Below are 57,671 nucleotides of genomic sequence, written 5' to 3' on the forward strand. Positions count from 1 at the left end.
TTTGCTCCATTTGATAATGTTCCTATTTTTGAATAGCTTGACCCATATCCACTTCTTACATTTAATGAAGTTGCTGTTACTACTCCTGTATTTTTAACTGTTTCTCCTGGGTTTGTTGGCGGAGTTGTACTTCCATCCACTTTTATATAATCTCCTGATACGTATCCGTATCCTCCATTATATTTTATCTTATGCCATCCGTCTTTACTTTCTACTATCTCTACTTTTGCTCCATTTGATAATGTTCCTATTTTTGAATAGCTTGATCCATATCCACTTCTTACATTTAATGAAGTTGCTGTTACTACTCCTGTATTTTTAACTGTTTCTCCTGGATTTGTTGGCGGTGTTGTACTTTCATCTACTTTTATATAATCTCCTGATACGTATCCATATCCTCCATTATATTTTATCTTGTACCATCCATCTTTGCTTTCTACTATTTCTACTTTTGCTCCATTGGATATTGAACCTATAACTCCATAACTAGTTCCATACCCACTTCTTACATTTAATGAAGTTGCTGTTACTACTCCTGTTTTTGTTGTAGATGGCTGCTCTGGATCTACAGGTTTCTCTCCACTACCATTTATTTCTATATTTTCTTTCAAGTATTTTTCTACTCCATTTGCAATTCCCGTAGCTAATTTATCTTGATATGATGAACTTGCTAAATTTGCAGATTCATTTTGATTAGTTATAAACCCACTCTCAAATAAAGCTGCGGGCATATTAGTTTCTCTTAAAACAGCGAAGTTTGCACTTTTAACTCCTCTATTTCTAGCATTTGTCTCACCTATTGCCTTAGTTTGAACATCTTGAGCATATGGTTTGTGATCACTTTTATTCGTATGATAGTATGTCTCTATACCGTTTGCACTAGTTGCATCTGCAGAGTTTTGATGAATTGAAACAAATACATCAGGAGCATAGCTGTTTGCCATCTTAGCTCTATCACCTAAAGATATAAATTCATCACTAGTTCTACTCATTTTTACTTCTATACCTTTAGCTTCAAGTTTTTGTCTAACTTTATTTGCAACTTGTAAATTTAGTTCATCTTCATAGTTTCCATATCCAACTGCTCCACTATCTTCGCCACCATGTCCTGGATCAACAAAAACTTTATAGTGATCTCTATCTACTTTTGGCATAGCAGCAAAGCTATATGCTCTTATCTTATTTTGAGGAACGTATACTTCTAATATATGTACCTTATCATCTATCTTTTGGCTTAAAAATACAGTCCCTGAATTTACAGGTGTTACAATTCCATCTTCGCTTATTTTAACTGTATCATTATCTGACATTTCCCAATTAGGATTTTTTGATAAATTTAGAGTCTCTCCTTTTCTTAAAGATACCCCATCATCTACTACAACTTCTTCATTTTTGTATTTATCCATAACCGCTGAAAACTCAGCTTCTACATTTTCATTAGCACTTACAGGAACTATACTTCCGACTGCTGTTGTTGCTGATATTATTCCGAATGTTACAATATATTTTATAAGTTTACTATTTCTTCTACTCAATTTTTCGTCTCCTCTATAATTAACATTTTGCTATCTCACATTGTTTATACGGATATATTCTAACATATTTTATACATTTTTTACAATATTTCGCATTTTTTGTCAATTAGTCAACAACAAAAAAGTATCAATTATATTTAAATACAATTGATACTTTTAATTTTTAATCATTAATAATGTTCACTAATTTTTTTAATTTTACTTTATCAATTTCTCCAAACGGGTTTTTGTCGACTCTAACCGCTGTTCCGAAGTGGAAATCTTTATTGTTTGTTGACTTTTTTATTTGCTCTATATTTTCAAAATTTAAGCCGCCTCCTAATAATACATTTGCATGCTTAGATTTATTTTTTAAAGTATTTATATAATCAATGTTATCTATTATCTTTCTTTTACCTCCAGATGTTAAGATATTTGTAATTTCATTATATCTATTTATCACATCTATAGAATTAAGTAAATTTGTTTCATCTATCGCTCTATGAAATGTAATTTCCAATCCTTTAGAAGCACTTATTATAGTTTTTAGCTGATTTTCTTCTATATTATTTTCTTTATCCAACATTCCTATAACTATACCATTAGCTCCTAGTTCTTTTACTTTTTCTATGTCTTTTAGCATTATACTTATATCTGACTCACTATACATAAAGCTTTTAGCATGATGTCTTATCATAACATTTACTGGTATATTTACAGTTTTTATAACTTTATCTATTAATCCAAAACTTGGTGTAAGCCCACCTTCTGTAAGGGCACTTACAAGTTCAATTCTATCTGCTCCACATTCTTCAATACTTATAGCATCTTCTACGCTCATAGCTATAATTTCTAGCATTGCTCCTCCTTATCTAATTCACAAATTATATCTGCAAATATTTTAGTATTTAATATAATATCATCTATAGTCATAGACTCATCACTAATATAATCTATTTCATTTTCCACAGTATTACCAACATCAAATTCAATAGCTATTCTTCCTTTTTCAAAATTTAAGTTATCTAAATTTAACTGTTTTTTTGAATTTTCATTAGTAAATAATTCTTTTTTTTCATAAAAATATTTATTTATTAATAAAAAATAGTTACTTAGTCTTTGATGTTCTATAAAATTTTCTTCTACTAAATAGTTTACTAAATTGATTAAAACATTATTTCCATATATACCAGTTTTAACAATATCACTATTCATAAAAGATGTTATAATTACATGTGTTTCATTTATTTTAATATTTATATTTTTATATGTACTTATAATCCCTTCTTCAGAATTTGCCTTATTTTCTAAATAACATATTATATCCTCATATATATATTCCTTAGGAACTTCAATACAGCAGTATTTGATGTTTTTATCTATTTCTACATCTTGGTGAATTCTTATATTTGCTATGTCTAAGTAATTTTGTATAGTAAATTTATCAATTCCTTCTTCTAAATATACTACAGAGTATTTACAATCTGATTCAAATATATCTATATTCGATTTATCTTTTTTCAAATAACATTTAATATGGTTAATTCCAGATTCACCATTAGTTGCAAATATTATCCTAACTTTTCTTTTCAATTTAATTTTATATTTTTCTATAGTTTTTAGTGCATATAATAAACTCATTATGGAGTGTTTATTATTTAATACGGCTATTACAAATATGTACCCATCTCCCATTCCATATTCAGCATATCCAACATCTCCATCAATATTTTTAGTTTTAAATCCTAACTTTTTAGCAATTTCCAATGTTTTTTCTAATACCACCTCTAGCTCTTTTTCAAAAGGATTTTTCTCACTCTCTATAATATCATTTATCAAGTCTCTTTTTAGTTCTTTTATTTTATCATCCATGATATTCATAAAATTCCTCAATTCTTATTTATTCTATAGGTGCTTTTATTCTTAAAGAGTATGCATCTAACCATTCTTTTGATGCTACTTTGTGAATACTTTTCCCGTTGGTACGACTACTTAAATATACTGTTGGTTTATGGTTTTGAGTTGCAATAGAAAAACTAAATATATCTATATTCGTTGCAACTCCCCATTCACCTTTATTATTCATAGCAACTACTGATAAGTCTCCAGCTTTGCCTCGTCTATTTAAAAGTTTTGTATCTAGCTCACAAATAGCTTTATCACAAGCTTCTTGTGGACTTAATCCACTTTTCATAAGCCTAACTATTTCATATGATATACAACCTTTCATAAGGTCTTCTCCTAATCCTGTAGCAGTGGCTCCTCCGATTTCACTATCTACATAAAACCCAGACCCAGATAATGGAGAATCTCCTACTCTTCCATTTTTTTTCATAAATAATCCACTAGTTGATGTACCTGCACACATTTTACCTTTACAATCTAATGATACCATTCCAACTGTATCATGACCTATATATGGACTTAATCCTTTTTCTAGTATTTCTCTTTTTCTTTTGCTGTAATGTTTTTTAGCTCTTTCACTTAACATATCTTTTCTTTCAAATCCATTTTTGTGAGCATATTCTTCTGCTCCTACTCCTATTAAAAAACAGTTTACTTTTTCACTGCTTAGCTTTCTAGCTATTGATATAGGATTTGCAAAATTTTTTATTCCAGCAATAGCTCCAATAGATAATGTATTTCCATCCATATATGCTGCATCTAGCTCTACCTCACAATTTTCATTTGGAAGACCCCCATATCCTACTGACTTATAAAATGGATAGTCTTCTACTATTTTTATAGCATGTTCAATTGCATCTCCTGCATCCATTCCTTTACTTAATTGTTGTGCACTTTCATCAATTCCCTCAATTGCCATTCTCCAAGTAGCTATTATCCCCCACATTATTAATCCCTCCATATTTTTAATAAAAGCCTTGGTTTCCCAAGGCTTTTACTTTTAGACTAAAACTTCTAATTTTAATATATTCACTTTATTTTTAACCCACTTATATTCCCTTGAATTTATGCTATAATTATTTAGCTTGGCGAGCTTTTATCATTTTTATAGCTGTCTTTAAAACTTTTTCTCCATTCATAGCTCCATAATCAAGACTATTTATAACATCTACTGGAGTTTTTGCATCAAATTTTTCTTGAACTTCTTTTAGCATAAATTTAACTTGAGGCCCAAGTAGTATGCAGTCTGGATTTTTTTGTTCTACTATTTTGTCTATATCAGCATATGGAAATGCTTCTACCTCTATTGGTAAATTATGTTGATTCGCAACATTTTGCATTTTACTTGCTAATAAACTTGTTGACATACCTGCACTACAAAATAAGTATATTTTTTTATTCATTTTAATTTCCTCCTAAAAGTCTAATATATTTTTATTTTAATATTGTTAATTACTTATTTAATTTAAGCTCTTTTCTTAAGTCTATAATTTCTTTCACTAAATTTCTCTCACTTAGACATGTCATCAAATGATCTTGTGAGTGAATTAAAAGCATGCTTATTTCGACATTTTTCCCCTCAGCATCTTTGTTTATTAAACTAGTTTGAATTTTTTGAGCTTCTAAAATTTCTTCATTTGCACTTTCCATATATTCGTCACACTTTTTAAAGTCACATTTTTTAGCACAATGTAAAGCTTCATATATATGAGATTTAGCATTTCCTGCATGAATTATAACCTTTAGTATTTTATCTTGATAATTCATATTTTCACCACCTTACTAAGGTCTTTTGTTGTTGTTAACGTTTTCTTTAAGTATATTTTACAATAGACTTTTAAAAAAGGAAATAGTAAATTGTATTTTTTTTAAAAAAATTTACAATTAATTTTTATTTTACATTTTATTTCTTATTTTTAGTTTATTTTTCAAGGGTTTTTTCTATTTTTGTCTTAATTACTAGGGTTATATATATATTATAGCGTATTTTGCATTTATGTAAAAAAAAATTTCTTTATTAATTTATATTTTTTCAATTAGTTTCAAACCTTACGCCTATTGCATATAGATATAATGATAGGATATGCCTATTAATTAAAATATATGAGGTGTTTTTATGCAAAAAAAATGTGACTACAACTTTTGTAAACAAAAAAAATGTACATCAGAATACTGTGAATGTGACAACTGTAACCTAAACAAAAGTTCCTCAAATTTATTTGAACTTGAAACTTTTGATTGTGACAATTATCCAGACAAAAACTATAATTGTAACACTTGCCAAAGTAGCTCTTTAAATTGTAATGAGAGCCCAATGTTTTTTTATTATGCTTGTGATTTAGATCTATATAAAAATTTGGTTGGATGCGTAGGTAGAATACTTGGTTTTAAACTTTCTAATAGCGATTGTATTTTAAGGTTAAAAGTAAAAAAAATTACTCCATGTAGTATATATGGAACTACATCTTCAGGAAAAGGTCCTATATGTATAAAATTATCAGCTATTGACTATGTTGATTTTGGTAAAGAAGTATATGTTAATCCATTGTGTAATATAAATAAGTCTGAAATATTAACATTACCTAGCGCTCAAGGTCCTAAGGGTGATAAAGGTGATGTTGGTCCTCAAGGTCCTAAGGGTGACACTGGTGCTGCTGGTCCTCAAGGCCCTAAGGGTGATACTGGTTCCGCTGGCCCTCAAGGCCCTAAGGGTGATACTGGTGCTGCTGGTCCTCAAGGCCCTAAGGGTGATACTGGTTCCGCTGGCCCTCAAGGTCCTAAGGGTGATACTGGTGCTGCTGGTCCTCAAGGCCCTAAGGGTGATACTGGTGCTGCTGGTTCCAAAGGTCCTAAAGGTGACACTGGTTCCGCTGGTCCTCAAGGTCCTAAGGGGGACACTGGTTCTACTGGTGCTGCTGGTTCTAAAGGTCCTAAGGGTGATAAAGGTGATGTTGGCCCCCAAGGCCCTAAGGGTGAATCCGTAGAAGTTCCTAATAAGGTTAACCCTGTACCTTACAAACCTAATAAGAAAAAAATAGCTCCATCTAGTAAAAAATAATAAAAAATAAAAGCGCTTATTTATAAGCGCTTTTATTTTTTATTATTTTTCTAATTTACTATATATAAATTCATACATATCAACAAATTCTTTAGCTAATTGTAAAAAATTCATAGTTGTCATTAAATGATCTTGAGAGTGAACTAATACAACTCCCATTTCAGTTTTTTCTCCGCTAGCCTCTGCTTGAATTAACTCAGTTTGGAATCTATGAGCCTTAGTTAATGTTTCATTGGCTTCTTTTAATAATTCTCTTGCCTTTTCAAAATTGCCTAATTTAGCTTCACCTAACGCTTCATATGCTGTACTTTTAGCATCTCCTGCATGACCTATTATACCAAATGATATTTCAAAAATCTTTTCATTCATAATTAAATACCTTCACTTTCCCCTATATTGTTATAATTAATTAAGTTTATATTATTATCTTCAAAAAACTGTTTTAGTTCAAATGAAGTTAATATTTCATGTTCTAATGTTCGTTGTATAGAATATGAAGTTGATTTTGATAAAAAAGCATCTACAAATGCAGGATGGCTCATTATATCCACAACCTTAAATTTTTTTATATAGTCAATGTTATTATTAAAATAATCACCATTTATATTATCCCCATAAAAACTATCTATAAGTGGAACTACTTTATCATAACTAATTTCATATTCAAATCCACCTCTTATAGGTAACTTATATTTTTCTAATATTTTTTCAATTACTGGTCTAAATTCTTCAAGTGTATGTATATGATGATGACTATCTAGATGACTTATTTTAACTCCAGCACCTATAGCTTTATCTATTTGTGAGCAAAGTTCTAGGTATACCTCATCTAAATCAAATTCCATAGCCTTTTCTTTTGTTATTCTCCTAAAGAAGTATCCACTTTCATCTACCAAAGTTTTATGTGTATCTAAAACCGGTTTATAACAACTCAAAGTCATATGAACTCCACAACCAAGCCCTTTGTTTTCATTCAAAAGCTTCACAGCTTGATTAAAACCAGGCATGCCAGCCATTATACTACAAGAAGTTACAACTCCATTTTTATATGCTGAAATAATACCCTGATTTACACCTTCACAGTAGCCAAAATCATCTGCATTTATTATTATATTTGTCACAAATACCCCTCTCCCCTCTTCCTCTTTCTTTAGTAAAACGTTTACATATTTAAAATAACATTTTCATATACAAAAATCAATATTATTTTTAAATTTTATTTTTAATTTTATTTTAAATTTTATTTACTTTTAGTATCCAAAGTCTATTTCAGCCTATAATTATACAAACTACTACTTAATAATTTTTAAAATTATAATTCATCTAATACCTCTAACCTATATTTTCTATCATCCACTTTATATTTATCATATAGTAAACTAGGATTATTTATAAGTTTAGTTTTATTTAACCTTGTAAGCTTTTTCAAAAAACATTCTAACTTCATTGCATCACTACGTGAATTACTACTCCAGTATATTTCTAAATTTTTAAATCCTCTTGCTTTAGTATATTTCGAGTTCTTTCCTATTTTATGTTCATTAATTCTTCTTTTAATATCGCTAGTATATCCAATGTAATAAGTTTCATCTTTACAAGTTATTATATATGTGTAATACATTTTCCCTCCAAAAAATAAATTAAGCAGCTAAAAGCTGCTTAATAATTAGTATTTAACAGAATATAAGTATAGACCTTTAGCTGGCGCAGTGTCTGATGCTTTACTTCTATCTTTTGCGTCCAACATAAGTTTTATATCCTCAGGAGTTTTTTTATTTAATCCAACCTCTATTAAAGCTCCTGCTATTATTCTTACCATATTGTATAAAAAGCCATTACCTTCTACAAATACGTCTATCATATCTTTATTTTTATTTATTGTTATACTGTGTATCTCTCTTACATTTGATTTCTTTTTTGATTTAGATGATGCAAAACTTGTAAAGTCATGCTCTCCTACTAAATACTCGCTAGCTTTTTTCATCAATTCTACATCTAACGGTTTTTCTATATAAGTACTATATTTTCTCAAAAACACATCTTGAGTTTTAGAGTTATTTATTTTATATAAATATACTTTTTGTTTTACATTATATCTTGAATGGAATCTTTCATCAACTTCTTCAACGCTTTTTATAGCTATATCCTCTGGTAAATAATTATTTAAATAATCGTTAATTTTTCTAACAGATAAACTAGAGTTTGTTTTAAAGTTAGCTACTTGATTGTAAGCGTGAACGCCCATATCAGTTCTTCCTGATCCGATTATTTCTATTTTTTCATCTGCCATTTTGCTAAGTACAGCTTCAATCTTTCCTTGTATCGTATTATCATTATCTTTTAATCTTTGAAATCCTTTGTATCTTGATCCGTCATACTCAATAGTGATTTTAATATTTCTCATTTTTATCCTCTTTCTATACAGACTCCAGTAATGTATTTTTTAATGTAAATATAATACATGTGCCTTCACCTTTTTTACTTTTTATTTTCATTTCTCCGCCATGTAATTTTACAATTTCATTACTTATAGCAAGTCCTAAACCACTACCTGCTTTATTATAATTTTCTTGGAAAAATTTATCTAATACCTTTTCTAAATTATGTTCTTCTATGCCTTCTCCATTATCAACCACACTAATAGTTGTATAATCTTCTTCTTGATGAACTACAATCTTTACATATCCATTTTCTTCTGTGAATTTTAAAGAGTTTTGTACTAAGTTTATAAGAACTTGTCTTAGTCTATTTTTATCTCCTTGTATCGGTCTCATTTGAGAGTTTTCAACTTCACAACTTAATGAAATATTCTTTTCTTGTGACTTAACTTTTAATTGATTCACTACTCCAAAAGCTAATTGTTGAATATCAACCATATCTATTTGAAGTTTAATTCTATCAGATGATAACCTTGAAAAATCTAAAAGTTCTTCAACAAGTTTAATAAGTCTTTCTGTTTCATCTTGAATTATTCCTAGTCCTAAATCTAACTCCTCTTTTCCAATTCCTTCATATCCTAAGGTCTCACTCCATCCTTTAATTGATGTTAAAGGTGTCCTTAATTCATGTGAAATTGATGATATGAACTCTTCTTTTAACTTTTCACTTTTATCAATTTCTTTTGCCATATGTTCAAATGTTTCTGCTAATTCTCCAATTTCATCATCAATTATAGCTCTTGGTTTTAATCTTATATTGTAATTTCCACGAGCTAATTCATTTGCAAACTTTTTAAGTTCACTTAATGGATCAATCAAAGTATATGCAAATTTTAAACTTATAGATATTGCTATTAATAAAATAAATATACCTGCAAGTATTAGACCTAAAACTATCTTAAATATAGTTCTATCAACATAATCTAGTGAAACGGTATATCTTGCCACTCCTTCAATTTGGTTGTTAGATTTTAAAGGTACTGAAATACTCATAACATGTTCTCCAGTATCTTTCATTCTATATGTGCTTGTTGTTGTTTTGTTTTTTAACGCTTCATTTACATCGTCATAATGAGCTTTTTCTCTACTTCTAAATCCATATTGATCAATTATAATATTCTTATCTTTATCTATTATTTCTAATGCCATTTTTGAATAACTATCTATATCTTTTTTATCATATAAGTTATTGACCTTTTGCTCAAATGAACTATCTCCCATATATCCACTGTATATACTATCAGTGTTTCTAGCTTGATTAGTAAGTGTTGTTTTTATCGAGTCATAATAATAGTTTTGAGCATAGAATATAAATAGCCCTTCAAATAGTGTTACAGTTATAATAATTATTATAAAATAATTCTTTATTATTTTTTTTCTAAGTCCTTCAAAGTGTATCACTATTGTTCTTCCTTTCTCCAACAGTAACCATATCCCCAAACCGTTTGTATAAATTTAGGTTTTGATGGATCATCTTCTATTTTATTTCTTATTCTTCTTATGTTTACATCAACTATCTTAAAATCATATAGATAGTTAGTTCCCCATACCTCATCTAAAATTTGATCTCTACTTAAAGATTGCTTTTCATTTGTTATTAAAAACTTAACTATTGAAAATTCTGTTGGAGTTAACTCTATATCTGAATTGTTTTTAGTTAATTTTCTTTTTTCTAAATCTAATACGAAAGGTCCACTTTCTATTATACTTTTATTTTTTGCATTTGCTTCTCTATTAATTCTTCTTGAAAGAGCACTTACTCTCATAAGCAGTTCCTTTATGCTAAATGGTTTAACCATATAATCATCTGCTCCAGATATAAACCCTTCTATTTTGTCTTCTTCTTGAGATTTAGCTGTAAGCATTATAATCCCAACTGAATCAAAATTGTTTCTTATATGCTTGCATACATCTATTCCACTCATATCAGGTAACATAACATCTAACAATGCTATAGATATGTTTTTTTCATTTGTTATTTTATCTATAGCCTCTTGTCCTGTACCTGCTTCTATAACCTCATAACCTTCTCTTTTTAAATTTATACTTACAAAACTTCTTATACCTATTTCATCTTCTAAAATTAAGATTTTTTCATTCATAATACTTCCTCCCTCCAACCTAATAAATAGGTAAAAAATAATCTTTTTTTATTGCTTCACTTGATACATCTAATTTTTTTAATACTTCAGGACTGTTTATAAGCAACATAAATGATTCATTTTCATTTTCTAAAATTATATATCCTCCATTATTAGTATTTGAATTAGCAGTTTTACTTTCATCAACATTATTTTTATTTACCTTACTGATAGTAAATAACTTTATAGGTTCTGTATATTGAGTATCATAATACATAAATTCAAAATAAAGTTTATTGTCTTTTGAAACTTCTTCAATATATATTTTATTGGCTAAATTATTAGGTATAAGCAATTTAAAATTATTAGAGTAATTGTAATAAACTTGACTTACAAATACTAAATTTGATTCTTCATTTTCTTTTCCATTCCAACTATACCAACTTACATTAGCTGATGTTTTTTTATTATATCCTCTAGTGTTATTATTGATTATAGGTATTTCCACAACGCCATCATGATTAATATCTTCTGGAGCCATATAATATGGATTTTTTGTTTTTATATCATTCTCCTCAAATGCTTTCATCAATTTATTTCCACTTAAATACAGTATTTGAGTAAAATAAGATTCTCCACCTGTAAAAGGCTTGTAACCTAAGACAATTGCTTTTTTATCTTTTCGTACCTTTTTTATATCTATATATACATTGTCTAAACTTTTTACATCGTTTATTATTGTATAATCTTTAAGTCTTATGTATTTATCAAAATAAGTTAAGCTAACTATCATTTTATGAGTTTCTGGGTTTAGACTGCATATAACAATATCAGGAGTTCCATCATTGTCTAGATTATCTATGTACACCTTTATATCAGTATATTCATTTGAGTCTTTTATCCAATTTGGATCAAACCTATATAGCCTAGTTATTTTATTATTCTTAAATTGACATATATCTAAATTACTCTTGCTTCCATCTTTAGTTAATAATATTATCTCTTTATTCCCATCATTGTCTAAGTCAGAAAAGTATGCATACTCAATGCTTTCACCCTTAACTAAATATTCATCTACAACAGAATATACACTATCTTTTCCATAGTTCATTATTGAAAAACCAACTTTTACATTTCCTTCATCTACATCTTCTTTCTTTTGGAATACAACTAATTCATTTACTCCATTTTTATCTAAGTCAACTTCATTTATAGAAGATACATCTGAAGAATTTTTAGGTAGTAATGGTTTTGCTCCTTTTAATGCATTCTCTATATTAACTTTCAAGTTTAGTTTTTGTTCATTGTACAAAGGCTTTTTGATTAATTGTTCAGGTGATGCTGTACTTGTAGCACATCCTGCATTTAAAAATCCCGCAAATAAAATCAATACAATTAATTTAAATAGCTTCATTTATTTTTCCTCTCTAGTTTTTAAATAAGCTTTAAACTTCTCTAGATTTTCTAGTTCTTTTTCTCTAATTTCACTAGAAATATTTCCTCTTCCTAATCTATCTGCCATCGATATTAAAGCAACCTCATTATAATCAATTTCTTTTAGCATCTCTTCACAACTAAAAAAAGGTAAGTTCTTATCAAAAAATAATGGTTGCATGTGATATCTAACTAATTTAGAAACTGTATATTTTAATTCTTCATCATCTGTAAGCTTGTCCAAAATTTCCTTAGCAATTTGTTCACCTTCTACATCATGATTATAAGAAGTAATCCTTCCCTTTCTAATCTTTGTAGTAGTGATTTTCCCAATATCATGAAGAAGTGCTGCCCACATAAAAGGTAAACTATTTTTAGAAAAGTTTTTTATTTGAGCTGCATTATCTAAAACTAATAACACATGGTTTAAAACATTTCCCTCTGGATGATATTTTGGGTTTTGATCTATTGTTTCAAGCTTTAAAAGTTTGTCTTTAAGTTCAAAAGAATATCTCTCATCTGAAAGTATTTTTCTTATATATAAAGAAGGTGTTTCATCTTCTATTAAATGATTACTAATTTCTTTAAAAGTTAATTCTTGACTCATAGTGTACACATCCTTATGTTCTTTTTTAAATTTCCAAAACAAGAGCTTATTAAAATAAGCTCTTGTTTTGAATTTTTATTCTTGTGCATTATCTATTTCATCTACAACTTTTGTTTCTTCTTCAATTTTTTCATATTCTTTATTTTTTGCTAATTCCTCATTTTTTATAACTTTATTATTTCTAGATTTATTGTTTGAAGTATTAACTTTATTGTTTTTTGGAAATAAATTAAAATTTAGCTTAATTCCATTTTTTTTCTGATTATTATTTGAATTAGATTTTATACCATACTTTGATTTATCTCTTTCTGGAACTAAATCATTTAATACTATTTCAGCTTCCTTATCTTCTTTATCCATAATATCATTTAATACTACTTCTTCCTTTGATACTTCTTTTACTTTGTTATTTTTATTCTTATTAGTTCTTTTCCTTGGTTGAACTTTACTATTTTTCTTGGCTGACAATCTCATTTATATCCCCCCTTAAATTTATCACTACACTATATTTATATTTAAGAGGGCTTGTAATTATTTGTTATTATTCATATATTTAGGTGGCTTAGGTCCTATATATTGATATATATAAGTTTTTAACCTACCATTGTATAATTTTCTCTTTTTAGTAGCTTTTTTATTAAATGCATTTTCAAAGTCTTCATATGAAGTAACCATATAATAAGACCATGTTTTAAGCTCTTTAAATGCATAACCTAAATCTTTATATAGTTTTTTTACAGTTTGCTTATCTTCTAATCTTTCTCCATAAGGAGGGTTTGTAACTATAAATCCAAATTTTTCTTCACTTTCAAAGTTTTTAGCATTGAAAACTTTAAACTCTACATAATCTTCTACACCTGCAAGTTCTGCATTTTTTTGAGCTATCATAACAGCTTCTTTATCTATATCATATCCTTGGATTTTAAAATCTACATCTGTATTCATTTTTTCAAATGCTTCTTTTCTAACATCCCACCATATATTTTTATCCATAGTAGTCCACTTCTCAGCTATAAACTCTCTATTAATCCCAGGAGCCATATTCAGTCCTAACATAGCAGCCTCTATTACTATAGTTCCAGATCCACACATTGGATCAACAAATATTCTTCCTGGCTGCCACGGTGTTAACTGTACCATAGCAGATGCCATAGTTTCTCTTAATGGAGCCTTTGTTGATACTTCTCTATATCCTCTTTTATGAAGTGCCATTCCACTTGTATCTAGTGTTATAGTTACTATGTCTTTATGAATAAACACTTGTATTGGATATTTTTCTTTAGTTTCTGGTAACATTCCATCTTCTTGATAACTAGTTTTCAAACTTTCAACTACAGCTTTTTTTACAATTGCTTGTATATCTGAAGTGGAAAACAATTTAGATTTTATTGAAGATGCCTTTGAAACGGGGAATTCTCCACCATATGGAATGTATTTTGACCAATTTATAGCTTTTGTGCTTTCAAATAAATCATTAAAAGTTTTAGCTTCAAACTCAGCAACTTTTAAAAGAACTCTTTCAGCAGTTCTTAGCCATATATTAGACATTGCTATTCCTTTTTCATCCGTTTTGTAAGTTACTCTTCCATCTTCAGTTTTTATTATTTCATACCCTAAATTTGATATTTCATTTTTTAATATTTTTTCTATACCGAAAAAACACGGTGTTATTAATGTATAATTTTTCATGTCTTCCTCCTATTGCTTGATACTATCATTCATATTGCCCATTCGATAACCTAATAAATCTAAAGTTATATATCTAAATCCAATATCTTTAAACTTATCATGTGTAGTTTTTAATAAATTCTTATCAAAAAATTTATGTATCTCATTTTCTTCTACTTCTATTCTCGCTAAATTGCCATGTACTCTTACTCTAAATTGTTTAAATCCTAAATCTTGTAAGTATTCTTCACTTTTTTCAATCATTCTAAGCTTATCGTTTGTTATTATTTCTCCATAAGGTATTCTTGTAGCTAAGCATGCAAATGCAGGCTTATTAAATGTAGGAACATTAAGTTCTTTTGATAAGCTTCTAATTTCTTTTTTCGTTAATAAACTGTCCTTTAAAGGGCTTTTTATATCTAACTCTTCCAATGCTTTTAAGCCTGGTCTGTAATCTCCTAAATCATCTAAATTTGTTCCATCTAAGACATAATTTATATTATTATCTTTAGCTATATTTTTTATATTCGTAAATATAGTTTTTTTACAGTAGTAACATCTTTTTTCATCATTTTCGATAAATTCTTTAACGTCAAAGTCATCAATTTTTATAACTATATGTTTTACACCTAATGATTTCGTAAATTCCTTAGCTTCTTCTATTTCTCTATTTGAATGCATCATAGCATGTATAGTAACTGCTTTACATTTATCTCCTAACACATCATGTGCCACTTTTAATAAAAAAGTACTATCTACTCCACCTGAAAATGCAATTAAAACACTTTCCATTTCTTTAAGTTTATTCTTTAGAATATTTAGCTTATTTGAAGTATCCATTCCCACATACCTCCCCCATTTTCTAATACATTTAATTATATACAATATATAGTTTTTAATCAAACATTTTAGAAGATGTGTCGATATTGTAATATTTTGTTTTTATTTGACTTTTTAACTTTATATATATTAAAACAAAAAAGAGTTGTCTCAATTGATAAGACAACTCTTTTTATTTATTTAACTTAAAATACTTACTACTTTAGATATATAAATTTAATAAGTTCTTTTTCTATTTTTATGCTTTAATAATTCTTGTTTATAAAGTTCTCGCCTTTCTCTTTTTATTTGCAATTCTCTCTCTCTTCTTGCTTCTTTTTCTTTTTTAGATTTAATTGTATAAGCCCCAATCCCTTTTAAAGTTGATACCACTCCTATAGCTATAGATATCTTAGGTAGTAGTTTAACTATCTCTAAGTTAGTAAATAGCGTTTCTAACATGTTGTTATCTATAAAAGTTGGTACTAAAAAAAATGGAGTCCATGATGCTAAAATACTTAGCAATGTCGAAAAAATTGAGTTTTCTTCATCTTCAATAGCCTTAAAAGATATATAAAATGCTATCATATATATAATAGGCGGTATAATAAAAAACATTATGTCATTTGTTGCATTATTAGAATTGCTTTTTAAGTTTATATATACCATAGTATATGTAACTATTTCTATTGAAAATAGTACTGCAATTATAATTGAAAGAGATCTTATCATAGAGCTATTTTGTTTTTCCCCCATCAGCTGCCTCCCTATTTAGATTTTAAAAACAATATAGTTAACTAAAACTTTTAATTACATATAAAATATTATCACATGATTCTGAATTTTAATACTAAAAATATCCAGTTTTTATTCAAAGTTTTTATAAAATTTATTCATATTGTAATACTTTGTTTTTATTTGAATTTTTTACATATATACTATATTATAAACTTATCAGGGAGGGGATATTATGACTTTGGATTTTAAACATTTAAATGACCTACTTAAATGTAATAAAAATATAAAAATTGGGTTTATAGAAAATACTAATACATTAGAAATTAAAAACTTATCAAAAATACTTTTAACATTAGATCTCAAAAGTAATAGTATAGAAGATAATGCTAAGATTATTTATGAGTCTATTACAACCTTAGAAAATATAACTTTGTACATACCAAAGATTTATATACCATAAAGAAAGGGATTAGTTGTACTAATCCCTTTTAATCTTATTTTATTTCTTTACTTTTATATAGTTTTAAACTTATCATCATAGATATTGTTATCATAAATAAACTTAATATACTTGTAACAATAGGAAACCCTACTGAACTTATTATGTCAATAATAGTATCTATAGATTCTTTATCTGAACCAATTTCTTGAATAATACCAGTTCCTACTGATATTAGTAAAAAAATCACTAAAAAATTTATTATTTTTCCTTTTGTTACTCCAAACTTTAAAACTACAGGTATTATAACTGATATAACTAATGCTGATGACAATACCCCTGTTATTATTAATAATTCTAAAGGCACATCCGTTTTATTAACCTTGCTTATACTAAAGTATAATACTAATAATAAAACCATAGATATTATTGCTCCAAATATTCCTAAAATATATCTAGATATTACATACTCACTTCTTTTTACCGGAAGTGTTGATATAAGGTTGTCTATACCATGTATATCTTCATAAGCCATAGTCTGATATACAATTAGATATGACCCCATACAAAATAACATACTTAAAAACGATGGAGAAAATATCGATACTATAATCCATATACCAAATATAAGACTAATACTTTTTATAGTCGAACTTAAATTATTTAAACTCATTTTTGTAAGATTAATTATATTTTCCATAATTAACACCCCTTTGTATAATACATTAATATATCTTCTAAATTTGCATTATCATATACTACTTCTTCACCAAATACTTCATAAGCATTTTTAACATTAGATGTCATACCATTAAATCCAAAAGAATTTTCAGTATATGACATTAATTCTTTTTTTGTATCTACATCTAATAACTCTTTATTTCCTCTTATTATTTTGTGATTCTCAAGTATATCCTCTTTATTTCCTGAAAGGATTATATTCCCTTCGTATATAAATATAAGAAAGTCTGCTACTTTATCTAAGTCAGATGTTATATGAGTTGAATAAAATACCGTAGCTTCTTCTTTTTCTATATGTTCTTGTAAAATTTCAAGAAATTCATTCCTTACTAATGGATCTAAGTTCGCTGTTGGTTCATCCATTATTATCAACTTTGGATGATGCGATAGTACCATTACAAGTTCAAATTTCTTTTGTTGTCCTTTTGAAAGTTCTTTATATACTTTGTTTTCATTTAATTTAAATTTCATTATATATTTTTTATATAACTGTTCATCCCAATTTTTATAAAATGGTTTTATTGCCTTTTTTATATTCTTCAATTTATTTTCTTGCATATAACCAGATACATCTCCTATGTACCCTATAGTTTCTTTTATTTCAAGATCATCTACTTCTCTTTCCTTACCAAATACTTTTATAGTTCCACTATCTTTTTTCAGCATATTCATAATCAACTTCATAGTTGTTGTTTTCCCAGAGCCATTAGGTCCTATAAATCCAGTTATATATCCTTTTTTTATTTCAATATCATTTATTGTTAATTTAAAATCTTCTAGTGTTTTATTTAAGTTTTTTATATCTATAGCATTCATAAATTAACCTCCTTAGACTTCTTCATATAAACTTTTAAATATCTCTATACCTTCTTCTAAAGTTATACCTACTGACTTCGCCTGTTTTATAACTATTTCAAGTTTATTTTCTATCTCATATAAAGCTGTTTCTCTTAATCTCTCTTTGTTTTGCATAGACACAAAGGTTCCTCTTCCTGAAATCGTCTCTATAAACCCTTCTTTTTCAAGTTCCTCATAAGCCCTTTTTATAGTTATAATACTTACCTTTAGTTCTTTTGCAAAATTTCTTATAGACGGTAATCCTTCCCCTTGCTTTAGTGTAGAATCTAGAATTTGATTTTGAATTTGATTTTTAATTTGTTCATAAAGTGGAGTTGTAGATGTATTACTTATATTTATATTCAATTTCACACCTCATTTCTTTAATATAATATGTACAGTGTGTATAAACTGTGTATATTATATATATACACTTTATGCACACTATTGTCAACTTTATCTTCTTTGAATTTAATAAAATAAAAAAAGAACCTTTATATAAAGGTTCTTTTTTTATTTTATTAAAAGTTTTTCTTTCCATTCATCTTCTTTGAATCCTATAAGTACATTTTTTCCATCAAATGCTATAGGTCTTTTTATAAGCATTCCATCACTAGCTAAAATTTCTAGTAATTTATCATCACTTTCACTTTTAACTATATCTTTAAGTCCAAGTTCTCTATATTTAACTCCACTAGTGTTAAAGAATTTTTTTAATTCATATGTACCTGTTTTATACATAGTTTCTAATTCTTCTTTGCTAGGAGGATTTTTTACTATTTCTATTTCCTCAAAATCTATATTATTATCATTAAGCCAAGCCTTGGCTTTCCTAACTGTAGATCATCTAGAATATCCATAAAATTTTAACATATATATCACTTTCCTTTACTGTATTTTTTATATTATTACACAGTTTTCTACATGTTAAAACATTTTCTTAAAATAAAATTTAATCATTCCATGGAACAACTTCAACCTCTCCATAGCATCTATCATTTAAACGGTTAGAATACTCTCCTTTATAATTAATGATATATAAAACTACTAATTCCACGTATCTAGTACCTATTTGAAGTATATTCCACATATCTTCAACGGTTAAATTAGCTCTTTTAGTTTTTCTAGTCGGATGAACAACTTTATTTCTAAAATATGTAAATATATCAACTCCATCATTGAACTTATTATATATATACTCATTGAATAAATTTAATTCTTCTTTTCCATAATATATGCTGCACGCATCTAATAAGATTCTTATATTGTCAGAGGCTGTATTTTTTTCAAACTCTACATCAGTTAAAATTTTATTTTTTTCAACAATAACAACATAAGACAGTGTTTCTAGTGCAATTTGTAAGGATACAACATTATTTTCTATACTTATATTATCTATAGATTCTATATACCAGTCTACTACATGCTTTAACGCTGGACCATAGTAAGAATCGTGCAATTTTCTGCACATTAAGTTCATATATTTTTCAATATTATGATGATTTGCTATAGTGTCAGACCATGTAGGAACATATTTAAATGGAGTTGTTAAAGACTCCTTCCATAGCCTAAATGTATTTTGATTGTCTTTATAGCCCATTACCATACATATACCTATATATCTTCCAGCTAAGAAGCTAAGCGTATCTGATATCTCATCTAATAGTTTAAATATATATGTTGACTTAAATACTTTATTATCTTTTCTTTTTATTCTTCCTATATGTGTAATTATACTACCATTTTTAAACCTTAACTCTTCATATAGTTCTTTTTTATAATCGTATCTTTTATCAATTATTATCTCATATCCACTTATTTCAAACTCAATTCTTCCAGCAAACAATTTATCCATATACTTTATAAGTGTTCCTTGCTTTTTGTCAAAATTTACAATATGAAAATCTATGTAATCCACATATCTATTTTTTGATTTTATTATTCCACTGCTAACGTATCCATCTACATAATTTTTTTGTATATTATTTATATTAACTTGGAAAGGCTGATATCCATGGACTTCTATAATTCCCTCCAGATAATCATCTTTAAGAATTTCTAAATCTATATTTTTATGACCTAGTACTTTAGCTTCAAAATTTATACATACGGGAGGACTAATTCTATAGTAGATCCGGCCCTTACATTTATATAGCTTATCTAGGTAAATGCAAAAATTTCCTTCATGAATAACTATATCTTCATCAATTCCATATTCTAAATAAGGAGACGATATAGCTTCTTTTACTACCTTCATTTTTAGCCCACCTTCATTTTACATAGTTGTCTTAATATTATAACATATAAGACAAATAAACAACATTTATTTGTCTTGTTTCAAAATTGAATATAGTTTTAAATCTGTATACATACCTTTATGAAGCCTATCACTTCTTAATATACCATCTAAGCGCATTCCATTTTTTATCATAACTTTTTCAGATGCAGAATTTCCTGATATACATTTAGCTTCTATTTTATTTAAGTTCATATTTTTAAACCCAAAATCTATAACACTGCAAAGAGCTTCTGTTATTATTCCTTTATTCCAATAATCACTATTTAATATATATCCAACCTCAGCTTTATTATTTAATTCACTATAACTTGAAAATCCACACATACCAATTAATTTTCCATCTTCTTTTAAAGTAACTCCCCAAGGAGTAGCCTTATCATTTTCATATCCATTTATTATCATATCTAGCATCTTCTTTGTCGTATTTATACTTTTATCAAAATCTATTAACATATATTTTGATAGATAATCATTCGATAAACATCTATGTAATTCATTAATATCATTTCTATAAATTTTTCTAAGTGTTAACCTTTCAGTATGTAAACTTGGTAAATCTCTAAATACATATATCAACGATCTATCCTCCTTATTAAATTTTAAAAATTAAATATTCCAACTCTTTACAACCTTACATTATTCGCCAAATATCTTTTTAATCCCTTTATATTATAATATTAAATTTGGTAATAATATCTATTTTTTAATGTTATATAATTTATCGTTAAGTAACTTTCTATTAAATAACTAAAAAGAAGATGTAGCTTATACATCTTCTTTTTACATTGTTTTAAATGATGTTGACAACATAAGTTTAATCCTATTAATTTGATTTACTTCACTTGCTCCTGGATCATAATCAATCGGAACAATATTCGCACTTTTATAAATTCGTTTAAGTTCCTTGATAACGCCCTTCCCTGTTATATGATTTGGTAAACAAGCAAAAGGTTGCATACATACAATATTTCCAACTCCACTTTCTATAAGCTCTACCATTTCAGCTGTTAATAACCATCCCTCTCCTGCTTGATTCCCAATTGAAACTATCTTAGAAGCTTTACTAGCTAATGTTTCAATACTCTCTGGCATATTAAATCTTTTACTATTTTTCAATGCCTTTGAGTAGTGTTTTTGATACATCTCTATTGTATCTTTCATTAACTTTCCACCTAGTTTTTTATATTTTTTATCTAACAAATACTCTGACTTATAATAAGTATTATAAGCACAACTTAAGAAGAAATTCATCAGTTCTGGAACAACAACCTCGACTCCCTCAGCCTCTAAAACATCTACAATGTTGTTATTTGCCAGTGGGTGAAATTTAACCAAAATTTCTCCTACCAATCCAACTCTAGGTTTATTTTGTTCATTTATAGGAATTTCATCAAATTCTTTAACTATGTTATATATATTTTCTTTAAAGTTAGATAGATTAGCCTTTTTTAAACTATCCTTACAAATTTCTAGATGCTTTTGATATAGTTTATTTGCACTACCTTTATATTGTTCATACGGTCTTACTCTATATAAAACTTTCATAAGTAAATCTCCATAAATAGCTGCCATCATCACCCTATTTATAAGTCCTAATGAAAATACATTATACAAATTTCGTTTTTCTTCTCCATTTAAAGATAATGATATTACTGGAATATCACCATAACCTGCATCACTCAATGCTTTTCTCAAGAAACCAATGTAATTTGTAGCTCTACAAACACCTCCAGTTTGTGTTATCGCAACCATAGTTTTGCTTAAATCATATTTTTCACTTTTAATAGCTTTAATCAACTGCCCTATAACAATTATCGCAGGATAGCAAGCATCATTATTAACGTATTTTAATCCTTCTTCTATAGCTCCGTCATAGTCTTTAAGCACTTCAATGTTATATCCACAAGATTTAATTCCATGTTCTACTAAATCAAAGTGAATAGGCGACATTTGCGGCATTAATATAGTATAATTTGATTTTGTAGATTTGTTTATTTTTCCTTTTATATATGTTTTTTTACTTTTGTTTATCTTTAACCCATTAATATCTCTTTCTTCTATAGATGCTTTTAATGATCTTAATCTTATTTTTGCTGCTCCTAAATTGTTACCTTCATCTATTTTTATACATGTATAAATTTTACCTTCACCATTTAAAATTTCTTGAACTTGATCAGTTGTAACTGCGTCTAATCCACATCCAAAAGAATTTAATTGTACAAGTTCTATATTTTTTACAGAATTCACAAAATTTGCAGCTCTGTAAAGTCTTGAGTGATATGTCCACTGGTCAACTACTCTTAAAGGTTCTTCTACCTTTCCTAAATGTGCAACACTATCCTCTGTTAAAACTGCCATGTCTAATGAATTTATAAATTCTGGTATTCCATGATTTATTTCTGGATCTATATGATATGGTCTTCCTGCTAACACAATTCCTCTTTTATTATTTTTATTTATTATTTCTAGAGATTTTTCTCCCATATACCTCATATCTGCTTTAAATTTTTCATATTCTTCAAATCCTAACTCTACACTTTTATCTATCTCTCGTTTACTAATTTCTAAGAAATCTTTATCATAATTTTTTATTTTATTTAATTCTTCTAAAAGTCGTTTCTTTAAAGAATTTTTATTGTGTATAGGTAAAAATGGGTTAATATAATTTATTTTATTTTCTTTAATCTCACTAATATTATTTTTAATTACTTCTGAGTAAGACATTACAACAGGACAATTAAAACTATTGTTGGCATTTTTAAATTCTTTACTCTCACTCCTAATACATGGATAAAATATATTTTTGATACCTTTTTTTATTAAATTTTGTATATGACCATGAACTAGTTTTGCAGGATAACATGCAGATTCTGATGCAATAGAGTCCATTCCCTGCTCATAAACATCCTTTGAAGATGCATCTGACAAAACAACACTAAATCCTAAATTTGTAAATATAGTATGCCATAAAGGATAATCTTCATATATATTTAAAACTCTAGGAATTCCAATTTCTTTTCTTATTGCGCTTTCTGCATCCAAATTTCTATAATTAAACACTCGTTTATATTTATAATCAAATAAATTTATATCAACTTTTTCTTTTCTATATAAACCCATCCCCTTTTCACATCTATTTCCAGATATGAATTTTTCTGAGTTTCCAAAATCATTTACAGTAAGCAAGCAATTATTTGAACACCCCTTGCATCTAGATGTACTTATTTTTAAATTTATAGAATTCATAGATTCTTTATTTAAAAGGGTGGTTATATAACCTTCTTTATACTTTTCTTTTGCAATTATACTTGCCCCAAAGGCTCCCATTATACCAGCTATATTAGGTCTTACAACTTCTCTACATGTTAAATTTTCAAATGATCTTAAAACTGCATCATTATAAAAGGTCCCCCCTTGTACAACAGGATGCTTTCCAATATCCTCAGATGATTTCATTTTTATAACTTTATACAATGCATTCTTTATAACAGAATAAGAAAGACCTGCACTTATATCTCCTACCGAATTTCCTTCTTTTTGAGCTTGTTTTACTCTAGAGTTCATAAAAACTGTGCATCTTGATCCTAAATCAACAGGATGTTTTGAAAATAATGCCTTTGTAGCAAATTCTTTTATATCTAGATTTAATGACTTAGCAAATGTTTCTAAAAAAGATCCACATCCAGATGAGCAAGCTTCATTTAAGATAATAGTTTCAATTACCCCTTGATTTATTTTTAAGCACTTCATATCTTGCCCGCCTATATCTAATATAAAATCAACTTTCGGTGAGAAAAATTTAGCTCCTTTATAGTGAGCGATAGTTTCTATCTCTCCAAAATCAACTTTCAAGGCACTTTTAATTAATCCTTCTCCATATCCTGTTACTACAGAATTCACGATTTTCGCTTCACTTGGTAATTTACTATATAGATTATTTAAAATACCTATAGTTGATCTTAACGGATTCCCTTCATTACTTTTATATTCTGAAAATAATAAATTTCCACCTTCGTCTATTAATGCAACTTTTGTAGTTGTAGACCCAGCATCAATTCCTAAAAAACATCTACCTTTATAGCTTGATATATCTATTGATTTTACTATATTTTTTTTATGTCTATTTTTAAAAAATTCATATTCTCTTTCGTTATCAAACAATGGTTTAATGTCAGAGCTAACTACATCTTCTATGTCTTTTAAGCTTTCTATGTTTTTTATTAAATCACTAAATAACATATAGTCATTTTTATATGATAATGCAGCACCCATAGCTATGTACAACTGTGCATTTTCAGGAAATATAATATTATTTTTATCTAGTTTTAGTACATCTATAAATCTATTTCTTAGTTCTGATAAAAAATATAGTGGTCCTCCTAAAAATGCAACATTACCTTTAATTTTTCTTCCACAGGCCAATACACTAATTGTTTGAACAACTACAGCATGAAATATGCTAGCAGCTATATCTTCTTTTCTAGCTCCTTCATTTATAAGTGGTTGTATATCTGTTTTAGCAAATACTCCACACCTAGCAGCTATGCTATATATATTTTTATAGTCTTTAGCTAAATCATTTAATCCTTTAGCATCAGTTTTTAATAGTATTGCCATCTGATCTATAAAAGACCCTGTACCACCAGCACATATTCCATTCATTCTTTGCTCTATACCATTGGTCAAATATATTATTTTAGCATCTTCTCCCCCAAGTTCTATAACCACATCAGTTTCTGGATTGTAAGTTTCAATCGCCTTTGTACTTGCTATTACTTCTTGAACAAATTCTACATTTAATTTTTTTGCTAACTTCATACCTCCAGACCCGGTTATAACAACAGATACTCTATTATCACCTATACTATCATAGGCTTCATTTAACAAACTTATAACTGAATTTTTTATATCTGATAAATGCCTTTTATATGATTTAAATACCATATTTTTGCTCTCATCTAGTACAATAACTTTTACTGTAGTTGATCCAATATCGATACCTATATGGAAATCATCTATCATAAAATCTCCCCCCATTATTTAGGCCAAATTGATTATCACTATAAAATATGAATTTTTACTTCATCATATTACATATACTATTTTTAGTTACAGTATTTAAAATTATCATAACTCGAACTTTTTTTATATTTTACTTTTAATTATACGTATATTATAATTAAATTAGCAATTATTATAATTTTTTCTACATATTAGGAGGTATTTATGGTTCAAATATATAAGGGAAATATATTATTCACGAAAATTAAAGATAAATTTGAAATAATAGAAAATGGTTTTATAATAGTTAAAAATGGAAAGATACTAGATTTATATAAAACCTTACCAAGTGAATATCAAAATTTTGAAGTTATAGATTTTAGTGATAATTTAATAATTCCAGGAATGAATGATTTGCATTGTCATGCACCTCAATTTAGAAATTTAGGAATGGCTATGGATAAAGAGTTAATACCTTGGCTTGATAATTACACATTCCCTGAAGAAGGCAAATTTAAAAGCATAGAATATTCAGATAAAGTCTATAAAAATTTTATAAAAGAGGTTTGGCGACATGGAACCACTAGAATAGCTGTTTTTGCCACTGTTCATAAAGAGTCTAGCATAAGACTTATCAATTTATTTAAGCAAAGTGGACTTGGGGCTCTTGTAGGAAAAGTTAATATGAATATAAACTGCACAAATGACCTATTAGAAGTTACAGAAAAGTCAATTTCTGATACTGAGTATATATTAAAAAATTATTATAACGACAATGCACTGGTTAATCCTATAATTACACCAAGATTTATACCTAGCTGTAATAGTAAACTTTTAAAATCATTAGGGGATTTAGCAATTAAGTATAATGCGCCTACTCAATCTCATCTATCTGAGAATTTAGGAGAAATAGATTGGGTTAAACAACTTCAGCCAGAATCTGAATTTTATGGAGATGCTTATAATAGATTTAACTTGTTCGGTCAAACTAAAACTTTAATGGCTCATTGTGTTTATTCTTGCGATAAAGAATTAGAACTTATGAAAAAAAATAACGTCTTTGCAGTCCACTGTCCGAATTCAAACTTAAATTTAGGAAGTGGTATTATGCCTGTTAGAAAATTTTTAGATAGTGATATTAATATAGCACTAGGCTCAGATATTAGTGGAGGTCACGATTTATCTATATTCAAAGTTATGGTAAATGCTATACAATGTTCTAAACTTTTATGGCTTAATTCAAATAAGCAAGTAGATTTTTTAACTCTTTCAGAAGCTTTTTATATGGCTACAAAATGTGGCGGAAGCTTCTTTGGAAAAGTAGGTAGTTTTGAAAAAGATTATGACTTTGATGCCTTGATTTTAGATGATAGCAATTTAAATCCTGAAAGTTATAGTTTAATTGAAAGGTTAGAAAGATTTATATATATAGGTGATGATAGAAATATTATTCATAGATATGTCAGAGGAAAAGAAATCTCAGACCCTAAATTTTATTAAATTTTACATATATTTTCTACTATTAAAAAACTCTAACCGTAAATACTATATTTAGATAAATTATTAATATTTTATCTAAATAAAATTTAAAGGAGTTTTTATATGTCAAAATTCACAGGCGTAGTTAAATGGTTCGATAATAATAGAGGTTACGGATTTATATCAGCTAACGATGGAAACGATGTTTTTGTTCATTTTTCTAATGTTAAGGAAAATGGACATTGTAAGGATTTGCACGAAGGAGAAGAAGTAGGTTTTGATGTAATAGATGCTCCAAAAGGTTTATCTGCTATAAATGTTCATAAAATGTAAATAAAAAATTCTTACTGTATAATATATGTTACAGTAAGAATTTTTTTGTTGCAATCTTCGTTTTTTTCTAGTGTCTATTGTGAATTTTATCTGATATATCATTTTTTATACTATCTATCTTGTTTTTCGTGTCTTCAATTTTATTTTTCGTGTCATCAACTTTATTATTAACTTTATCTTTTGTATTGTTTATATCTCTATCTATTTCATTAACTTTATCTTTGGCATTATTTACATCTTTATTTGCTTTATTTATTTTATCACTTACTTTATCTTTGGCACTATATGCTTTATTTTTTGCTGTGCTTAACTTATCTGATGCTGAATTAACTTTATCTGTAGCATTATCTATTTTAGAATTTACTTTATGTCTAGCTGAATTAACATCTCCTCTAGCACTACTTATTTTGCTATTTGCATCATTAATTTTAGAGTCTAACCCTGCAGTTAAATCTCCTGCTAAATCCAACGCATTATTTGCATCTTTTAATGTAGATTTGGCAGAATCAACTTTATCAGAAAAACTATGTGCAAATTCAGTTAAAGAGCTTATATGCGAATCTGTATCAAGTTCATCAAATTTATCTCTTATTTTTCCTGCTACATCAATATCTACGCTACTTTCCTCAGTAGTTGTTTTTTCTTCCTTTTTTTCTTGTATATTATCATTTGAACAACCTGTTAAAATCATAGTAGAAATTAATGCAGTCATCAAAAATATTCTCTTTTTCATAATTACCTCCTTGTTTACTTAGAATTCTAACCTTTTTACTATTTTATTATTTTACTATATTTTTTTAACTTTGTATACAATTAAATTAATTTATTTTTATTATTTTAATATAACTAAGTTTCATAGGTTATACACTTTTTTACTAATCAGCATTTTCTTAAACATAAAAAAAGCCGATTATTTAAAATCGACTTTTTATTTATATAAAGTTTTAATATATTTTTCCTGGATTTAATATATTCTTAGCATCAAACGCTAATTTTATATTTTTTATTATATCCATATATGATTCACTTTGAGATTCATTTAAATATTCTTTTTTTGCATATCCAATTCCATGCTCTCCTGAAACTTGGCCTCTAAGTTCTCTAGATTTTTCATACATCTTTTCAAAAGTTTCTTTTAACTTTGTATCCCATTCAGATTTATTTAATTCATCTCTTAATATATATATGTGTAAGTTTCCATCTCCTGCATGACCAAAACTTTTAATTCTTACATTCAATGTCTCTTGAAGTTCATTCGTAAACTTTATAAATTCTGCCACTTTATCTCTTGGGACAACAACGTCACATTCATCCATTTCAGTTGTAGTAGCTTTTATAGCTTCTAAAAATGCACCCCTAGCTGACCATATAGATTCATTTCTTTCTTGAGTGTCTGAGATAAATACATCATAAGCTCCACACTCTAAACAAAGTTTTGCCACTTGGTCATATGCCTTTTCAATTTCTTCTTTACTGTTTCCATCAAATTTTAATAGTAAGTACGCATCTGATGTATTATCTGGGAATTTCTTACCTAAGAATTCTTCTGCTGCAAGTATTACATCTCTTTCCATAAACTCAATAGCAGTTGGTATACACTTAGATTTTATTATTTTTGGAACTGTCTCTATTGCTGTTCCTAAATCTGGGAACGGAATAAGTAAACTTATATCTTTTTTAGGTAATGGCAATAATTTAAGTATAGCTTTAGTTACTATTCCTAATGTCCCTTCTGATCCAACTAATAAATCTTTTATACTATAACCTGAACTGTTTTTTACAACTTTTCCTCCAACATTAATTACTTCTCCATTTGCAAGTACAACTTCTAATCCTCTTACATAGTCTCTTGTAACTCCATATTTAACAGCTCTCATTCCTCCTGCATTGGTATTTATATTTCCACCAATTGTTGCACTTTTTTCACCTGGATCTGGAGGATAAAATAAATCTCTTTCACTTACATATTGACCTATAGTCATAAGTAATACTCCAGGTTCTACTGTTAATGTTAAGTTTTCTTCATCTAACTCTATTATTTTATTCATTTGACTTAAATTTATCATTATTCCACCATAAATAGCTACAGCGGCTCCAACTAATCCAGTTCCTTGTCCTCTTGGTGTTACAGGTATATTATTTTCATATGCATATTTCATTATTTTAGAAACTTCTTCTGTGCTGTGAACATTTACTAAAACTTCAGGGTATTTTTCAACTCCTCCTAATTCATCATGAGAGTAGTCTTCATTTATTTCCTCTCCTACTAAAATATTTTCAATTCCACATACACCTTTTAAAAATTCAATATCTTTTTCATCTATTTTTTTATACATTGTATTTTCCCCCGATCCTTATTCTAATGTAGCTACAACTTCGTCCATTACTTCATAGTCATTTGTTTTTTCAAGTTCTAAGTCCTTAATAAGTCTAGGTATTACATCATATACATCTCCTACAATTGCATAATGAGCTGTATCAAAAATAGGAGCTTTTTCATCTTTATTTATAGATATTATACATTCTGATCCATTCATACCTGCAACAAACTGTATAGCCCCTGATACACCACAAGTTATTATTAACTTAGGCTTTACAGTTCTACCACTTAATCCAATTTGTTTTTTAGCATCTATCCATCCAGATTCTACTAAAGGTCTTGTTCCTGCAACTTGCCCACCTAGTAAATCAGCTAATTTATACAGCATTTCCATGTCTTCTTTTTTCTTAATAGCTCTACTTCCAACGATTATAACTTCTGCATCTTCTATTCCTACTTCTTTAGTTTTATTGTTAATTTCTAAAACATTTATATCAGATTTTAATTTATTTTCATCTATATTGCACAAAGTAACCTTACCTGTTGGATGATCAACTTTTTCTGGAGCTGAAAATATTTTATATCTAACTGTAGCAAACTGAGGTCTATGGTTTGGTGTATGTATATGTGCCATTATATTACCACCAAAAGCAGGTCTTATTTGGTCTAAGTCAGTATTTTCTTGAACATCCAGTATTGTACAATCTGCTGTTAATCCAGTTTTAAATCTAGCTGCAAGCCTTGGAGCTAAACTTCTACCAATTGTAGTTCCTCCAAATAGTAATATAGTTGGTTTTACTTCTTTTATAAAATTCTCTACACATGCAGTGTATGGTTCAATCTTAAATTCTTTTAGATCTTTGTAATCATATACAAAAACATTATCTACACCATAAGAAAGCAATGCATCTGTTTTGTCTTCTATATTACTTCCAACGAATATACAGTAAACCGGTTGATTTATTTTTTTTGCCATTTCTTTAGCTTTTCCTATTAATTCAAATGTTACAGGATGGATATCGCCCTCATGATGATCAACGTATACTGCTATACCCTTCCATTTATCTTTATCTATTTTTATAACTTCATCTTCTACGAATTCAAATACACCCTTTGGTCCAGTTTTTACGCATATCTTACACATTTTACATCCTGCACCAATTTCTAATTTTCCATCATTTAACTCTATAGCACCAAAAGGACATATGTCTAATACTTTTTTCATTTCTGTAACTTTGTCTTGATTTATAACTATTTTAGCCACTTTAAATTCCCCCTTATATTAATTTTAGCTCTTTTATTTTATTTAATAATAAAGATGATACTTCTTCACCCGTCCAAGTTTCTTTTTCTACATTTGAAGTAGGTGGGAAAATTTTTAAAACTTGAGTTGGAGATCCATTTAATCCATAATTTTTTTCATCTTTGTCTTCAAAATCATTAAGGCTAATCATTGGTATGTCTCTATCTTTAGTTTCAAGTTTTAATTTAAAAGAAGGTAATCTTGGTTGGAAAATCTCTTTTTCAACTGTTATTAAACAAGGAAATTTAATTTCACAAATTTCGCGAGTATTAGGCATATCTACTTCTACTACTATACTTTTTTCTTTAGTTTCAATTAATTTTGTTACATTTGTTACATGAGGTATATTTAAAAACTCAGCTATTTCTGGTCCAACTTGCGCAGTATCTCCATCAGTTGTTTGCTTACCACAAATAATTAGATCAGTGTTGCCTAACTTTTTAATTCCTTGTGAAATTGTATATGAAGTTGCAAGTACATCAGCTCCTGCAAATTTTCTATCACTTACCAATGAACCCTCGTCAGCACCCATCATAAAGGCTTCTTGAATTACTTGTTTTGCTTGTGGTGGTCCCATACTTAAAACTTTTATTTTAGCATCATTTTCTTTTTTAATTCTTAATGCTGTTTCAAGAGCGTACAAGTCATATGGATTCATTTTAGAATCGACTCCATCTCTTTTTAAAACCCCTGTCTTTTCATCTACTTCTACTTCAGATGTTCCTGGAACTTGTTTTATACATACTAATATTTCCATATTGCTTCCCCCTTTACTTTACTATCACTGATACTCCATCAGGTATAACAGCTATTTTTGAGTTTTTACCTTTTATGTCAAAAGCCATTTTTAAAGCTTCATCAAAACTATGTGCATGTTTCATGTGCATATCTTTAATCATATTAGGGTCACATAAGTTTGTAACCATTATTACTGTAAACTTTTCTAGAATTCTTGCTAATATTTGAAACTCCCATTGGTCTGGAATAGTTTTATCTTTTGGAATTTTTCTTACTTTTTCTAATATTTCACTAGGTGAAGATGCATTTGCTACACTATCATAAAAAGATTGACCTCCATGTCCATCATTACATGCAGATATCATAATTATTACTCCACCATCTTTGCATGTAGCCTCTGCTGCAGTCATACCTTTTACAGTTTGATATATATTTTGATCTAATGGATAACCTCCATTTGTACTAACTACAATGTCAGCATCAACTTTATCAACTTTTGATAGTTTAGTTACAAATTCACAGCCTACCTCATGAGCTTCTTTAACATCGCCTGCAAAAGCACCTATAACTTTTTTATCTTTATCTATAACTACATTCAAAATAAAGTCTAGATTAACGCTTTGCGCTGCATACAACATATCTCTATGAATTGGATTATTTTTTAGATTTCCTGTTCTAGCGTAAGGACTATCTATAAATTCAGAACAGTGATTATACATTATGGTTTTAGCAGATGCAACTCCTGGAAGTACACTTTTTCTTCCACCTGAAAAACCTGCAAAGAAGTGTGGTTCTATGAATCCTTCAGCTATTAATAAATCAGTTTCTATAATTGCTTTATTTACAATTAAATCTCCTCCAGATGGAAGCGTTCCAACTTTGACCATAGCTTGTTCATCTGTTGAAAAGTGCATAATTATTTGCTCATTATCCACTATTTCTTCTCCCATTTTATATACAAGTTCTTCTCTTGTACTCGGTCTATGAAACCCTGTTGATATTATTATTTTTATATCTATATCAGGATTTGAATTTCTTATTTTCTTAAGCATTATAGGTAACGTTATCCTACTTGGTACAGGTCTAGTGTGATCGCTAGTTATTATAACCATGCTTTTTTTCCCCTTAACTAGATCTTCTAATTTTTCACTTCCTATAGGATTATCTAAAGCTTGTTTTACTATCTCCCCTTCACTTAATCGAGATTTAAAATCATGAGCTTTGGATTGCAAAACTTTTATCATGTTTTCATCTGGTACATTTATGTTCATACCAGTTTTTGAATAAGGTACTTTTAACTCCATTTATGCCCCTCCTCTTGAAATGCAGCGCCACTTAGCAGCGTATAGTTTTAGGTTTGTTTAATCGTTTTCCTACTTTTTGTCAATATTGGTATTATGGTCATACCAGTTTGTAATTTCATGATAGTAAATTTTCTAAAGATTTACAAGCATTGTTTTTATTTTAACAAAATATATATTATTATTTGATTTTTAATTTACTTTTTATTCATTTTTAAATTGATAAATATTTTCAAATAAAAAAATATAGATTTCTAAATTTAGAAATCTATATTTTTTCCATAGTAAATTTTATTAAGTCTAAGTGCTCTTTCATGTATTTGTATGCACTCTCAGGATCTCTATCTATGATAGCATCACAGATTTTTTTGTGCTGTAAATTTAAAGTTTCTTCTTCATGGTAAAATTCTACTATCTTTTGTCTTGAATTTATAATAAAATTTTCTAATAAATTTAATGATATTGTGTATAAACTTTTTATCAAAAAGTTCTTACTCATGCAAGTAATTTTATAATGGATTTCTTTATCAATTTCGCCTTTATTATAAATTTCATCTTTTTTTGTCAATCTTTGTGAAATCATTTTCAACTCTTCAAGTTCTTCGTCTGTGCCTCTTATAGCTGCTAGTTTGACTGCTTCTAATTCTATCATTCGTCTTAATTCAATTATATCTTTATAATCCCCATTATTTAAAGTAAACATCATAGATAAAGGTTGCATTAATGATGTTTCAATTTTATTACAAATAAAATTTCCTTCACCTTGTCTACTTTCTATTATACCCATAGTTTCTAAAACTCTAAGTGCTTCTCTTATCGATGTTCTACTTACTCCCATTTTTTGAGATAACTCACGTTCTGACATTAGCTTATCTCCGTTTTTAAGCTTTCCTTCTAATATCATGTTTTGTATCTGATTTATAACTTGTTGATATATCTTTTCATTAGTTATATTATTAAACAATTCAATATCTCCTTATATTTAAATATTTCATTTATATTATACTATAAAAAAATTTGATTTGCTTGAGCGACTTTTTAATATTACTATATACATTTCAAAAAAATAAAAGATACCATTTAAAATAATTCCAAATAGCATCTTTCATTTTTTCTAATTTTCATTAAATTCTATTATAAATATAACAGAGTTTTTTCCGTTTTTTATATTATATTTAAACCCGTGCTCTCTAAGTATTTGACTTACTATATAAAGCCCCAGTCCACTTCCTCCAGTTTTTCTATTTCTTGATTTTTCTACTCTATAAAATGGTTTAAATAATTTATCTTTATGTTTTTCATCTATTGTAATACCTGTATTTTCTATCTCTAAAATTGCATTTTCTTTCTTGTATAAACGTATTAGTAAGTCCGCATTTTCCGGTGAATACTTAATAGCATTGTTTATTAAATTATTTATAGCTTTTGCTATTCTCTCTTCATCCGCATTTATAAATATTTCATTTTGATATTTTACATCTAATTTCAATTCTTTCTCTTCAATTAAGTACATTTGTCTTTTTATAAGCTTGTTTATTAAATTGTTTAAATCAATTTCTTTAGTTTCAGATTTTTTTTCTAAAATTTCAAATTTAGATACCTGAATCATTTCTTCAACTAATGTTTTCAATTCTTGAGTCGAGTCATATGATTTTTGCAAGTATGTATCACGATCTTTATATTTTCCAATATTATAAATCATTCCCTCTAATTGGCCACTTATAATGGTTATTGGTGTCTTTAGCTCATGAGATATAGTTGCTATAAATTCTTTTCTTTTAGCTTCTTGCATTCTTTCACTTTCAATTATATCTATGAGAGGTTTTGTTACCCATTTTGAAAATGCATATGAAGTTATAATAGATAATACTATAGCAACCCCTATTATTATAGGCATTAAATCTAGTATTACAGTAGTTGCTTCATCTACAGGTTGAAGCGGCATACTTATATCCAAATAATATGGAGCATTATTATCTCTTATATACAAAGCTACAGTTTTTTGATAGTTTTGGTAAGAGTCACTAATATTGTTAGAATACGGCAAAAATGAAAGTTCTTTATTTCCATATTCAACTTTTCCATTTGAGTCTCTTAATAATACACCTACATTTTCATGCTGTGAAATTTTATATAAATGTTGTTTCAATTCCTCTAAATCATCTCTCCTTGATCTTGCTGCTAGAATAGTTAATCTATCATTTATAGATTCTACCTTATATTTTTCATAGTATGGAGGTAATAAGAAATATAAAATAAGATATATAGTTATTATAAGGCCTATAGATAATGTAGTTATTATTAAAAATATTTTTGTACTTATAGCTAATTCTTTCCATTTATTTCTAATTCTTATCAAGACTGTATCCTATTCCTTTCACTGTTTTTATATATGGAATTCCAATTTTTTTTCTTATGTTTTTTATATGAGCATCTACAACTCTAGTATCTCCATAATAATCATAACCCCATACACTATCTAATAAATTCTCTCTAGTAACTACATGAGGATAATTCTCTATTAAAGTCTTTAGTATGTTGAATTCCTTTAATGTTAGCTCTATCACTTCATTTTCTAAAAAAGCTTGATATGTGTTTAAATCTAAACTTAGTTTTTCAAAAGTTAATGTATTGGACTCATTGTATTTACCGCTTCTTCTTAAAACAGCCTCTACCCTTTTCATTAATAAAGTAAATGAAAAAGGTTTTGTTATATAATCATCGCACATTAACTCAAAACCTTTAACTTGATCACTTTCTTGGTCTAATGCTGTTAAAAATATTATAGGCACATCTGAGCTTTGTCTTATCATCTTACATACAGCATGTCCATCTAAATTAGGCATCATTACATCTAATATAACCAAATCAAATTCACCTTTTTTAAAAGCTTGTATACCCTCTATTCCATCGTTTGCCGATTCCACGCTATATCCTTCTGCACTTAAAAATTCTACTATCAATTCTTGTATATTACTATCATCTTCTATTACTAATATATTTTTATTTTTCATCATAATTCTCCTCTAAATTTCAAAATCACTTAATATATATATTATAATTTGCATATGAATTTTCTATGAATATATTTTTTATATTGTACAAAATTAGTTTATATATAAATATTAGCATAAAAAATACGAGTAGAAAAATAATTCATGTCATTTTTCTACTCGTGTTTTACTTTCTTTACTTCGTTATACTTATATATTTTTTAGTACTTATTATATAAAAAATTAAATATATAAAACTAAATATAATTAATGATAATCCTATAAGTTCTAAATGATCTGAGTTAAACATAGAATTGACAGCATACCCTGCAACAATACCATGTATAGACCCAACTATAACAGGGAGTATAAAAAATATTCCTAACTGCTTAAACACTGCTTTATTTATATATTCTTGACTTACTCCAATTTTTCTTAAAGTATTAAACCTTTCTTTATCTATACTAGCATCTTGAATACATTTAAAATACATTATACTGCCTAGCGATACTGTAAATACAAGTGCTAAGAAACAACCTACAAAGTATACTCCATTTATAGCATAATATGCACTTTTATCAAATTGATCAGCACTATAAATTTCACTTTTTGAATTTTCTCTCATGTATTGGGCTATTGAGTTAGTGTTTTCAAAATTTTTAAGTGTAATGCCTTTAAAATATAATTCTTTTTTATTTAACTTAGTTTTTAATTTTTCATAATCATTATCATTTAAGACTAGTGTACCATTAGTTAATTGTCCCATTATATTAGAAGGTATATTTTTATTAATTTTTATTGATTCATTACTTATTTTTAAATTATCATTTATTTTAAATGCATTCATAACCCTTGTATCTACTAACAAAATTGCCTCACCTTTTTGAGGTTTATTTTTTTCTATATCTTTTTCATGTTTTACTTTTCCATGTTTTAATAACTTTTCTATATCTGAATATTTAGCTAAATACACATCATTTATATACATACTTAAATTTGATTTGTATGGAATTAAATCTACAGTAGTTTCATTCTTAACACCTTCATTACCTAAATTTATCGCCATATCTAAAGACTTATCATCAGCTTTATTTTCACTTGTATAATATATACTATATGGGTATTCATTTTCAAATCCTGACGAAAAACACGAACTCATACAAAATGCAACCATGATGCAAGTCAAACTACAAGCTATTAATATTGCAGCTTGAGCTAACGTTTTATTATTATCTTTTATCCTAAAAATAATATTATTATAACTTACAATGTTTGTTTTTGAGTATAACCTCTTTTTATTTTTTATAATATTTCTTATAAAAATCGAGAAAAATCCTCTGAATAAAAAATGAGTTCCTATAATAGTCATAATTACCGTTGCCATTATAGCTATCGGAAATGCCACATTAGCTTCTTTATATTTTAATATTAGCAAGTACCCTAGAATAATTATTATAAATCCTATGACCCCTTTAGTATTGTTTAATTTGTTATTTTCTAATTGGTATATTTTTTTTGCATTTATAAGTTTACTTATATCTGTTTTTATTAAACATATATATTCTTTTATAAAAACACCAATCAATATAATCAAAAATATTAGCAAAGTCTGAATTATTGAAATAAAGTTTATCTCAAAATTTATTACTTTATTTACATAAGATAGTTTAACTAAAATCATTAAAAATATCTTATTCAAAAGTATTCCAATACCCATCCCAATTATCATTGATATTAGCCCAATTATAAGTGCTTCTAATGAAAACATAAGTGCAATCTGCTTATTTTCAACACCCATAAATGTGTATATTCCAAACTCTTTTTTTCTTTGTTCTATAAAAAATTTACTTGAGTAAGAAATAAAAAATATAAAGAAAAATATTAGAACAAAAGCGCACATTCCTCCTGCCATAGATACTGCATTTAAGTCTTTTATTTCAAGGAATTGTTTACTGAAAATTAAAGTTGTGAAATTGTAAAATACAGCAATTGAGAAAACCATAGAGAAAATATAAACTCCATAGTTTTTTATACTTTGTCTTATATTCATTAAACTTAGCTTAAATAAATTCACTTACTTCACCTCCCATAGAAGTTAATAAGTTCATTATTTGCTTAAAGAAATCTTTTCTATTTCCATTACTATCTATCCTAGTGTTTAGCCTACCATCTTTTATGAAAATAATTTTATCTGAGTAACTTGCTGTAAATGCATCATGTGTAACCATTATTATAGTTACATTAAATTTTTTATTCATCTCTTTTAAACAATTTAAAAGTTCTGATGCAGATTTTGAATCTAATGCTCCTGTAGGTTCATCCGCAAATATAATAGATGGTGAAGTTATTATGGCTCTTGCCGCTGCAACTCTTTGTTTTTGTCCCCCTGATAATTCATATGGATAGCTTTTCAAATGTTTTTTTATACCAAAGAAACTAGATAGTTTTTCAACCTCTTTTTGTATTTTATCAGGCTTTTCGTTTGCTATAACAAGAGGTAGTGCTATATTGTCTTCTATACTCATGTTATCTAATAAATTATAGTCTTGAAATATAAAACCTATATTATCACGTCTAAACTTAGATAATTCTTTATTTTTTAAAGAATGAACATCTTCATTATCATAGTAAACTTTTCCCTCACTAGGTCTATCAATAGTAGACATTATATTTAAAAGCGTAGTTTTCCCTGCCCCAGAAGGTCCCATAATACTTATAAACTCTCCATCTTTGACCTCTAAGTTTATATTTTCTAGAATTTTAAATGTATTTTTATTATTTTTAATACTTTTATTTAAATTTATTACTTTTAACATACCTTACCCTCCAAATTGTAATTATTTTATACTTATATTGTATAAACTAATTGCCTTGTAATCTATCCATCTACATTACAGTTCAGAGGCTTAATATTACACTTATGTAACATTGAAGTAATCTGATAATTTATAGAATGTTATACATACATTACAAAATTCATTTTCCTTTGATTCTATACTTATATCATGACTTAATTTATTTAATATTTTTTTTGATATATATAACCCCATTCCTGTAGATTTGGTTATTTCGTTATGTTTGCCTACATACCCTTTATCAAATACTCTATTTATATCCTCTGTTTTTATACCAATTCCATTATCCTTAATGTGAAGTTCTATTCCAATTTCCGAATTTTGTAAGTAAATTTCTACAACACCATCTTCTTTAATATATTTACATGAATTATTTATTATTTGTTCAATTATGTGCATTAACCATTTTTTATCACTTAACACGTTATAATTTAAATTACCTATTCTTAACTCTATCTTATTGTATATAAATAAATATTTATTCTTTTTTATAATTTCTTTTACTATTTTTTCTAAATTTATTTCTTCTATTAAAAAGTTAGAACTATAATCTCCACTTTTACTGATATATAAAGCTTGTTGAACTAAACTATCAATTCTTTTAAGTTCAATATTTATTTGTTTGTGTAACTCATAATTCCCAAAATATTTATTTTCTAGCTCTTTTACTCTTTGACTAATAATTTCTAAAACCGCAATAGGAATTTTAATCTCATGTATCCATTTAGTCATATAGTCATTTATCTCTTCAATTTCTTTTTTCAAACTTTCTACTGTATTTTCATTTTCTAATAATTTATTATCTATAACTTCTTTTAGCTTATTATTTTTAAATTCGTATGTTTTATTATTATTTATATATTCAAATAAGCTTTTATAGTTTTTTATGTATGAACTATATCCAAGTATAAAGAAAGCAATACATACAACTAAAATCATTGTATCTATATATATTAAACTGTTCAAAACCTTTTCCAATCTAAGATCTGCAATTATATTTATATTAACTATAACCACTATAAATATAGTTAAGTATATGGATAATTTAACTTGTTTTATATAATTTTTAAAATTCATTGTATATAATACCCCTGACCTTTTTTAGTAACTATAAAATCGCTCAAACCTATATTTTCTAAAGTTTTTCTAAGCCTATTTATATTTACAGTTAAAGTATTTTCACTTATAAACTCTTCGCTATCCCATAATTCTTCTATTATTGTATCTCTACTAACTATACTTCCTTGATTGTTCATTAATATATTAATTATTTTAAACTCATTTTTACTAAGTTCAACAAACTGATCATTGAAGTAAATCTTACTTTCTAAAATATTTAAAATTACATCTTTATATTTTACAATATCAACTTTTAATGAATTGTTGTATGAGTATGTTCTTCTTAATATAGCTTGTACTTTTGCAACTAACACTTGAGTTGAGAAAGGTTTTATTATATAGTCATCGGCTCCCATATTTATAGACATAACAATATCCATATCGTTATCCCTAGATGAAATAAATATTATCGGTACTTTTAATATATTTCTTATTTTATTGCACCAGTAAAATCCATCATAAAACGGTAAGTTTATATCCATCAATACCAACTTAGGATTAATTGCTACAACTTCTTCTGCTATGTTGTCCAAATTTTTTGCTTCATGTGTCCTATATCCCCATTTACTTAAACACATATGAATTTCTCTACTTAATGCTTTGTCATCTTCTACTAAAAAAATGTCTATCATAATACCCTCCTTTAAAAAAATAATATATATTTTGCCAATTATATATTATAGCACACTTTAAAATTTCATAATTTGATATAATATTCATAGTTATGATAATATATTGTAATAAAATTTACTTAAAATAAAATGAGGTAGTAATATGATTATTTTTAATACGTTTATAGAAAGCTTTTTAAATTTAGCTAGTGTTTTAGGAGTTTTTATAGTTTTTGGTATTTTATTAAACTTAATTGAATCTAAAAATAATGAACTCATACAAAATTCACTTGGAATAAAATTCATAGTATTTACTGGTTTTATAGGAACTGTAGTTCATGAGTTAAGCCATATGCTAATGGCGTTTATATTTAACCATAAAATAGTTAAGGTTGAATTATTTAGACCTTTTAAATATAAAGAAGATGGAGTCTTAGGATATGTAAAACATACTTATAATTCAAGTAATCTATATCAGCAAATTGGCAATTTTTTTATAGGTACTGCCCCTATGATTTTTGGTACTTTGTTCATATGGATACTTTTAATTTTATTTTCTAACGATACATACCAAGTACTTACAAATAATATACATATTGATTTGTACATTAGATACCTTGAGTCAACTGACTATTTAAAAGTTTTTAGTCTTTTAATTAATGATACTTTATTAATATTAAAAAGTATGTTCTCACTAAAATATTTAGCTGATTTAAAACACTTAATTATGCTATTTTTAATATATTCTATAGCTACACATATGAGCTTAAGTCTCGCTGATTTAAAAGGAAGCTTTAAAGGCTTTATAGTGTGTTTTATTATTATTTTTATAATCACTCTTTTTCTCAATTTATTAAATCAAGCTAATTTATTTAATAATATTTTTATATTTAAATTTAATGTTTATGTTTTTTTATTTTTAACTGTGGGTTTAATTTTTTCATTATTAACACTTTTTGTATCATTTTTAATAAATATTATAAAAAGGTGAGTAATTGTTATAATATAGAAAATAATATATAATGATATTTCGTATTTTAAAGTTTAGAAAGGGTTGATATATTGGAATTAATATTGATTTTAATAGCATGTTTATTAGGATTTATGTTTATTAAATATTTATTTAAAAAAGTTATGCTATGTTTGTTCATTTTAGCTTGTTCAGGGGGAGTAAGCTTTATATACAAAATTCCATATAGTATAAGTGTTTTTTTAGTTTCAGTAATAATTTATTCATTTTATTCTATTTTCTCAGAAATGAAAAATATGGGCTGTAAGCTTTTTAAATCGAGAAAATCATATTTAGACGGTTGGTCTGAAAAATTAGTAGATTTACTATTTAGTATAAATTACATAGTTTTTATGATTACTTCTTATATGATATTTATGAGAATGAGTTTTTCTATGATAGATATATTTGAGCTAGGTATAGCCTTTTTTATAACATTGTTATGTATATGGATAGTTGGTCATAGTAAAAACTTTGTTTTAAAATTTATAAGACCTAAAGAATTTGAAATTTAAAATAAACAATAAATAAAAAAGGAATCTTAAAAGGATTCCTTTTTTATTTAACTTGCTCTACTTTCTTTATTAGCTTCTTTTTTAAAGCTTAATTTAGGAAACTCTACTACTAAAGAGATACTTGCAAATATTAATAAAAGTATTGGATAATATAAAAATTTAATAACTCCTATAGATGAAACTCCAGCAATTCCTACAGCCGTTAATATTTGAGCTCCATAAGGAATCATACCTTGCCAACATGATGAAAATAAATCTAATATACTTGCAAGTTTTCTTGGATCAAGACCATACTTTTTCCCAATGTCCTTAGCTAATGGTCCTGCTGTTATTATAGTTATAGTGTTATTTGCTGTACATAAATCTATTATACTAGCAATTAAAGCTATTCCAAACTTAGCTCCAGTTGGGCTTTTTATCTTGCTTGTTACAAAATTTAATATGAAATCTATACCACCATTGTGTTTTATTAGTCCTATTACCCCACCTACTATAACTACTAATATACATAACTCTTGCATTCCAGCCATACCTTTAGATACAGCATCTATAAATTGCCACATATCTAATGTTCCTGTAAAAATCCCTATAGCTCCTGCAAATACAACCCCGCCTGCAAGAAGTACAAAAACATTTGCTCCAGCTAGAGCTCCAACTAATACTGCAACATACGGTACAACTTTTATAACTTCATAATGTCCAGCTTCAGCTGAAGCTGCTGTCCCTGCTGTCATTACAGCTATTATTATAAAACTTAGTAATGCTGCTGGAAGTATAACAAAGAAGTTCATTTTTACCTTATCTTTCATCTGACAACCTTGTGTACTTGCCGCTGCTATAGTTGTATCTGATATCATCGATAAACTATCTCCAACCATAGATCCACCAACTATTATCGCTACTAGTAATTCTAATTGTATTCCAGTTTTTTGCGATACTCCTATAGCAATAGGCGTTAGTGCAGACACCGTCCCAACAGATGTTCCCATTGATGTAGATATAAAACATACCATTAAAAATAAACCTGGTACTAATAAATTTGGTGGTAAAATCGCTAAGCTTAAGTTTACTGTAGAGTCTACCCCTCCCATTGCTTTAGCTACACTACCAAAAGCTCCTGCTAATAAAAATATAACAATCATTATCAGAATATTGCTATCCCCTGCATTCTTTAAAAAAACGTCCATTTTATTATCTAAAGATTCTTTAGGATTAATCATAAATGCAACTACAGCTGCAATTACAAATGCTGTCAATGCTGGCATTTTGTAAAAGTCTCCAGTTAAAATCCCACTACCTAAAAATAATACTAAAAATACACCTATAGGAAGTAATGCTATCGCACTTCCCTTTTTTTGATTCAGACTATTATCGTCTATATTTTCCATAATTTTTTCCTCCCTTTACATTATGAATAAGCTTCTTAACCCAACATCTATTGTATGAAAATTGTATAAATATGTAAAATTGCAAATATCTATGTGCTAATTTGTAAATATAGAGAAAATCAATTATGTTAAATTTTAAACACTTTTTCAGTAATTATAATTTCATTAAGTGTAAAAAAAAGCAAGTGAACATTAACATTTATTCACTTGCTTTTTTATTTAATTTGTATATTTTTTATTCTAAGAATGAGCTTTAAACATTTTAACATATTTAACTTTACTTAGAGAATATGAAAGCGGAATAGCTATTACCATACTTACTATTCCTTGTATTAAGTTAGCAGGTATAGAAGCTGCTGAAATTATAGCACTACCTTTTAATACTATTCCAGCTATAAAATACCCTATTACCATTGTTAAAGTTCCTATTCCTGTTGAAAGTACACTTTTTATAATTGTATTATGATTTTTCATTATAATTCCAACTAAATATCCTTCTAATCCTTTTATTATAAGAGTAAATATTGCCCAATGAGCATATCCACTTAATATGTCAGCAAAAGCAGAACCGATTCCCCCCGCTATCATACCTGTTATAGGTCCAAACAATATTGATGAAATAAAAATCACACTATCTCCAATATTAACATATCCATCAGTCCCAGGTATTGGTATTTGTATGGCCATAGTAGCAATACAAACTAAAGCTATCATCAGACCCTTAAGCACTGTTTTCCTTGTATCCTCATGCATATTATATCCCTCCACAATCAATTTCTTATGCTTTTATTATAAAGAAACGTATTCAAACATACAATAATTATTGTACCCATACAATTGTTATTTTGATTGTATGGATACAATAATTATCATATACATATATACTTTTACCCTAAATTTTTCATAATTAAATTTTAATTTACTTAAACGTAAAAAGAATAGCCTAATTTGGCTATTCTTTTTTATTATTTATATGCTTTAAAGTTTTTTAATCTTAATGCATTACTAACTACAGATACTGAACTTAAACTCATAGCAGCCGCTGCTATCATAGGGTTTAATAAAGGTCCTCCAAATAAATATAAAATTCCTGCTGCGACAGGTATACCTATTGTATTATATCCAAATGCCCAGAATAAATTTTGCTTAATGTTTTTAATTGTTTCTTTACTTAATTTGATAGCTGTAGGGACATCCATAAGATCACTTTTCATTAATACAATGTTTGCAGATTCAATTGCAACATCAGTTCCACTTCCTATAGCAATACCTATATCAGACTTAGCTAATGCAGGAGCGTCATTAATTCCATCACCTACCATTGCTACAAAATTCCCTTTCTTTTGAAGTTTTTTAACTTCATTTGCTTTATCTTCTGGCAATACTTCGGCTAAAACAATATCTATACCAACTTCATTTGCTATTGCATTTGCTGTTTTTTTATTATCTCCAGTAACCATGGCAACTTGAATTCCCATTTCATGTAATCTTTCTACTGCTTTTTTACTGTTTTCTTTAACTATATCAGCAACAGCTATTATACCTGCTAGTTTATTATCAATAGATATATACATTGGAGTTTTACCTTCACTTGCTAATTTATCCGAAATTGCCTCTAACTCACTTATACTTATATTTTTATCATCCATAAGTTTCTTATTTCCTAAGAATATATTCTTTTTATCTATTGTTACTTCTATACCATGACCTGTTATAGAGTTAAAATTAGTTACATTTAAAATTTCTAATTTTTCTTCCTCGCCTTTTTTTACTATAGCCTCTCCAAGTGGATGTTCTGACCCTTTTTCTGCACTTGCTGCAAATTGAAGAAGCTCTTTTTCACTAACTATATCAGTAGTTACAATATCTGTTACAACAGGTTTTCCTTCTGTTATAGTTCCTGTTTTATCAAATATTATAGTATTTATTTTATGTGCAGACTCTAGTGCTTCTCCACCTTTTATTAATATACCATTTTCTGCCCCTTTACCTGTTCCAACCATTATAGCTGTCGGTGTTGCAAGTCCTAATGCACATGGGCAAGCTATAACTAATATAGATATAAAAATAGTTAGAGAAAATACTAAGTCTTTTCCACCTACAAAGAACCAAAGTAATGCACTTATTGTAGCTATTGCTAGAACTGTTGGCACAAAATAACCAGATACAGTATCAGCTAATTTTGCTATAGGCGCTTTGCTTCCTTGTGCATCTTCAACTAATTTTATAATCTGAGCAAGAGCAGTATCACTTCCTACTTTTTCTGCTTTGAATTTTATATTACCATTTTTATTTATACTAGCTCCAGTTACCTTATCTCCAACTTTTTTCTCAACAGGCATACTTTCTCCTGTAAGCATAGATTCATCTACTAAAGTATGTCCTTCAATTACTATCCCATCTACAGGTATCTTACTTCCTGGTTTTACTACTATAATATCATCTTCTTCAACTTCATCAATTGGTATTTCTAACTCCTGTGAATTTTTTATTATTATAGCAGTCTTTGGCTGTAATCCCATAAGAGTTTTTATAGCTTCTGAAGTTTTTCCTTTAGATCTAGTTTCTAGATATTTCCCAAGTAATATTAGTGCTATTATTATACCAGCACTTTCGTAATATAATTGATGATCATGTCCACCTACATGCCCAATTTTTCCTGTAGCAATTTGTATAGTCGTATACATGCTGTATATAAGAGCTGAAGCTGTACCTATTGCAACTAAAGAATCCATGTTTGGACTTTTAGTTATTAATGCTTTAGTTCCATTTATATAAAACTTGTATCCTGCTCCGATTATAGGTATTACTAATAATAATTGAACTAATGCATAGTTTAGTGAATTATGCATAGGGTTTATAAACTCTGGTATAGGTAATGGCCCAAATGGTTTAGGCATCATCGGCCCCATAGCTATATATAATAATGGAATTGCAAATATCATTGATACTATAAGCTTATTTTTAAGAACCTTTATTTCTTTTTCTTTTCTTATTTTATCTTCATCTATATTATTGTCTTTAATTTTTTCTACAACTTTATAACCTGATTTTTCTATTGCACCCTTAATTTGTGATAACTTTACTTTTGATCCATCATACTCTATTGTTGCTTTATCTGTTGCTATATTTACATTTACAGATTTAATACCATCTAGTTTTTTTATACCTCTTTCAACTGCTTTTGCACAAGATTGACATGTCATTCCTTCTATTTTTATATCAATTTGCTTAGCTTCATCTATAACTTTATAACCTGCTTTTTCTATTGCACCCTTAATTTGCGATAATTTAACTTTTGATCCATCATAAGTTATTGTTGCTTTATCTGTAGCTATATTTACATTTGCAGTTTCTATTCCATCTAATTTTTTTACACTTCTTTCAACTGCCTTTGCACAAGATTGACATGTCATTCCCTCTATTTTTATATCAATTTTTTCAAATAATTCTGTGTTTTTCACCTCTTCTTTTATACCATACCCTGCTTTTTCTATTGCATCCTTTAAATCCGTGAATTTAACTTTATTCGGATCATACTCTATATCCAGTTTTTCTGTTGCTATGTTTACATTCTGATTTTCTACCCCATCTAATTTTTTAACTGCTTTCTCAACAGCTTTTGCACAAGCTGCTCAAGTCATCCCAGTTATTTTATAAGTACTTTTATTTGTATTTATACTCATTGGTTTTCACCATCCTTAAATTTAATAGTTTATAATAACATTATATACCCCCTATGGGTATTTTAAAACACTTTTTTCATAAAATTTAATTTTATATATTTTTAACTAAAATTTATAAGTAATTAGTATTTTTTATCAACTATTAATTTCTATAAACGCAAAAAAGCTGATAACCCAATAGATACCAGCATTTTTATTTCATTAATATTTCGATTTGACCAAGCGACTTTTCTTTTCCATCCATACCAACCCTAGTCATTATATATATTTCGTGAAAATCACCTATAGTTTCAATATTATTATCTTTTATATATTTCATAATTACATCATAATATTTGCCTGAATCTTTATATGCATCATCAAAATACATAGTTAAGTATTTCCCTTTTGGTATTTTTATTATTTTTTCATCCATAAAATTTTTATTCTCACCCAAGTTTATCATTACATTTTTATAAACTACATTCTGATTAAATTTCATGTCGCTATACGAAGTTGTAAACGCAATTTCAGCATTTACATTTTCATAATCTTTTTCTACTTCTAATAATACTTTTCTCAAAATAATTTCAAATTCATCAGTATATCTATCTTTGCAATGATATGTTTTAAAAGTTCTTTCTTCATTCTCTTTAATAAATACAGTGTTAAGCCCTTTATCTAGTGAAATTTTTATCTTATTTTCAAGAGATTCAATTTTGTTTTTGATATTATCTAATTCTTTTAACTTTTCATAAATTATTTGTTTTTGATTTCCAAGTATATTAAAAATTGATTCTAAAGATGTGTAGTTATGTGTTACTTCCTTTATTTCTTCTAGCGGCATCCCCATAGCTTTACATTGTTTTATTAAATCTATAGTACTAAAATCTTTCATAGAATAATACCTATATCCTGTAGTTTCATTTATGTATGAAGGTTTTAATAATTCAACTTTTTCATAATGCCTAAGAGTCTGAACCGATATATTGTTTAGTTTAGCCATTTGACCAATAGATAAATATTTTCCCATTCAATCACCTCTGCTATATTTTAGCATAATGCTCGTGTTTAGTGTATGCAACTCTAAACTTATTATTTTTTCTATTTTATTATTTTCAAAAAAAACTTATTACTTCTCGGAAATTCTGCGCGTTGAATTTGTTTTAAAGCTTTTTCTAGTTTTTTACTATCTAAATTATAAAATTGCTTATACTCAAATCCATCTTGAATCACATTAAATATATTTTGGTCAATCTTTTCAATCGTTACTTTTCTGTCCTTTTTAAAAGTAAGTAATTCAATTTTATTTCCTACATCAATTTTTTTTAAATTTTCAAATGCATATTTTCTAAAATTTTTTATATCTATCAATTTAATTTAATCCTCCATATAATTTTAATTATATAATGGTTTTACCCTTTTTTTGAAAAAATAAAAACTGAACCCTTTAATTAGAGTCCAGTTTTTTATTTATATATTAGATGCATCGCCTAAAATTATATTTTGACTTTGCTCTGATTCACTTATTACTTTGGCAGTATATTTTCTTACATTGGCCATTATATACATAACTATAAATGTTATAGATTCTGAAACTAATACACTTGACCATATTCCATTTAAACCAAATAACTTTGGTAATACAATTAAACAGATAGGTAAAAATATAATTGATCTAAATACACAAATTAAGTTTGAAAATTTAGGTATTTCAATAGCTTGATAATAAACTAATGTATTTAAGTTTATACTTCCTATTATATACGCTAAACATGCTATCTTTATACCATGATACCCAAGTTTTGCTATGTTTGGATCAGTTGTAAATATACCAACAATACTTCTTCCAAATACATAGCATATCAATGCCGCTGTTATACTAACAACTAATGAACACTTGCAATTTATCTCATAGAATTTCAACATTTTTTTAGAATCTCTTCTTCCAAAATTATAACTTATAAGAGGTTGTGCCCCAAATGTTAATCCTAGTAAAACCATATAAATATTTGTAGTTATATAGTTTATTATACTATATGTCGATATACCTATTTCTCCCATAAAGTTTGACAGTGCTATATTGTGTAAGAACACAATGATTGAAAAACTTGCTTGTCCAAAGAATGATGGGAATCCAATATTTAAAACTTCTTTTATTGTATCTTTATTTAAAGATGTATTTCCAAAGCTTAAATACCCTCTTTTCTTTAAGAAATGTGGAAGAAGTATAGCTACTGTGACTATTTGTCCTAACCCTGTAGCTATTGCAGCTCCCTTTATTCCCATGCCTAAAGGAAATATAAATACATAATCTAATATTACATTAGTTATAGCTCCTGCAATAGTTGAAACCATCGCAAGTTTTGGTCTATTATCATTTCTTACAAAACTATTTAATACTATACCAACTAAGTTAGGCGTGCAAAAAATAGCATAATATTTAAGGTACTCAACGGCTAAAGGTTCTAAATTATCCGTTGCTCCTAACAGCCTTACAATTGGACCTGTAAATACGATACAAACGATACTTGTTACTATACTTATAATTAATAATAGCTTAAATACTTGTCTAAATATATCAACTGCTTTATCTATATCTTCAGCACCTACATTCTTAGATACTAAAGCACCTCCTCCAACTGCTAGCATACTTGCAATACCAAATAAAACTACAGTAAATGGAAGAACTATATTTACAGCTGCTAATGCAGAGTCTCCGACACCTTGGCCAACAAAGATTCCATCGATAACGGTATATAATGACGATATAAACATTGCCAATGATGATGGTACTGCATATCTTAAAAATTCACTAACCATAATTTCCCTCCTATTATTTTTCCTAAAACACATTATAAAGTCTATAGTAGGTATAGAGTCAATATCATTCAACAAATATTTTAATTCTTCTAATAAAATAAAAAATTCACACCTCTTAGTGTGAATTTTATTTATTATAAATTCTATCTATTTTTATCATCTTTTAATGTAGCTAAAGTATATAAAGAGTATAGTCCAGCTACGCCTACTAATGTAAATATACTTCTACTTATCATTGAATATGTTCCTCCAAATAAGTATCCTACAAGATCAAGTTCAAATAGGCCTATAGAACCCCAGTTTAAAGCTCCTATAATAACTAATACTAATGCGATTTGTTTTAATAACATATTTATGCACTCCTTTATTTTTTTCTTTTAGTTATTATTTCCAGTATTTTTTCAATTATTCTTTTTTTCTAATTTTAAAATTACTATTATGAGAAAGCGTTATTCAATAATTTATGATAGTATTATTGTATAGCTATTTAGGAGGTGTTTTTTATGTTTATAAGAAATGAAACTTTAGTAGACAAAGCTAAAACTTCTAAAAAACTACCCAATTTTATTTGGGCAATAATTTTAGCTTTATTGTTTCTAAATATAGGTTCAATTTTAGGGTCTATAGTTATTATTCCCTTAATTTCGTTAATAAGTTGTATACCTTTATTTTCATCTAACCCTGATTTTTTAATGCTACTAGCGTCATTACTAAGCTTTATTGGTATATCTTTACTAGTATTTTTTAGAGTTTCAAAGATAGAGAAAAGAAGTATTAGCTCAATTGGTTTTTCTAAATACAATTGGTTTAAAAAGTATTCGATAGGATTTTTAATGGGACTAATTTTAATGAGTTTAGTAGTACTTGTTCTATATTTATTTGGGTTTGTATATGTAGAACAATCTCCTTCTCAGCCTGTAGGTAAATTTGCTTTATTAAACATATTTATTGTTTTGATAGGTTGGATAATTCAAGGTGGAACAGAGGAAATTTTAACTCGAGGGTGGCTTATGAATATTTTAGGTGCACGCTACAATATAAACATTGGTTTATTTATTTCATCTGTTCTTTTCGGACTGCTTCACCTATTTAACCCAAATGTTAATATAGTAGCCATTTTAAATATAATACTGGTTGGGTATTTGTTTGGTCTATATGTCATAAAAACAAACGACCTTTGGGGTGCTTGTGGTATGCATAGTGCGTGGAATTTTGCTCAAGGCAATTTATTTGGATTTGAAGTTAGTGGATTAAATGTTTCTGTTGGAAGCTTATTTGATTTTAACTTAAATGGAAACAGCCTTATATCTGGTGGAGTTTTTGGACCTGAAGCTGGTATTGCATCTACCATTATATTAATAATAGGAATAGCTTTTATTCTTTTACTTGATAGAAAAGGCTTCTTTAATAAATATTGTTAATAATTATCTGAATCTAACTAATACTATTTATAACTATATTTTCTTCAGTTTAGGAGGATTTTTATGCTAGAAGAGTTTATGACTAAATACATTCCTATTTTAGTAAGCATTTTTGAGTTTATGGGCGTTATAGTTATATCTATAGGAGCATTTACGGCTTTTTATTACTATATTAGAAAAGTTTTATTTAAAATAGATGTTAGCGTAAAGCATCAATTTGCTACAGCTATGGCCACAGGTCTTGAATTTAAATTGGCAGCTGAAATTTTAAAAACAGTGTTAGTGAAAACACTAGATGAACTTGTTATTTTAGGTGCTGTATTTTTGCTTAGAGTACTTATGACTTTCGTTATAGAATGGGAAATTAAACAAGATAATAATGAAAATAACAGAAAAATTAGAAGAGATTAAATAACTTAGCAAAAAATTCATTTTAAATCTGCCAGCTCTTTGCCTATTATAATAAGTACATTTTAAATACAAGTATATTCATATTTTTTCATATTATAAAAGGTAGTACTATAAAATTGATTTTATAGTACTACCTTTTATTTATTTTATTGAATTCTTTACTTTTTTTATTTTTTTAATAACTATATCTATATCATCAAAGTTGTGTGTCGCCATAATTGTAGCTCTAAGTCTAGCTTTGCCTTTTTTAACTGTTGGATATCGTATCGCTGGTATAAACACACCTTCTTCTAATAATTTTTTACTAAATTCATTCGCAGTATCTTCATTTCCTATAATTATAGGAACTATTGGTGTATCGCTTTTTACTTTAAATCCTATCTCATCTAATTTTTCACAGAAATATTCAATATTTTCATTAAGTTTTTTTATCAATTCAGGATTTTTTTCAATTATTTCCATACTTTTTATAGCTGCAGATATAACCGAAGGTGATAATGCTGTTGAAAAAATAAAGCTTCTTGCTTTGTTTCTCAGAAACTCTGTTATTTCACTATTTGCACATACAAATCCACCTTCGCTTCCAATAGCTTTACTTAGTGTCCCTATTGTGATATCTATATTTTTAGTATTAAAATATTCACAACTTCCTTTGCCTTTTTCTCCTATAACACCTGTAGCATGAGCATCATCTACTATAGTTATTAAGTTGTTATCTTTTGCTATCCCTATAATTTCTTCTAAATTAGCTATATCCCCATCCATGCTGAAAACACTATCTGTAACTATAACCCCATACTTACTATTTTTTAACTTAACTTTATTTAATAAATCTATCATATCATTGTGTTTATAAACTACAACTTTAGCTTTTGATAATCTACATCCATCTATTATACTTGCATGATTTAACTCGTCACTAAATATTGTATAGTCTTCATCACAAATTGAAGATATTACTCCAACATTAGCCATATATCCATTATTAAAAACCAAACAATCTTCATAATTCTTAAATTTAGCTATCTTTTTCTCAAGTTCTCTGTGAACATCATAGCTTCCAGTTGTTAGTCTTGATCCTCCAGATCCAACTCCATAATATTTTATACTTTCTATTGCAGCTTGCTTGATTAAATTGTTATTTGATAGTCCAAGATAATTATTTGACGCCATCAATATTACAGATTTGTTATCTATAGTTGTATATTTGTCTTGAGATTCTGTTAAATACTTAATATCTCGGTATAAATTCATTTTTTTTAATTGTTGTATCTTTTTGTTAATATCATTCATTTTATTTTTCCTTTATAAATAATTTTTAAGTTGTTTTTTGCCCTCAATAAAATCCTCATAACTAATGCTTTTATTGAATTTTATATTATGCTTTACAATTACCTTTTTATTTTCAATATAATCTATACATTTACTTTTATTGGATAAAGATGAATCATATAAAAATATCCTACCTCCTTTAGTATTTCCAATATCTTTTAACTTTGTAATTCTTACATACCCATGCTTTTTAGATGCTACATATCCAGCTGTATAATTCGGATCATCCGAATAGCAAATTTCTCCTATAATTTGTTCACAACTTACAACTTTACTAGCTAATGTTAAAGCTTCTAAAAAATGTGAATTTTTTTCGATAGATTTATTTAATGTTTCTATATCATTTCCTTCGAAATCCATATAGGTTGCTCTTATACCTCTTTTTTTATCTTTTTCTAGTCTTTGAAATGTATTTATATCTAAAAGTATAGCACCCCTCATATTTGAAATACTCCTAATTAGTCTGATTATATTATCACTTTTATTCTGATCTATCCCAATATTTTCAAGTACCTTTTTTACAACATTAAATCCATCTAAATAATCCTCTACATTTACAGTAGTCACTGGAAGAGGCTCTATATATGTAATTTCTTCTTTGCTTATTTCTTCTAATTTTATATTTATAAAATCCGACCTTCCCTTAGTATGATTAAATGCTCTTTTAATTAATAAACTGATAACTTTTTCTAAATTTTCTTCATTAGATATACTCTCTGCCCCAGATATATGCTCTTTTAAATCATTTGTTGTTTTAGAAGACCTCATTTTCACACTATATAATTTCATTTTTGCTACTTTCTCCAATCTTATATTCATAAAGTATAAAATTTTTGTAAGGTGTTTTCATAGTTATACGTTTTACTAATTTAAATGTTATATATGATGATATAGCCGTATATAACATACCTATAGACGCTGAAATAATTAAAGCTTTAGCTGGAACTCCAGTTATAAAGCTCATAACTACTCGTCCAAAAATTGTTCCTACTGGACCCGCTATAGTTACTGCTATTATTCCATTTCCAAATATACCAATTAATCCTCCTCCAACGATTCTAAAGATCATTGCTACTATAACATTTAGAATTGTATGTGTTCCCATTAAAAGATTTATACAGCTCGCTATTATTCCTGAAAATATATATCTTTTAAATCCAAATGTAGCACATATACCAATTGCTATGGGAGCTGACATCTGAAATTCTGTTCCAGGGATTAGCCCTGGTAATTTAATAATTCCTGATATTGCAATTATTACTGATAATAATGATATTAGAGTTAACTCCCGTATTTTATTATCCCTCATTTTGGTAAACCTCCATTTCATCAAAAGTTAACTTTTCATTTTTAATTGTAATCTTTATAAATATTTTTTGTCAACTTATTTTAGTTATTAAGTTTATATATTTTTATAAATTTTATCTAGATAAATAAATAACCCTTATATGAATTACTTCATATAAGGGTTATTTATTTTATTTTTTGCTTATATTAATTGTGGCACTACTATTATCTTTTGCTTGATGTAATATTTTTATCTCCATTCCTAACTCCGGAACTTTAACGCCTAATTCTGGAGCGGCTTGATTAGTAAAATCTTTTTTATCACTAAACTTAGGGTTTGAAGATGAATATTTGTCTATAGCGATCCTTCCATATGATTCCCCTGCATCAATAGAAAATTTACTACCTTTTTTAGAGCTAAATGCCGCATCATGCATTTGATATTTATTACTAGCTATTAATGACTCAGTTTCTTTATCATAAAAATGCCAAGGTATATTTGTTTGATCTGCATCTACAACTGATAAATATCCACCTCCAGGGTGTACTCCAGTCCAATTTTCACTATAATACTCATTTACATACCATATAACCATACCAGGGTCATATTCATACATCTGACCAAATGAATTTATTCCCGCTAGGCCTTTATCTACTCCGTCATGATTTCTCCATTCTATTAAGTAGTAGTTTTTAGAGTAAACCTTACCTTTATCAATATTAAATCCATTCAGTTCAAATTTAGATCCTTCTTCTGCATTATCAAAGAATAATTCATTGTTATCATCAAATATTCTTATATCATCTACATAAAATCCACTTCCAAAGGTATATTTATCTGTCTGATATTCAAATTTTATCTCTACATCTTTCCCCTTATAATCGCCTAAATCAAATATAGCATCTACCCATCCATCAGATTTTCCTGTTATTCCATTTGGAATAACTACCTCCGCTCCTGGATCATGGTCTTTAGTAGTTATGTTACCTTGGATAAAGTTCCAATCTTTGCTGCCCTTTTCTCTAACCTGTATACTTGCAAAATCCCATCCTTTTTCTATATCATATAAAGTTTTAAATTTTAACTGTGGGTTATTAGTATTATTTAAATTAATTTCTGCTGTCATGGAGTTGTTTAATGATTCTCCATCTTTTCCTTTTCCACCCCAGTACACATTTTCACCACTAAATGGCTTAACTATTTCTGTTTCTAAATCAGGTAAATTTACTTTTACTGTTTGGCCAGTTTCACTTGCTTGCTTCAAATCTAACGTAACACCTTTTGTTGTTAAATCTTTATAATCTATCTCTGTTGATTTTTGCCAATTTCCACCGTATTTATTTTGCATAAGTTGTTTGCTATATGGACTTATCCCTGTAGGCTCTGTTCCTGGTACTTTTCCTGCCCAACTTCCAGATGACATTAAAGACCAATTTGATATAGGCTCACTATAACTACTTGAATACTGAGTGTCATACTCATCTGGCATACCTAAGTCATGCCCGAACTCGTGAGAAAATACCCCTCCTGCTCCATCTTCTGGATTTATAGTATAATCATACGCTAGAAATTTCCCTGTTGAACTATTTTCACTTTGCGTTCCTTCTATTTGATAGATGCCTCCTAAATTCCATCTATGGGACCATATTGCATCGCTTCCAAGACTTCCTCCTCCAGCTTCTTGCCCCATACCTGCATGTATAAACATCAAATAATCAATCATCCCATCTGGCTCATTGTAGTTTCCATCTCCGTCTAAATCATATCTATCTATTTTATCAAAATCACTTAAATTTATGTTTTTATCTTTACCTAACTCTGTTAATCCATCTTTTATTAATTGTCTTGCATTTATATCATTATTAGAACCTTCCTGAGCTCCATAAGATGCTGCACTTCCTGGTACAGTATACCAATCAGTTACTTTTCCATTTATTTTTAAAGTCCCTCCTGACTGTTGATCATAATATTGCTTCATTGACACTAAATTTTCCCCATTAGGCCCTTTATATCCATTTTCACCAAACAACATATCTTGAAAATGATCTCTTCCATAGTTTTGATAATACATATTTGATTCCCCTGGCTTTATCTCATTATGCTTATAATCATCAAATTCAACCAAAACAGTCAAAACATTTACCTCTGTAACTTCATTACTATTCTTTACCTGATACTGATTTTGGCTATGTTTTTTTATATTCTTTTTTTCTTTTGATTTAAATTCATTTTCTTGTTTAGTTATATGTTGGCTTTTATTATTTTTTGCTAATTCATTCATATAGGTTCTAAAAACTCTATTTGATTCTTCAAAATTTGCACTTTTATCTATTTTACCTTCTTTTTTTAACATTTCTATTATTTTCTCTTCATTAGCTATGGATATGTCTACCGGTCCACTTATATTATCATTAGCACTTCTATGTGAACTGTTTATATTTTGTTTTTCATTGTTTAGTGCATTTACTGAAGTCAGTGACCCTGCTAATAACCCTAATGTGATAACTAAAGATACTACCCTCTTTGAGTGCATAAAATTCCCCCTAAGTATTATTTCTACATACTATGGAATACAATGTCCCAATTCTAATATATAATTTAATTTTTATATAAATTTAATCTATTTTATATAATAAAAAGCACCTTATTAAATAATAAGGTGCTTTATTTCCATTTACCAGTATCTAAGAAATTTTTTGCTCTATAATTATCATCAAACATATATGTAAGTTCTACATCATGTGTAGCCGAAAAACATAGTGTATTCTCGCTCCCTATATTTTTCAAAACCTCACAAGAAGACACTATTCTTTCAACTGTATTTGTACCTCTTAAAATTTCATCTACAAAACATAAGCATGGAATATTATTCTGTACTTGATCTAATATCCTCTTAAGAGATTTAATAAAATAACTGATGAAACTATACATAAATAAAATCCTAGTGAAGTCTCTATCATTCTAAAAATATTAGATAAACTACTATATAACAATATAGGCAATTAAAAAACTAACAGAGACATAACTGGAAGTTTTTTATTAAAACCAGTAACTATATTTTTTTACCTAAAAAGTAATAAGTTATACTTAATATTAAAAATATAGGTGTAGACATCATTAATATTATTAAAAATTGAGTTCCTGAATTTTCATGCCAGCTAAACATATTATAATATGCTGAATATATA

56 protein-coding genes and 2 pseudogenes are annotated in these 57,671 nt (G+C 27.5%); 8 read left to right on the top strand and 50 right to left on the bottom strand.

Annotated features, from left to right (window positions below; all coding sequences use genetic code 11):
- The 6 genes from GFJ41_RS08660 to GFJ41_RS08685 form a co-directional block, all read right to left on the bottom strand.
- Positions 1 to 1,535: N-acetylmuramoyl-L-alanine amidase (locus GFJ41_RS08660; RefSeq protein ID WP_170075121.1), on the bottom strand; the 1,535-nt coding region annotated here is incomplete at its 3' end.
- A gap of 163 nt (positions 1,536 to 1,698) precedes the next feature.
- Positions 1,699 to 2,373 (bottom strand): copper homeostasis protein CutC, encoded by a 675-nt coding sequence (locus GFJ41_RS08665; RefSeq protein WP_035117418.1) that lies wholly within the window; start codon positions 2,371 to 2,373, stop codon positions 1,699 to 1,701.
- On the bottom strand, positions 2,367 to 3,386 hold the full coding sequence (locus GFJ41_RS08670; protein WP_170075122.1) for a zinc-binding metallopeptidase family protein: 1,020 nt from the start codon (positions 3,384 to 3,386) through the stop codon (positions 2,367 to 2,369). Before GFJ41_RS08670 ends, GFJ41_RS08665 begins: the two co-directional genes overlap by 7 nt.
- A 28-nt stretch (positions 3,387 to 3,414) precedes the next feature.
- Entirely contained in the window at positions 3,415 to 4,380 is a 966-nt protein-coding gene (locus GFJ41_RS08675) for a glycosylasparaginase (RefSeq protein ID WP_332841130.1), read from the bottom strand.
- A gap of 115 nt (positions 4,381 to 4,495) precedes the next feature.
- Entirely contained in the window at positions 4,496 to 4,822 is a 327-nt protein-coding gene (locus GFJ41_RS08680) for a PTS sugar transporter subunit IIB (RefSeq protein ID WP_021431139.1), read from the bottom strand.
- Between the two features lie 49 nt (positions 4,823 to 4,871).
- A complete protein-coding gene (locus GFJ41_RS08685; protein WP_035117423.1) occupies positions 4,872 to 5,186 on the bottom strand; it encodes a PTS lactose/cellobiose transporter subunit IIA in 315 nt (104 codons plus the stop codon).
- Positions 5,187 to 5,535: 349 nt separating this feature from the next.
- Here GFJ41_RS08685 and GFJ41_RS08690 point away from each other — a divergent pair, with 349 nt between their 5' ends.
- Entirely contained in the window at positions 5,536 to 6,477 is a 942-nt protein-coding gene (locus GFJ41_RS08690; RefSeq protein ID WP_226890242.1) for a collagen-like domain-containing protein, read from the top strand.
- A 42-nt stretch (positions 6,478 to 6,519) separates the two neighbouring features.
- Here the strand turns inward: GFJ41_RS08690 and GFJ41_RS08695 are convergent, their stop codons facing one another.
- The 12 genes from GFJ41_RS08695 to GFJ41_RS08750 form a co-directional block, all read right to left on the bottom strand.
- A complete protein-coding gene (locus GFJ41_RS08695) occupies positions 6,520 to 6,846 on the bottom strand; it encodes a PTS sugar transporter subunit IIA (protein ID WP_021431142.1) in 327 nt (108 codons plus the stop codon).
- A 2-nt stretch (positions 6,847 to 6,848) separates the two neighbouring features.
- Positions 6,849 to 7,598: a carbohydrate deacetylase gene (locus tag GFJ41_RS08700; RefSeq protein WP_170075123.1), complete on the bottom strand. Its 750-nt coding sequence runs from the start codon at positions 7,596 to 7,598 to the stop codon at positions 6,849 to 6,851.
- Between the two features lie 191 nt (positions 7,599 to 7,789).
- Positions 7,790 to 8,098, bottom strand: a complete 309-nt coding sequence (locus GFJ41_RS08705; protein WP_170075124.1) for a GIY-YIG nuclease family protein — start codon at positions 8,096 to 8,098, stop codon at positions 7,790 to 7,792.
- Between the two features lie 45 nt (positions 8,099 to 8,143).
- The gene (truA, locus tag GFJ41_RS08710; RefSeq protein ID WP_170075125.1) at positions 8,144 to 8,881 is read right to left on the bottom strand and encodes a tRNA pseudouridine(38-40) synthase TruA; all 738 of its coding nucleotides are present in this window, start codon (positions 8,879 to 8,881) and stop codon (positions 8,144 to 8,146) included.
- Positions 8,882 to 8,894: 13 nt separating this feature from the next.
- The gene (locus GFJ41_RS08715; RefSeq protein WP_263345769.1) at positions 8,895 to 10,316 is read right to left on the bottom strand and encodes a sensor histidine kinase; all 1,422 of its coding nucleotides are present in this window, start codon (positions 10,314 to 10,316) and stop codon (positions 8,895 to 8,897) included.
- Positions 10,316 to 11,017: a cell wall metabolism DNA-binding response regulator WalR gene (walR, locus tag GFJ41_RS08720; RefSeq protein WP_021431147.1), complete on the bottom strand. Its 702-nt coding sequence runs from the start codon at positions 11,015 to 11,017 to the stop codon at positions 10,316 to 10,318. Before walR ends, GFJ41_RS08715 begins: the two co-directional genes overlap by 1 nt.
- Before the next feature lie 19 nt (positions 11,018 to 11,036).
- On the bottom strand, positions 11,037 to 12,410 hold the full coding sequence (locus GFJ41_RS08725) for a hypothetical protein (RefSeq protein ID WP_021431148.1): 1,374 nt from the start codon (positions 12,408 to 12,410) through the stop codon (positions 11,037 to 11,039).
- Positions 12,411 to 13,037 (bottom strand): HD domain-containing protein, encoded by a 627-nt coding sequence (locus tag GFJ41_RS08730; RefSeq protein WP_170075126.1) that lies wholly within the window; start codon positions 13,035 to 13,037, stop codon positions 12,411 to 12,413.
- A gap of 75 nt (positions 13,038 to 13,112) precedes the next feature.
- Positions 13,113 to 13,511, bottom strand: coding sequence for a hypothetical protein (locus GFJ41_RS08735; RefSeq protein WP_170075127.1), 399 nt, complete (start codon positions 13,509 to 13,511; stop codon positions 13,113 to 13,115).
- Between the two features lie 57 nt (positions 13,512 to 13,568).
- Positions 13,569 to 14,726: a THUMP domain-containing class I SAM-dependent RNA methyltransferase gene (locus tag GFJ41_RS08740; RefSeq protein WP_025162923.1), complete on the bottom strand. Its 1,158-nt coding sequence runs from the start codon at positions 14,724 to 14,726 to the stop codon at positions 13,569 to 13,571.
- Between the two features lie 9 nt (positions 14,727 to 14,735).
- On the bottom strand, positions 14,736 to 15,545 hold the full coding sequence (gene larE / locus GFJ41_RS08745) for an ATP-dependent sacrificial sulfur transferase LarE (RefSeq protein ID WP_170075128.1): 810 nt from the start codon (positions 15,543 to 15,545) through the stop codon (positions 14,736 to 14,738).
- Positions 15,546 to 15,761: 216 nt separating this feature from the next.
- Positions 15,762 to 16,280, bottom strand: coding sequence for a hypothetical protein (locus GFJ41_RS08750; protein ID WP_035117439.1), 519 nt, complete (start codon positions 16,278 to 16,280; stop codon positions 15,762 to 15,764).
- 214 nt (positions 16,281 to 16,494) lie between these two features.
- On the opposite strand from GFJ41_RS08750, the gene GFJ41_RS08755 reads away from it, so the two are divergent.
- Positions 16,495 to 16,722 (top strand): hypothetical protein, encoded by a 228-nt coding sequence (locus GFJ41_RS08755; protein WP_170075129.1) that lies wholly within the window; start codon positions 16,495 to 16,497, stop codon positions 16,720 to 16,722.
- A gap of 34 nt (positions 16,723 to 16,756) precedes the next feature.
- Here GFJ41_RS08755 and GFJ41_RS08760 read toward each other — a convergent pair whose 3' ends face one another.
- From GFJ41_RS08760 to GFJ41_RS08790, 7 genes and pseudogenes are all read right to left on the bottom strand, one after another.
- Complete coding sequence (locus GFJ41_RS08760; protein ID WP_170075130.1) at positions 16,757 to 17,401, bottom strand: ABC-2 transporter permease; 645 nt, start codon at positions 17,399 to 17,401, stop codon at positions 16,757 to 16,759.
- A 2-nt stretch (positions 17,402 to 17,403) separates the two neighbouring features.
- Positions 17,404 to 18,258, bottom strand: a complete 855-nt coding sequence (locus tag GFJ41_RS08765) for an ABC transporter ATP-binding protein (RefSeq protein WP_035117446.1) — start codon at positions 18,256 to 18,258, stop codon at positions 17,404 to 17,406.
- A 12-nt stretch (positions 18,259 to 18,270) separates the two neighbouring features.
- Entirely contained in the window at positions 18,271 to 18,651 is a 381-nt protein-coding gene (locus tag GFJ41_RS08770; protein WP_438943018.1) for a GntR family transcriptional regulator, read from the bottom strand.
- A gap of 141 nt (positions 18,652 to 18,792) precedes the next feature.
- A pseudogene (locus tag GFJ41_RS08775) lies at positions 18,793 to 19,110 on the bottom strand (Spx/MgsR family RNA polymerase-binding regulatory protein); the annotation flags it as partial.
- 121 nt (positions 19,111 to 19,231) lie between these two features.
- On the bottom strand, positions 19,232 to 20,536 hold the full coding sequence (locus GFJ41_RS08780; protein WP_170075132.1) for a YopA family protein: 1,305 nt from the start codon (positions 20,534 to 20,536) through the stop codon (positions 19,232 to 19,234).
- 66 nt (positions 20,537 to 20,602) lie between these two features.
- Positions 20,603 to 21,154 carry a GNAT family N-acetyltransferase gene (locus GFJ41_RS08785; protein ID WP_052169232.1) on the bottom strand — a complete coding sequence of 184 codons (552 nt, stop codon included), beginning with the start codon at positions 21,152 to 21,154 and terminating at the stop codon, positions 20,603 to 20,605.
- 204 nt (positions 21,155 to 21,358) lie between these two features.
- Positions 21,359 to 25,600, bottom strand: a complete 4,242-nt coding sequence (locus GFJ41_RS08790; RefSeq protein ID WP_170075133.1) for a 2-hydroxyacyl-CoA dehydratase — start codon at positions 25,598 to 25,600, stop codon at positions 21,359 to 21,361.
- A 204-nt stretch (positions 25,601 to 25,804) separates the two neighbouring features.
- On the opposite strand from GFJ41_RS08790, the gene GFJ41_RS08795 reads away from it, so the two are divergent.
- Both GFJ41_RS08795 and GFJ41_RS08800 read left to right on the top strand, forming a co-directional pair.
- Positions 25,805 to 27,079, top strand: a complete 1,275-nt coding sequence (locus GFJ41_RS08795; RefSeq protein ID WP_035117450.1) for an amidohydrolase family protein — start codon at positions 25,805 to 25,807, stop codon at positions 27,077 to 27,079.
- Positions 27,080 to 27,181: 102 nt separating this feature from the next.
- Positions 27,182 to 27,391 (top strand): cold-shock protein, encoded by a 210-nt coding sequence (locus tag GFJ41_RS08800; RefSeq protein WP_035117452.1) that lies wholly within the window; start codon positions 27,182 to 27,184, stop codon positions 27,389 to 27,391.
- Between the two features lie 67 nt (positions 27,392 to 27,458).
- Here the strand turns inward: GFJ41_RS08800 and GFJ41_RS08805 are convergent, their stop codons facing one another.
- From GFJ41_RS08805 to GFJ41_RS08860, 12 genes are all read right to left on the bottom strand, one after another.
- The gene (locus GFJ41_RS08805; RefSeq protein ID WP_170075134.1) at positions 27,459 to 28,124 is read right to left on the bottom strand and encodes a hypothetical protein; all 666 of its coding nucleotides are present in this window, start codon (positions 28,122 to 28,124) and stop codon (positions 27,459 to 27,461) included.
- 211 nt (positions 28,125 to 28,335) lie between these two features.
- The gene (locus tag GFJ41_RS08810) at positions 28,336 to 29,727 is read right to left on the bottom strand and encodes an FAD-binding oxidoreductase (RefSeq protein ID WP_035117454.1); all 1,392 of its coding nucleotides are present in this window, start codon (positions 29,725 to 29,727) and stop codon (positions 28,336 to 28,338) included.
- A gap of 18 nt (positions 29,728 to 29,745) precedes the next feature.
- Complete coding sequence (locus tag GFJ41_RS08815) at positions 29,746 to 30,975, bottom strand: electron transfer flavoprotein subunit alpha/FixB family protein (RefSeq protein WP_021431166.1); 1,230 nt, start codon at positions 30,973 to 30,975, stop codon at positions 29,746 to 29,748.
- 13 nt (positions 30,976 to 30,988) lie between these two features.
- Positions 30,989 to 31,771 carry an electron transfer flavoprotein subunit beta/FixA family protein gene (locus tag GFJ41_RS08820; protein ID WP_035117455.1) on the bottom strand — a complete coding sequence of 261 codons (783 nt, stop codon included), beginning with the start codon at positions 31,769 to 31,771 and terminating at the stop codon, positions 30,989 to 30,991.
- Positions 31,772 to 31,784: 13 nt separating this feature from the next.
- Positions 31,785 to 33,056, bottom strand: a complete 1,272-nt coding sequence (gene larA / locus GFJ41_RS08825; RefSeq protein WP_035117457.1) for a nickel-dependent lactate racemase — start codon at positions 33,054 to 33,056, stop codon at positions 31,785 to 31,787.
- Positions 33,057 to 33,321: 265 nt separating this feature from the next.
- Positions 33,322 to 34,017, bottom strand: a complete 696-nt coding sequence (locus GFJ41_RS08830; RefSeq protein WP_035117459.1) for a FadR/GntR family transcriptional regulator — start codon at positions 34,015 to 34,017, stop codon at positions 33,322 to 33,324.
- 150 nt (positions 34,018 to 34,167) lie between these two features.
- Entirely contained in the window at positions 34,168 to 35,412 is a 1,245-nt protein-coding gene (locus GFJ41_RS08835) for a sensor histidine kinase (protein WP_035117461.1), read from the bottom strand.
- Positions 35,399 to 36,067, bottom strand: a complete 669-nt coding sequence (locus GFJ41_RS08840; RefSeq protein WP_035117463.1) for a response regulator transcription factor — start codon at positions 36,065 to 36,067, stop codon at positions 35,399 to 35,401. The genes GFJ41_RS08835 and GFJ41_RS08840 overlap by 14 nt, the downstream gene beginning before the upstream one ends.
- A 175-nt stretch (positions 36,068 to 36,242) precedes the next feature.
- Positions 36,243 to 38,120, bottom strand: coding sequence for an FtsX-like permease family protein (locus GFJ41_RS08845; protein WP_170075135.1), 1,878 nt, complete (start codon positions 38,118 to 38,120; stop codon positions 36,243 to 36,245).
- On the bottom strand, positions 38,107 to 38,862 hold the full coding sequence (locus GFJ41_RS08850) for an ABC transporter ATP-binding protein (RefSeq protein WP_035117467.1): 756 nt from the start codon (positions 38,860 to 38,862) through the stop codon (positions 38,107 to 38,109). The genes GFJ41_RS08845 and GFJ41_RS08850 overlap by 14 nt, the downstream gene beginning before the upstream one ends.
- A 102-nt stretch (positions 38,863 to 38,964) precedes the next feature.
- Positions 38,965 to 39,978, bottom strand: coding sequence for a sensor histidine kinase (locus GFJ41_RS08855; protein ID WP_170075136.1), 1,014 nt, complete (start codon positions 39,976 to 39,978; stop codon positions 38,965 to 38,967).
- Positions 39,975 to 40,652: a response regulator transcription factor gene (locus tag GFJ41_RS08860; RefSeq protein ID WP_170075137.1), complete on the bottom strand. Its 678-nt coding sequence runs from the start codon at positions 40,650 to 40,652 to the stop codon at positions 39,975 to 39,977. The genes GFJ41_RS08855 and GFJ41_RS08860 overlap by 4 nt, the downstream gene beginning before the upstream one ends.
- 142 nt (positions 40,653 to 40,794) lie before the next feature.
- Between GFJ41_RS08860 and GFJ41_RS08865 the strand changes: the two genes are divergently transcribed.
- Both GFJ41_RS08865 and GFJ41_RS08870 read left to right on the top strand, forming a co-directional pair.
- The gene (locus tag GFJ41_RS08865; protein WP_170075138.1) at positions 40,795 to 41,622 is read left to right on the top strand and encodes a hypothetical protein; all 828 of its coding nucleotides are present in this window, start codon (positions 40,795 to 40,797) and stop codon (positions 41,620 to 41,622) included.
- A 71-nt stretch (positions 41,623 to 41,693) separates the two neighbouring features.
- Complete coding sequence (locus GFJ41_RS08870; RefSeq protein WP_025162939.1) at positions 41,694 to 42,155, top strand: hypothetical protein; 462 nt, start codon at positions 41,694 to 41,696, stop codon at positions 42,153 to 42,155.
- Between the two features lie 47 nt (positions 42,156 to 42,202).
- Here the strand turns inward: GFJ41_RS08870 and GFJ41_RS08875 are convergent, their stop codons facing one another.
- From GFJ41_RS08875 to GFJ41_RS08905, 8 genes and pseudogenes are all read right to left on the bottom strand, one after another.
- Positions 42,203 to 43,543 carry a Na+/H+ antiporter NhaC family protein gene (locus GFJ41_RS08875; RefSeq protein ID WP_206001535.1) on the bottom strand — a complete coding sequence of 447 codons (1,341 nt, stop codon included), beginning with the start codon at positions 43,541 to 43,543 and terminating at the stop codon, positions 42,203 to 42,205.
- Positions 43,544 to 43,783: 240 nt separating this feature from the next.
- Positions 43,784 to 44,296 (bottom strand): ECF transporter S component, encoded by a 513-nt coding sequence (locus GFJ41_RS08880; RefSeq protein ID WP_035117475.1) that lies wholly within the window; start codon positions 44,294 to 44,296, stop codon positions 43,784 to 43,786.
- 212 nt (positions 44,297 to 44,508) lie between these two features.
- Complete coding sequence (locus GFJ41_RS08885; RefSeq protein WP_332841131.1) at positions 44,509 to 47,007, bottom strand: heavy metal translocating P-type ATPase; 2,499 nt, start codon at positions 47,005 to 47,007, stop codon at positions 44,509 to 44,511.
- A 21-nt stretch (positions 47,008 to 47,028) separates the two neighbouring features.
- A pseudogene (locus tag GFJ41_RS19605) lies at positions 47,029 to 47,166 on the bottom strand (cation transporter); the annotation flags it as partial.
- A gap of 256 nt (positions 47,167 to 47,422) precedes the next feature.
- Positions 47,423 to 48,241: a MerR family transcriptional regulator gene (locus GFJ41_RS08890; protein ID WP_170075140.1), complete on the bottom strand. Its 819-nt coding sequence runs from the start codon at positions 48,239 to 48,241 to the stop codon at positions 47,423 to 47,425.
- Between the two features lie 71 nt (positions 48,242 to 48,312).
- Positions 48,313 to 48,582, bottom strand: a complete 270-nt coding sequence (locus tag GFJ41_RS08895) for a hypothetical protein (protein ID WP_170075141.1) — start codon at positions 48,580 to 48,582, stop codon at positions 48,313 to 48,315.
- 99 nt (positions 48,583 to 48,681) lie between these two features.
- Entirely contained in the window at positions 48,682 to 50,031 is a 1,350-nt protein-coding gene (locus tag GFJ41_RS08900; RefSeq protein WP_170075142.1) for an MATE family efflux transporter, read from the bottom strand.
- A 143-nt stretch (positions 50,032 to 50,174) separates the two neighbouring features.
- Entirely contained in the window at positions 50,175 to 50,381 is a 207-nt protein-coding gene (locus tag GFJ41_RS08905; RefSeq protein ID WP_035117480.1) for a DUF378 domain-containing protein, read from the bottom strand.
- A 153-nt stretch (positions 50,382 to 50,534) separates the two neighbouring features.
- Between GFJ41_RS08905 and GFJ41_RS08910 the strand changes: the two genes are divergently transcribed.
- Together GFJ41_RS08910 and GFJ41_RS08915 are read left to right on the top strand one after the other, a co-directional pair.
- Entirely contained in the window at positions 50,535 to 51,452 is a 918-nt protein-coding gene (locus GFJ41_RS08910) for a CPBP family intramembrane glutamic endopeptidase (protein WP_170075143.1), read from the top strand.
- A gap of 63 nt (positions 51,453 to 51,515) precedes the next feature.
- Positions 51,516 to 51,863 (top strand): DUF1622 domain-containing protein, encoded by a 348-nt coding sequence (locus GFJ41_RS08915; protein ID WP_170075144.1) that lies wholly within the window; start codon positions 51,516 to 51,518, stop codon positions 51,861 to 51,863.
- 141 nt (positions 51,864 to 52,004) lie between these two features.
- On the opposite strand, the gene bioF is transcribed toward GFJ41_RS08915, so the two are convergent.
- The 5 genes from bioF to GFJ41_RS08940 form a co-directional block, all read right to left on the bottom strand.
- Complete coding sequence (gene bioF, locus GFJ41_RS08920; protein ID WP_170075145.1) at positions 52,005 to 53,156, bottom strand: 8-amino-7-oxononanoate synthase; 1,152 nt, start codon at positions 53,154 to 53,156, stop codon at positions 52,005 to 52,007.
- 12 nt (positions 53,157 to 53,168) lie between these two features.
- Complete coding sequence (locus GFJ41_RS08925) at positions 53,169 to 53,984, bottom strand: 6-carboxyhexanoate--CoA ligase (RefSeq protein ID WP_206001536.1); 816 nt, start codon at positions 53,982 to 53,984, stop codon at positions 53,169 to 53,171.
- Positions 53,971 to 54,504, bottom strand: coding sequence for a hypothetical protein (locus GFJ41_RS08930; protein WP_170075147.1), 534 nt, complete (start codon positions 54,502 to 54,504; stop codon positions 53,971 to 53,973). Before GFJ41_RS08930 ends, GFJ41_RS08925 begins: the two co-directional genes overlap by 14 nt.
- A 169-nt stretch (positions 54,505 to 54,673) precedes the next feature.
- A complete protein-coding gene (locus tag GFJ41_RS08935; RefSeq protein ID WP_170075148.1) occupies positions 54,674 to 57,016 on the bottom strand; it encodes an immune inhibitor A domain-containing protein in 2,343 nt (780 codons plus the stop codon).
- Between the two features lie 131 nt (positions 57,017 to 57,147).
- The gene (locus GFJ41_RS08940) at positions 57,148 to 57,414 is read right to left on the bottom strand and encodes a P-loop NTPase family protein (protein ID WP_170075149.1); all 267 of its coding nucleotides are present in this window, start codon (positions 57,412 to 57,414) and stop codon (positions 57,148 to 57,150) included.
- Positions 57,415 to 57,671 lie beyond the last annotated feature (257 nt).

It is taken from the genome of Paraclostridium dentum (assembly GCF_012922555.1).
Taxonomy (GTDB): domain Bacteria; phylum Bacillota; class Clostridia; order Peptostreptococcales; family Peptostreptococcaceae; genus Paraclostridium; species Paraclostridium dentum.

Excerpts from the sequence above, each read along its gene's own strand:
- GFJ41_RS08665 (WP_035117418.1), bottom strand. The coding sequence starts at position 2,373 with ATGCTAGAAATTATAGCTATGAGCGTAGAAGATGCTATAAGTATTGAA.
- GFJ41_RS08670 (WP_170075122.1), bottom strand. The coding sequence starts at position 3,386 with ATGGATGATAAAATAAAAGAACTAAAAAGAGACTTGATAAATGATATT.
- GFJ41_RS08675 (WP_332841130.1), bottom strand. The coding sequence starts at position 4,380 with ATGGAGGGATTAATAATGTGGGGGATAATAGCTACTTGGAGAATGGCA.
- GFJ41_RS08680 (WP_021431139.1), bottom strand. The coding sequence starts at position 4,822 with ATGAATAAAAAAATATACTTATTTTGTAGTGCAGGTATGTCAACAAGT.
- GFJ41_RS08685 (WP_035117423.1), bottom strand. The coding sequence starts at position 5,186 with ATGAATTATCAAGATAAAATACTAAAGGTTATAATTCATGCAGGAAAT.
- GFJ41_RS08690 (WP_226890242.1), top strand. The coding sequence starts at position 5,536 with ATGCAAAAAAAATGTGACTACAACTTTTGTAAACAAAAAAAATGTACA.
- GFJ41_RS08695 (WP_021431142.1), bottom strand. The coding sequence starts at position 6,846 with ATGAATGAAAAGATTTTTGAAATATCATTTGGTATAATAGGTCATGCA.
- GFJ41_RS08705 (WP_170075124.1), bottom strand. The coding sequence starts at position 8,098 with ATGTATTACACATATATAATAACTTGTAAAGATGAAACTTATTACATT.
- truA (WP_170075125.1), bottom strand. The coding sequence starts at position 8,881 with ATGAGAAATATTAAAATCACTATTGAGTATGACGGATCAAGATACAAA.
- walR (WP_021431147.1), bottom strand. The coding sequence starts at position 11,017 with ATGAATGAAAAAATCTTAATTTTAGAAGATGAAATAGGTATAAGAAGT.
- GFJ41_RS08725 (WP_021431148.1), bottom strand. The coding sequence starts at position 12,410 with ATGAAGCTATTTAAATTAATTGTATTGATTTTATTTGCGGGATTTTTA.
- GFJ41_RS08730 (WP_170075126.1), bottom strand. The coding sequence starts at position 13,037 with ATGAGTCAAGAATTAACTTTTAAAGAAATTAGTAATCATTTAATAGAA.
- GFJ41_RS08735 (WP_170075127.1), bottom strand. The coding sequence starts at position 13,511 with ATGAGATTGTCAGCCAAGAAAAATAGTAAAGTTCAACCAAGGAAAAGA.
- GFJ41_RS08740 (WP_025162923.1), bottom strand. The coding sequence starts at position 14,726 with ATGAAAAATTATACATTAATAACACCGTGTTTTTTCGGTATAGAAAAA.
- larE (WP_170075128.1), bottom strand. The coding sequence starts at position 15,545 with ATGGATACTTCAAATAAGCTAAATATTCTAAAGAATAAACTTAAAGAA.
- GFJ41_RS08750 (WP_035117439.1), bottom strand. The coding sequence starts at position 16,280 with ATGGGGGAAAAACAAAATAGCTCTATGATAAGATCTCTTTCAATTATA.
- GFJ41_RS08755 (WP_170075129.1), top strand. The coding sequence starts at position 16,495 with ATGACTTTGGATTTTAAACATTTAAATGACCTACTTAAATGTAATAAA.
- GFJ41_RS08760 (WP_170075130.1), bottom strand. The coding sequence starts at position 17,401 with ATGGAAAATATAATTAATCTTACAAAAATGAGTTTAAATAATTTAAGT.
- GFJ41_RS08765 (WP_035117446.1), bottom strand. The coding sequence starts at position 18,258 with ATGAATGCTATAGATATAAAAAACTTAAATAAAACACTAGAAGATTTT.
- GFJ41_RS08780 (WP_170075132.1), bottom strand. The coding sequence starts at position 20,536 with ATGAAGGTAGTAAAAGAAGCTATATCGTCTCCTTATTTAGAATATGGA.
- GFJ41_RS08790 (WP_170075133.1), bottom strand. The coding sequence starts at position 25,600 with ATGATAGATGATTTCCATATAGGTATCGATATTGGATCAACTACAGTA.
- GFJ41_RS08795 (WP_035117450.1), top strand. The coding sequence starts at position 25,805 with ATGGTTCAAATATATAAGGGAAATATATTATTCACGAAAATTAAAGAT.
- GFJ41_RS08800 (WP_035117452.1), top strand. The coding sequence starts at position 27,182 with ATGTCAAAATTCACAGGCGTAGTTAAATGGTTCGATAATAATAGAGGT.
- GFJ41_RS08805 (WP_170075134.1), bottom strand. The coding sequence starts at position 28,124 with ATGAAAAAGAGAATATTTTTGATGACTGCATTAATTTCTACTATGATT.
- GFJ41_RS08810 (WP_035117454.1), bottom strand. The coding sequence starts at position 29,727 with ATGTATAAAAAAATAGATGAAAAAGATATTGAATTTTTAAAAGGTGTA.
- GFJ41_RS08820 (WP_035117455.1), bottom strand. The coding sequence starts at position 31,771 with ATGGAAATATTAGTATGTATAAAACAAGTTCCAGGAACATCTGAAGTA.
- larA (WP_035117457.1), bottom strand. The coding sequence starts at position 33,056 with ATGGAGTTAAAAGTACCTTATTCAAAAACTGGTATGAACATAAATGTA.
- GFJ41_RS08840 (WP_035117463.1), bottom strand. The coding sequence starts at position 36,067 with ATGAAAAATAAAAATATATTAGTAATAGAAGATGATAGTAATATACAA.
- GFJ41_RS08850 (WP_035117467.1), bottom strand. The coding sequence starts at position 38,862 with ATGTTAAAAGTAATAAATTTAAATAAAAGTATTAAAAATAATAAAAAT.
- GFJ41_RS08855 (WP_170075136.1), bottom strand. The coding sequence starts at position 39,978 with ATGAATTTTAAAAATTATATAAAACAAGTTAAATTATCCATATACTTA.
- GFJ41_RS08860 (WP_170075137.1), bottom strand. The coding sequence starts at position 40,652 with ATGATAGACATTTTTTTAGTAGAAGATGACAAAGCATTAAGTAGAGAA.
- GFJ41_RS08865 (WP_170075138.1), top strand. The coding sequence starts at position 40,795 with ATGATTATTTTTAATACGTTTATAGAAAGCTTTTTAAATTTAGCTAGT.
- GFJ41_RS08875 (WP_206001535.1), bottom strand. The coding sequence starts at position 43,543 with ATGGAAAATATAGACGATAATAGTCTGAATCAAAAAAAGGGAAGTGCG.
- GFJ41_RS08880 (WP_035117475.1), bottom strand. The coding sequence starts at position 44,296 with ATGCATGAGGATACAAGGAAAACAGTGCTTAAGGGTCTGATGATAGCT.
- GFJ41_RS08890 (WP_170075140.1), bottom strand. The coding sequence starts at position 48,241 with ATGGGAAAATATTTATCTATTGGTCAAATGGCTAAACTAAACAATATA.
- GFJ41_RS08900 (WP_170075142.1), bottom strand. The coding sequence starts at position 50,031 with ATGGTTAGTGAATTTTTAAGATATGCAGTACCATCATCATTGGCAATG.
- GFJ41_RS08905 (WP_035117480.1), bottom strand. The coding sequence starts at position 50,381 with ATGTTATTAAAACAAATCGCATTAGTATTAGTTATTATAGGAGCTTTA.
- GFJ41_RS08910 (WP_170075143.1), top strand. The coding sequence starts at position 50,535 with ATGTTTATAAGAAATGAAACTTTAGTAGACAAAGCTAAAACTTCTAAA.
- GFJ41_RS08915 (WP_170075144.1), top strand. The coding sequence starts at position 51,516 with ATGCTAGAAGAGTTTATGACTAAATACATTCCTATTTTAGTAAGCATT.
- bioF (WP_170075145.1), bottom strand. The coding sequence starts at position 53,156 with ATGAATGATATTAACAAAAAGATACAACAATTAAAAAAAATGAATTTA.
- GFJ41_RS08925 (WP_206001536.1), bottom strand. The coding sequence starts at position 53,984 with ATGAAATTATATAGTGTGAAAATGAGGTCTTCTAAAACAACAAATGAT.
- GFJ41_RS08930 (WP_170075147.1), bottom strand. The coding sequence starts at position 54,504 with ATGAGGGATAATAAAATACGGGAGTTAACTCTAATATCATTATTATCA.
- GFJ41_RS08935 (WP_170075148.1), bottom strand. The coding sequence starts at position 57,016 with ATGCACTCAAAGAGGGTAGTATCTTTAGTTATCACATTAGGGTTATTA.
- GFJ41_RS08940 (WP_170075149.1), bottom strand. The coding sequence starts at position 57,414 with ATGTATAGTTTCATCAGTTATTTTATTAAATCTCTTAAGAGGATATTA.